This is a genomic window from Phenylobacterium sp. (assembly GCF_030693625.1).
GTDB lineage: Bacteria > Pseudomonadota > Alphaproteobacteria > Caulobacterales > Caulobacteraceae > Phenylobacterium > Phenylobacterium ferrooxidans.
This window is the reverse complement of record NZ_JAUYAF010000075.1, coordinates 1-54354: the sequence shown is the minus strand read 5'-3', so window position 1 is coordinate 54354 and position 54354 is coordinate 1. Positions and strand designations below refer to the sequence as shown.

Sequence of the window (54354 nt, the reverse complement as noted above, 5' to 3'; positions counted from 1 at the left end):
TTCAGCTCGGTCTACATGTCCTGCCCGGTGGCCTTCCGTGAAGACTCCAACGTCGGCGCGGCCGCCATCCAGGCCATGTTCGGCGCCGGCGCCAACAACACCTCCAACGGGACGTCGACCCTGACGAGCGACTTCATCAACGGCGCCAACGAGAACGCGGTGGTCGCCACCAACCTGACGGCGATCAACCCCGCCTTCACCGCGGTCACCTACATCGGCGCCGTGCGCAACTCGACCGACACCTGGTGGCTCGGTTGGACCTGCGGCCTCACGGCCGGCTCGACCTGCTGATGCGGAGCGGGCGGCGGCGATTTTCGCCGCCGCTCAACTTCGTCCCGTTGACACAGACAAGGCTCCGAACATGAAGACCTCCCATCTCTCGCTGAGCGCGCTCCTGCTCGCGACCACGGCGCTCCTCGCCCCTCAAGTCGCCCTTGCTCAAGCTGCGTCGCCCGCCGCTGAGACCGAGGTTGAAGAACTGACGGTGCTCGGCCGCTTCATCCCCGACGTCATGCGCGAGACCTCCGAGGTGTCCTCGGTTCTCACCATCGAGGACCTGAAGCGCGCCGGTGACGACACCGCCGCCGTCGCCCTGACCCGCATGTCGGGCCTCAGCCTGGTCAGTGGCCGGTTCGTCTATGTCCGCGGCCTCGGCGAGCGCTATTCGTCGGCCCTGCTCAACGGTTCGCCCCTGCCGAGCCCCGAGCCCCTGCAGCGGGTTGTCCCGCTGGACCTGTTCCCCAGCAACATCCTGGCGAGCACGGTGGTCCAGAAGACCTATTCGGCGAGCTATCCCGGCGAGTTCGGCGGCGGGGTGATCGACCTGAAGACCATCTCGACGCCGGTGGAGCCCTTCTTCTCCTTCGGGTTCAGCGTCGGCGCCAACAGCGAGACCACCCAGAAGGACGGGCTGACCTATTACGGCTCCGACACCGACTGGACCGGCTATGACGACGGCGCCCGCGAAACGCCCGGCCCGCTCGCGGCGGCGCTCGCCGACCGCAAGCGCCTGACGGACTCCAACTTCACGCCGGCCCAGCTGCAGACGATCGGCCAGAGCTTCAACAACGCCCCGATGAACCTGCTGCAGAAGAACAGCAACATCGACTTCGACTACAGCGTGGACGTCAGCGCCGGCCGGACCTTCGACCTCGGCTTCGGCACGCTTGGCCTGATCGCGGTCGCCGGCTTCGACAACGCCTGGCGCACCCGGGTCGGCATCCAGCAGGAGGGCTTCGTCCAGGCCGGCAACATCGAGGTCCGTACGGACTACGACTACCGCTCCACCCAGAACGACATCGTGCTGAACGGCCTGCTGGGCGCCAGCCTTCAGTGGGGCGACCACGAGGTCAAGTGGACCAACTTCTACGTCCACTCCACCACCAAGGAAGCCCGCAGCCGGGTCGGCTACGACGATCTGGCCGGCGCAAATGTCCGCGACGACTACACCGAATGGTTCGAGCGCTCGCTGAGCAACACCCAGCTGGTGGGCGCCCACGAGTTCGGGCAGTTCGAGATCGACTGGCGCGCGGCCTACGCCCGCAGCACCCGCGACGCCCCCTATGAAAAGGGCATCCGCTATCGTCTGGTGAACGGCGTCTACGAGCACAACGCCTCGCAGGAACAGAACTACACCCGCTTCAGCGAGGTCGAAGACACCGTCGCCAGCGCCGGCATCGACTTCAAGTACACCGTGCCCCTGTCGGACGCCCGCGAGGCGATCCTCAGCGGCGGTCTGGCCTATTCCGACAACGACCGCCACGCCGAGGCCCGCGAGTACCGCTTCCTGGCGCTGAACAACTCGCTGCCCCAGGACGTGCGTCGCCAGCGCGTCGACTACCTGCTTTCGGACTTCAACATCGGCCCCAACCTGCTGGTGGTCCGCGAGACCACCGGCTCGGAGGGCGCGGCCGCTTACCGCGCGGCTCTGGAAGTCCAGGGCGCCTACGCCCAGGTGGACGCCGAAGTACTTCCCCTGGTCCGCGCCGCGGTCGGCATCCGCTACGAGGACGCGACGCAAAGCGTGACCCCGGTGGACCTGTTCGGCGGGGTCCCCCCCGTCGCGCCGCCGGCCCTTGAGAACCAGTACTGGCTGCCCGCCGCGACGGTCACCTGGAACTTCGCCGAGGACATGCAGCTGCGCCTCGGCGCTTCGAAGACCATCGCCCGCCCGCAGTTCCGCGAGCTGGCGCCCCAGCAGTACCTGGACCCCGAACTGGATCGCCTGTTCATCGGCAACCCCTATCTGGTGGACACCGAGCTGCTGAACTTCGACGCCCGCTACGAGTGGTACTTCGACTCCGATCAGTTCGTGACCCTGGGCGTCTTCTACAAGGACCTGGAGAAGCCGGTTGAGGCGGTGGTCAACGAGTCCGGCGCGACGGTGCAGCAGACCTATATCAACGCCCCCAAGGCCCGCCTCTATGGCGCCGAGGTCGAGATCAAGAAGTACTTCGATCCGGTGATGGAGACCGGCTGGCTGGCGAGCAAGCGTTGGCTGGTGGGGCTCAACTACACCTACTCCAAGTCCGAAGTGCAGGTTGAGGCCGGCGACCTGGTCTACCCGCTCGCGGGCGGCGGCTCCTCTCGTCTGGCCCAGGACTATGTGAAGGACGGCAGCGCCCTGCAGGGCCAGTCCGAGCACCTGGCCAACGCCCAGTTCGGCTACGAGGACGAAGAGGCGCAGTCACAGGCGACCCTGCTGGTCACCTATGTCGGCGACCGCATCTCCGCCCGCGGCCGCCCTGGGCAGCCGGACCTCATCCAGAGCCCTGGCGTCATGCTGGACTTCACCTATCGCAAGACGGTGACCGTGCGCGACCATGACCTGCAACTGGGTCTGAAGGCGCGCAACCTGCTGGGCGAGGACTACGAAGAGTTCCAGGAACTCGGCGCCGGCAAGGTCTACGCCAACCAGTACGAAATGGGTCGCAGCCTCTCGGTGAGCGTCAGCACCAAGTTCTAAGCCCTGTCATGACGGCGTCCGGCCAGGCCGGGCGCCGTCATACAACTGTCGCCTCTGCGTCATATAGCGAGGCGCCGAACGCCGGGTTCGGAGGGCGCCGTTCCCAGTGGAAACAGATAGATGCCGCGCGTGTTCGACGATTGGCGCCGGGAGAGCTGGCGCCCGTCGCCTAAGCTCATCCGCCAGGTTGTCGAGACAACCCTGATCCTGCTGCTCGCCCTGCAGGCCGCCCGGCTGACCTGGCTGCTTGCGACCCCCGCCGGTCCGATGGGCGACGTCACACAGTACGCCAGCGCGGCCCCCGCCCGACCGGTGGACCTGACCATCCTGCAGCGCTTCGATCCCTTCTTTCGCGTTCAGCCGAGCCAGACCCTTGCCGCCGGTCCCGCGCCCGTCGAGGGCGGCCTGAGCCTGTTTGGTGTTCGCACCAACGGCGGTGGCGGCGGGTCGGCGATCCTGGGGACGGCCGACGGCGCCCAGGCCCTCTATTCCCTGGGTGAGGACGTCGGTAACGGCATGGTGCTGCGCGCGGTGGCCGCCGATCACGTCATCCTCACCCGCGGCGGCTCGCGCACCCGACTTGAGTTTTCCAGCGGATCTTCGCTACCGCCTCCGCCGCCACCTCCGCCCATGGGCGCCGTGCTGGCGCCCGCCAGCGCGCCCGTCGCCCAGGCGCCTTCCCAGGGGCTTGGTCCCAGCCAGTTCCTGAGCGCCGCGGCCCTCAGCCCGGTGATGGCGGAGGGCCGGGTGACCGGCTACCGGGTGATGGCCCGGGGACGCGGCGAGGCCCTGGCCCGCGCCGGCCTGCAGGACGGCGATGTGCTGCTGGCCGTGGACGGCTCCAACCTCAATCCGGAACGGCTCAGCGAGCTGCCGGACCTGCTCGCCAAGGCCGCTGACGTCGAAGTTCGCTTCGCGCGCAACGGCCAGCCCATGACCACCCGGCTAAGAACGGCGCCCCAGTGAAACGCATCATCTCACTCATCCTTTCCGCAGCCCTGCTCGCCGCCGCGCCCGGCGCGCCTGTCTTGGCCCAGGAACAGGTCATCAACCTGCGCGACGCCGACATCCGCGCCTTCATCCAGGATGTCGCCCGCGCCACCGGCCAGACCTTCGTCATCGACCCGCGGGTCCAGGGCCGCGTCAGCGTGGTCAGCCAGGAGCCGCTGTCGAGGACCGAACTGTTCGAGGTCATGCTGTCGACCCTGCGGGCCAACGGCCTGGTGGCCATTCCCACCGGAACCGGCGCCTATCGCATCGCCCCGGAAGAGGGCGTCGCCTCGCAGCCCAGCTCGGCCGGCGGCGGGCTCGGGTTCGCCACCCAGGTGTTCCGTCTGCGCACCCTGGACGCGGCGTCGGCGGCCGAGACCCTGAAGCCCCTGGTCGGCCGCCAGGGCGTCATCCTGCCCAGCCGCCGCGGGAACCTGCTGGTGGTGGCCGACTACGCCGACAACCTTCGGCGGATCCGAACCCTGCTCTCGCAGATCGACCAGGACAGCAGCGTCACCGAGACCGTGACCCTGCGCAGCAGTTCGGCCCGCGAGATGGGCGAGGTGATCAACGAACTGCTCAAGGCGCCCGGCGAGGCCGCCGGCGCCCGCAACGGCGTGGTGTCGGTGGTGGTGGTGGGGAGCAGCAATTCGCTGATCCTGCGGGGCGACGCCGCCACCATCCGGCCCCTGCTGGCCACCATCGCCGACCTGGACCGCCGGGCGGAGTCCAGCAGCGATATCCGCGTGATCCAGCTGCAGCACGCCAACGCCGATCAGCTGCTGCCGGTGCTGCAACAACTGGTCGGCCAGACCGTGAGCGCCCCGGCCACCGCCGGAGGTTCGGCCGGTTCCACGCCTGCCGCCGCCACGACAGCGGCGACGGGCGCGGCCATCGGCGGCGGCGCGGCGCGGGCCAACATCGCCCGCTTCGCCGGAGCCAACGCCATCGTCATCGCCGCCGACCCGGAGACCCAGCGGACGCTGGCCGAGGTCATCCGACAGCTGGACACGCGCCGCCAGCAGGTGCTGGTAGAGGCCATCGTGGTGGAGGTTTCCGACGACACCGCCAAGCGCCTGGGGGTGCAGTTCGCCCTGGCCGGGACCAACGGCTCCAGCGTCCCCTTCATGGCCACCAACTACTCCAACAGCGCCCCCAACCTGATGGCGATCACCGGCGCCCTGGCGGCCCAGGAGAATCTGCCGGAAGACTCCTCGACCCTGGCCCTGCTGCGCGACACCGCCCTGAAGTCCCTGCTGGGCGCCAACGGGGTCATCACCGGCGGCGGCGGGCGGATCAATGACGACGCGCTGTTCGGGTTCATCGTCAACGCGGTGAAGAACGACACCGCCTCGAACCTGCTCTCGACCCCCTCGATCCTGACCCAGGATAACCAGGAGGCCAAGATCCTGGTGGGTCAGGAAGTCCCCATCACCACGGGCGAGGTGCTGGGCGACGCCAACGCCAACCCCTTCCGCACCATCCAGCGGCAGAACGTCGGCGTGCAGCTGGAGGTGAAGCCCCAGATCAACGCCGGGGGCGCCATCACCCTGTTCCTGCGCCAGGAAGTCTCCAGCGTCGCCGGGCCGGTGAGCGAGAACTTCAACGAGCTGATCCTGAACAAGCGCGAGATCGAGACGACGGTCAGCGTCGACGACGGCGAAATCATCGTCCTTGGCGGGCTGCTCGATCAGAACGAGCGGACCTCCGTGGAGCGCATCCCCCTGCTGGGCGACATCCCGGGCCTGGGCCATCTGTTCCGCAGCACGGCGCGCCAGGGCGGCAAGACCAACCTGATGGTCTTCATCCGGCCGACCATCGTCCGCAGCGCCGCCGAGGCGCGCGCGGTCACCGCCACACGCTACGGCTACATCCGCGACCAGCAGGCGGCCCGGAGCAAGGACGGGATCAGCGAACTCGATCAACTGGTCCGCGAATACATGCGCGCCGCCCCGCCGGTCAGCGCGCCCATGCCCGCGGCGCCGCCCCCGCCCAGTCAGCTGCCGGCGCCCCGATGACAGCGGCGCCGCTGCTCGCCTACGGGTTCGCCAAGCAGAACGGCGTCGTGCTGCTGGAGGTGGACGACCTGGCTCATGTCGGTCTGCGCGAAGGCGCCGATCCGATGGTGCTGGTGGAGGTGCGCCGCGCCCTGCGCAGGCCCCTGAAGGTGCAGGCCCTGTCGCGGACCGACTTCGAGCGGCGGCTGTCGGAGAGCTATGGCGGCGAGGGGCTGTCGACCGGCGCCGAGGACTTTGAACTCACCGGCGGCCTGGAGGGACTGGTCGACGACATCCCGGTCACCGCCGACCTGCTGGACGCCCAGGATGACGCGCCGATCATCCGCCTGATCAACGGCCTGATCGCCGAGGCGGTGCGGCTTGGGGCCTCGGACATCCACATCGAGTCCTTCGACGCCAGCCTGGTGGTGCGCTTCCGGGTGGACGGGGTCCTGCGCGAAGTGCTCAGCCTGTCGCAGCGTCTCGCCCCGTTGCTGGTCTCCCGCGTCAAGGTCATGGCCCGGCTGGACATCGCCGAGAAGCGCGTGCCGCAGGACGGGCGGATTTCGCTGTCCCTGGGGGGGCGCTCACTCGACGTCCGGGTCTCGACCCTGCCGTCGCGGGCCGGCGAGCGGGTGGTGATGCGGATCCTGGATCAGGCGCAGGCGGGCCTGGGCCTGGCCGATCTCGGCATGACGCCCTCGGTGCTGGCCACCTTCAGCGCCGCCCTGCGCGAACCCAACGGCATCATCCTGGTGACCGGGCCCACCGGCTCGGGCAAGACCACCTCGCTCTATGCCGGCCTTGGCGTGCTCAACGAGGCCAGCCGCAATATCCTGACCATCGAGGACCCGGTGGAGTACGCCGTGTCCGGAATCGGCCAGACCCAGGTCAACACCAAGGTCGGCATGACCTTCGCCGCCGGACTGCGGGCGATCCTGCGCCAGGATCCCGACGTGGTGATGGTGGGCGAGATCCGAGACGCCGAGACCGCCCAGATCGCGGTCCAGGCCAGCCTCACGGGCCACCTGGTGCTCTCGACGGTCCACACCAACGACGCCGTGGGCGCCATCACCCGGCTGCGCGACATGGGCATCGAACCCTTCCTGCTGGCCTCCACCCTGCGGGTCATCGTGGCCCAGCGCCTGGTGCGCCGCCTTTGCCAGGTCTGCCGCAAGCCCGAGCCGGCCGATCCCGCCTCAGCCCGCCTGGCCGGGGTCTGCGAGGGCGACACCCTCTATCGCGCCGCGGGCTGCCCGGCCTGCAACCAGACCGGCTATGTCGGCCGGATCGGGGTCTATGAGGCGGTCCGCATCGACGACCGCATCCGCCGGCTGATCAGCGAGAACGCCAGCGAGGACGAGATCGCCGCCATCGCCTTCGAAGCCGCGCCGGCCCTGACCCAGGAAGCCCGCAGCTATGTCGCGGCCGGGATCACCACTGTCGAGGAGGCGATCCGGGTCACCCGCCAGGAGACGGCGAGCGATGTCGGCGTTTGAGTACGACGCCCTCGATGGGGCCGGACGGATCCGCAAAGGGGTGATCTCGGCGGCCAGCGAGCGCGTCGCGCGCCAGGAGCTGGAGAGCCGCAAGCTGGTCCCCACCCGGCTGGCCCCGGCGCGCGCCGACAGCCGCGCCCGCAGCGGGCCGGCCCTGTTCGGACCCCGGCTCGGCGCCAAGGCCCTGGCCCTGGTCACGCGACAGCTGGCCACGCTGATCGCCGTGGCGCCGCTGGAGGAAGCCCTGCGGACCATCGCCCTGCAGGCCGACCGGCCCCAGGTGCGCCAGGTCCTGTCGACGGTCCACGCCGCGGTGCTGGAGGGCCACCGACTATCGGCGGCCCTCTCGCGGGAGCCGAAGTCGTTTCCGGCGCTCTACCGCGCCATGGTGGCGGCCGGCGAGAGTTCCGGCGCCCTGCCGTCGATCCTTCAGCGCCTGGCCGACCTGCTGGAGCGGGACGAGCAGGCGCGGGGCAAGGTGGTGACGGCCCTGGTCTATCCGGCCGCCCTGGCGGTCACCGCGGTCTCGGTGGTCATCGCGCTGATGACCTTCGTGGTGCCCAAGGTGGTCGAGCAGTTCGAGTCGATGGGCCAGACCCTGCCGCTGCTGACCCGGGTGGTCATCGTCATCTCTACCGGCATGCGCGACTGGGGCTGGCTGGCCCTGCTGCTGCTGATCGTCGGGGGAGGGCTGTTCGCGCGCGCCCTGCAACGGCCCGCCTTCCGCCTGCGGGTGGACGGCGCCCTCCTGACCCTGCCGATCTTCGGGAAGCTCATTGGCGACCTGCACGCCGCGCGCCTGGCGCGGACCCTGGCCACCATGATCAGCGGCGGCCTGCCCGTCCTGGAGGGCCTGCGCATCACCGCGCCCACCGTCCGCAACCGGGTGCTGCGGCAGGCCACCGAAGAGATGGCCGTCACCATCGAGGAGGGGGGAAGCCTATCGACCGCCATGCGCCGCGCCGACGTCTTCCCACCGCTGCTTATCTATATGACGGCCGGCGGTGAGAGCAGTGGCGGTGTCGACGTGATGCTGGAGCGCGCCTCGGAATACCTGGAGCGCGAATTCAACACCTTCACGGCCGTCGCGCTCAGCCTGCTCGAGCCGGTCATCATCCTGATCATGGGTGGGATCGTCACCCTGATCGTCCTGTCGATCCTGCTGCCGATCCTGCAGATCAACAACCTCGCCCTGTCCTGAAGGAACCTGCGATGGACATGCCTCGCCAAATCCGCCGTCCCCATGCCGAGGCCGGCTTCACCCTCCTGGAACTGATGGTGGTGATCGTCATCCTGGGGCTGCTGGCGACCGTCGTCATGGTCAATGTCCTGCCCAGCCAGGATCGCGCCATGAAGGAGAAGGCCCGCGCCGACATCTCGGTGCTGGAGCAGTCGATCGAGGGGTATCGGCTCGACAACTTCGCCTTCCCCACCAACGAGCAGGGGTTGCAGGCGCTGGTCACCCCGCCGGCCGGCATAACCCGTCCCGACCGCTACCGCGAGGGCGGCTATATCCGCCGCCTGCCGCAGGACCCGTGGGGCAATCCCTATCAATACGCGGTGCCGGGCGAGAAGGGGCGCTTCGACATCTATTCGTTCGGGGCGGACGGCCGCAAAGGTGGCGAGGGCGACGATGCCGACATCGGCAACTGGAGCTAGGCCTCTTTCCGAACGGGGCTTCACCCTGGTCGAGCTGATGGTGACCCTGTTCATCATCGGCCTGATCAGCGCGGCCGTCGTCATGACCGCGCCCGATCAGGGACCGACGCCGGGCGGGGAGGCCGAGGTGCTGGCCGCGCGGCTCAAGCGCGCCCAGGAGGAGGCGGTGCTGACCAACCGCGCCGTGGACGTGGCCGTCGATACAGTCGGCTACCGGTTCAGGGTCCAGGGCCGCGACGGCTGGACGCCGCTCACCACCGCGCCGTTCGAACCCGTCGCCTGGAGCCCGGGCCTGAAGGTGGCCGTCGTGGCCGCCGACGGCGCCCAGGGCGTTCGCTTCGATCCCACCGGGGTCGCCGGCGCCGCCCGCATCACCCTTTCGCGCGCGCCCCGCCAGGCCGGGGTAGCCGTCGACGACGCCGGGAATGTGAAGGTCGATGTCGCGCCGGGCTGAAGGCTTCACCCTCATCGAGCTGCTGGTGGCGCTGGCCGTGTTCAGCCTGGCGGTTGTCGCCCTGCTGAACCTGGCCGGCGAGACCACGCGCGCGGCGGTGGCCCTGGAGGAGCGGACCTTCGCCATCGTGGTGGCCGAGAACCGCGCGGTGGAGCTGCTCACCCAGCCCGAACTCCCCACCCTGGGCGAGGATCGCGGCGCCGAGACCGCCGGGGACCGGACCTGGGCCTGGACCCAGCAGATCAGCCGCACCGCCGACCCCGCGGTGCTCCGCATCGATGTCCGGGTGACCCGCGCCGACAGCGACCGCACCCTGGGCGAGGTCACGGTGTTCCGGGGGCGCGGATGAAGGGCTTCACCCTGGTGGAAATGCTGGTGGCCCTGTTCATCTTCAGTCTGCTGGCTGCGGCCGGCGTGACGGTGATGCGGTTCACTGTCGACAATCAGGTGGCCGTGCGCGGCCGCATGGACCGCCTGGGGGACATCCAGCGAACCCGCGCCCTGCTGAAGAGCGACCTGGAACAGGCCGCCCCGCGCCGCACGCGCGACGAGGCCGGCACCCCGGCGGCGGGACCCTTTGGCGGCGGTCCGCCGCCCGGCGCGTTGCTGGCCTTCAGCCGGCGGGGCTGGGACAATCCCGACCGAGCCGCGCGCGGCTCCCTGCAATATGTGGAGTACCGCGTCGAGGACGGCCGCCTGGAGCGGCGATCGCGACCGGCGCTGGATGGCGCGCGACTGGGCGAGCCGCAGCGGCTGATCGACGGCGTGCAGGCGGCGGATGTGGAGTTTCTCTCGCAGGGCGCCTGGCGTCCGACCTGGACCTCCTCGTCGAGCGTCCCCATGCCCCAGGTGGTTCGCCTGACCCTGACGCTCAAGTCGGTGGGCGAGGTGCGCCAATTGTTCCTGCTGCCGGGAGGCGCCTCATGAGGCGGCCAGGCGAGGAGGGGGTGGCGCTGCTGACCGTTCTGCTGCTGGTGGCGGTGATGTCGGCGCTGGCGGTGGGGGTGCTCGACGACATCCGGTTCGGCATCCGGCGCACCGCCAATGGAGAGGCCATCAGCCAGGCCCGCTGGTATGCGCTGGGCGCCGAGACCCTGGCGCGACGTCGCCTGGTGGAGCTGGCCGGCGACAATGCGCCCGTCGCCGCTGAATGGAACGGCCGGACCTTCACCTTCCCCATCGACGAGGGCACGCTGCAGGGCCGCATCAGCGACGGCGCGACCTGCTTCAACCTGAACAGCGTCGTCGACGGCGTGGGGGAATCCTATCGCCGCCGCGATCTGGGCGCCGCGCAGTTTACGGCGCTTCTGGAGGCGTTGCAGGTCGCGCCGCGGACCGCCGAAGCCTTGACCGGGGCTCTGGTGGACTGGATCGACAGCGACGCCCTGCGCGAGACCGGCGGCGCGGAGGACGAGACCTATGCGCGAGGGGCCAAGCCCTACCGCACCGCCGGCGCCCTGCTGGCGGAGGTCAGCGAGCTGCGGGCCGTCCACGGTTTCGATCCCGCGCTCTACGCCCGGGTCCGGCCCTTTGTCTGCGCCCTGCCGACCACGATGCTCTCGCCGATCAACCTCAACGCCCTGACCCCGCAGCAGGCGCCCCTGGTCGTCATGCTCACCGACGGGGCGGTCACCGTGGAGGCGGCGCGGCGCGTCATCGCCGGGCGCCCGGCGCAGGGCTGGTCGGAGGTGATGGCCTTCTGGCGCATGCCGCAATTGATCGACCTGCAGCCCTCGGCCGATGTGATCGCCCAGGTCGCTGTGCGGTCGCGCTTCTTCAACCTAGAGAGCGAAGTCAGCTATCGCGACGCCGTCGTGGTGGCGAGCGCGCTGTTTGAGCAGGACGCCGCAGGCGGAATTCGCCTTGCCGCCAGACGTTGGACGAACGACGAATGAGCAGAACCCGCATCGTCCTGGCGCCCCAGGGGGCCGACGCCGCCCCCCATTACATGATCGTCGATCGGGCGGGTGTGGTCGTCGCCCGCGGTGAGGCGCCCATCGGCGTCGGCCGGCCGGCCGAGCCCCTGCGTGAGGTCCTGGTGGTCCCGGGGTCGGAGGTCAGCACCCGTTGGCTGCATCTGCCGACCCGCAACCTGGCTCAGGCCCAGGCCGCGGCGCGCCTGCACCTGGCCGACCAGTTCGCCCTGGCCGACGAGAACCTTCACCTGGCCATCGGCCCGCTGGAGGAGGATGGGCACCGCCTGGTGGTGGTGGTGGCCAGGCGCCTGCTGCAGGTCTGGCTCGCCGACGCCGCCCTGCATGGCGTGGTTCCCGATGTTGTGCTTCCCGATCACCTGATGCTGCCAGCGCCCGCGGGGGAGGCGCTGTCGGCGGCGCCCCTCGGCGGCCTGGTGGCGGTGCGCGGACGGCGCATGGCCATGACCTTGGAGCCTGACCTGGTGGCCATTGTCCTGCAGGGCCGCGACGTGGTGATGCTGCAACAGCCTGAGGCGATCGAGGCGGCCCTGGCGGCCGGGGCGGCGGCCCCGCTCGTCAACCTGCTGCAGGACGAGTTCGACCCCGCCCGCGAGAGCCGGCTCGACTGGCGCAACCTGAAGCGGGCGGCGATCCTCGCGGGCGTCCTGGTTCTCAGCTTCCCGATCCTGTTCGGAGCCCAGGTCCTGCGCGACCACCTGGCCGCCGGCAGCTTGGAACGGCGCGCCACCCAGCAGGCGGCCACGGTCCTGCCGGCCGGCGCGGCGATCTCCGATCCCGCCGGCCAGACCCGTACGCGTCTCAACGAACTGCTGCTCGCCGCTGGCGGCGGGCCGACGGGCCTGGTGGCGAACCTGTTCTCAGCCCTCGAGACCATCGAGGGCGCCCAGCTGGAGAGCCTGGTGCTGGCGCCCGACGGCGCGGTGCGGGCGCGGATCAGCTACGGCCAGATATCCGATGTCGAACTGCTTCGCGCGGCCATGCGCGGGGCGGGAATCCCCATGCGGGACGAAGCGACCCAACAGGAAGGCCCCCGCGTGATCAGCGACGTAATCCTGGGAGCGCGCACATGATGGCGTGGTGGAACGGCCGGACCCGGCGCGAGCAGGTCCTGCTTGGCGTGATGGGCGCCTGCCTTGCGCTGGTGGTGCTGCTGTTTGGCGTCCTGCGCCCCCTGCAGGCCGCCGCGAGGGCCGCGTCAGAGCGACATGCGGAGGCGGTGCAGGACCAGGCTGAGGTCGCCCGGAATGTCGCGGCGATCGCCCGGCTGAAGGCGCCCGCCAAGGCCCCGCCCCGCCGGCTGCCCCTGGAAGCGGCGGTCAGCACCACGGCCGCGGCGGCTGGCATCGCCCTGGGGCGCGTGGAGGCCGATCCCTCGGGCGGGCTCCGGGTTTCGGCGCCGTCCGTCGCGCCCACCGTCCTTTTCCCGTGGCTGAGTCTGCTGCAGCGTGAGCATGGCGTGGCCGCGACCCACCTGGCCATCGTGAAGAACGACACGGGCGGCCTCACCCTGGACGCCACCCTGGAGAGGGCAGGGTCATGAGTCAGCTCCGTCTGGCCCAGATCTTCACGATCGCCCTGGCGCTGCTGCTGATCGGCCTGGCGCCGCTGCGGCTGGCCTTGGACGCCATGGGCGCCGCACGCCGTGGCCTCGCGGCCCGCGAGGCGAGCGGCACGATCTGGCGCGGGCAGCTGCAGGGCGCGCGCTTGGGCGGGGTCGAGCTCGGGGATGTGCGCCTGGGTCTCGATGTCGCCGGTCTGTTCCTGGGCGGCGGCCGGGTCTGGTTCCGCACTCAGGGGCCGATCTCGGCGAAGGGTGTGCTGCTGCTGTCCGGCAAGCGGGCGGGCGGGCGCAGCCTGGACGGGACCCTGCCGCTGGGCTTGGTGATCCCCAAGGCTCCGGTCCACGGGCGGCTTGGCCTGAAGGACGTGGACCTCGAGTTTCGCCACGGCCTCTGCCGCTCGGCCGGCGGGCGGGTCTCCCTCGACCAGCTGGCCCTTCCCGGAGGCGCGCCGCTCGCCCCGGCCCTCGTCCTGTCGGGCTCGCCGACCTGTCGCGGGGGCGCCGCCGTGATCCCCCTGAGCGGATTGGCCGACGGGGTGGCGATCGATGTGCTGATCCGGTTGGACGGCGCGGGCGGATACCGGCTGGAGACCGTGCTGCGGGCGACTAACCCCAGGTTCGCGGCTCTGGCGGCGCTCAGTGGGTTCGAGCGGACCATCGACGGGTTCCGGCGAGTGGACCAGGGACGTCTGGGCGGTGGCGAAGCGCCGCCCTAGGGTAGGCGCACGCCGCCCAAGGGGCCGTAGAGCCAGGTCAGCCAGGTTCCGGCCGCCAGGAATACGCCGAACGGCAGGCGCTGGTCGGCCGTGACCTTGCGCCCGGCCAGCAGGCTGGAGGCCACCAGGCTCAGACCGGCCAGCGAGGCCCACAACAGCGTGGTCGGCAGGCCTATCCATCCGACCCAGGCCCCGGCGCCGGCCAACATATAGGCGTCGCCGCCCCCCAGACCCTCGCGGCCGCGCAGGCGCCGATAGAGGGCGGCGATCGTCGCCAGGCTGAGAAATCCGGCCCCCGCCCCGATCAGGCTGTGCAGCGCCGCCTGCGTCCCCGAGGCCGCTGAGACCGCCAGTCCCGAAGCGACCAGGGGGAGGGTGACCACGCGGGGCAACCAGAAGTGCTCGGCGTCCAGCAGGCAGAGCAGGAGCAGTTGCCAGGCCAGCAGGGCGCCGGCCAGGGCCAAGGGGCCCGGATGAACGACGCCCGCCCAGACCGCCAGCAAGGCGCAGCCCACCTCCAGCAGCAGGTAGCGCCGGGCGATGGAGCTCCCACAGGTGCGGCAGCGGCCCCGGAGCGCAACGAAACTCAGGATCGGAACCAGGTCCAGGACGCCCAGCCGCCGACCGCAGCCGTCGCAAGCCGAACGCGCCGCGCCGACGGGCCTGCCGACCGGCAGGCGCAAAGAGATGAGGCCGATGAAGCTGCCGGCCACGGCGCCCAGCGTGGCGGCGAGCGCCGTCCAGCCCCAGTCAGGCAGGCTATGGGCGTCGAGGATCATCCCTGCCTGTCGAGAATTTGCCAGATGTCGTCAGGCGGCACCTGGAACAGCAGGCCAATCGCCCGCGGCGAGGCGCCCTCCGCGTGCAGCTTGCGGGCATAGTCGATCTGATGGGCCGTGAGCTGCATCCGACGCCCGGCCTCTCCCCGGCGACGGCGCGGGACCGGGGGCAGGGTCTGGCCCGCCTCGTGATCGGCCAGGGCGTCGACCAGGGCCAACAGGCCCGGCCGCGGCTCGAACCGCATCGGCTCCTCGGCCTCACGGGCCACGACGATGACAGCGCCCTTGCGAAACACCTCGCGCAACAGATGAACGACGGCGCCGGTGGTTTGCCCGAACACCTCCAGGCCATGGACGGCCAGTTCATCACGGGGCTTCAAGCGCGCGATCAGCCGCAAGAGGCGACGAAGCGCATCCGGCGTCATGGCTGGCTCCTCGACGACCACGTCGCAGGCCTGCTGCGCCAGACGCAACCGCTGGACCTCGGCGGACGGCGATTGCGGCCCTTCGACGATGATCCCGTAGCGCATTCTGTGGCGCCGTCTCCCTTGCGCGTCGGCCTTCGCAGGCCCGCAGCGGCTTGAAAAGCCAGCTATCCATCAGCCGCGCGACAGTTTCATGAATCTTTGCCTGCCGCGAGGTGGCGGTCACGCAGACATCACATTCCACCGAAGACTCCGCGGAGCCAGGTCGGTCGCAGGCATCCCTGCGGAGCCGCCACCGGGCGCCGCCTTTCATGACGCTTCCGTGTTTCTGCGGCGCATAGTCACATAAACTTCACAACGACCCAAAAGGGCGTATCCTGTGGTCAAGCCGGATTGAACCGGCCTCTTTTTAGGGAGAAGGCCATGCGTTCGTTATTGCTGGGGGCCGTCATCGCCGCCGTGAGCCTGGGCACCGCAAACGCCCAAGCGGCGAAGTCGGTCGCCGTCGCGGCCAAGGACGCGGCCGCTCACGCGACCAGGACAGAGCCCGCGACGCGGAAAGTCTTTGTTTGCGACAATGAAGACCTCACTCGCCGCTCATTCGCCCGCGCCTATGGCGCTGTCGAGTTTGTCACCGCCGAAGAAGCCGTGAAGTCCGACGCGGCCTGGAGCGGCGCAAAGTGCATGCGCAGTTCCGAACACATGCGTCTGAAGCGCCTGAAACTCGCCGCGCGCTGACCCGGCCAGCCGATGATGCAGGGCCGCCTGGCCTGCATCATCGGTTCAAGCCGAAGAGGCCAACGAGCTGCTGGCCGGCGAGATGAGCCATCGGGTCAAGAACCCGCTGACCATCGCGACATCCCTTACCGCCATCACCTCGCGCGTCAGGCGGTGGCGCCGTCGGATGTATGGCGGACCCGTTCGGCCATCACCTGGTGAGGGTAGGGGAAGCTCAGGCCGCGGGCCTGGAAGGCCTCCTTGACCCGTTTGACCAGGTCGAACCTCGTATCCATCCACTCGTCCGGCGTCGTCCAGCAGCGCAGAGACACGCTGACGCTGCTGTCGGCGAGGGCGGTGACCTTGGACCAGGGCGGCGGAGAGGACAGCACCCGCTTGTCCTCCCCGGCGATCGTCAGCAGCAGCTCCAGGGCGAGGTCGAGGTCGTCCTCATAGTCGACGCCAAAGACTAGGTCGATGCGCCGCCGCCCGGCCTGGGAAAGGTTGACGATCATGTCGCCAAACACCTTGCCGTTCGGCAGGTAGACCGTCAGCCCGTCAAAATCGAGCAGCCTGGTGTTGAAGAGATCCAGCCCTGACACCACACCCTGCCGGCCGTTCAACTCGACGCGGTCCCCGACGCGATAGGGTCTCTGCAACAGGATCATCACGCCGGCGGCGACGTTGCCCAGAGTACCTTGGAGCGCCAGGCCGATCGCCAGGGACGCGGCGCCGAGAACCGCCAGGACCGACGTCGTCTGCACCCCAAGCTGCTGCAGCACCGCGATCAGGCCGATGGCGATGATCAGGTATTTCACCAGGGCCGAGGCGAAGTCCGCCAGGGTCTTATCGGCCGGGGTGTGACGACTGAACCGCTCCATGCCGCGTTCGGTCACGCGGGCGACGCGCTTGGCCGCCCATAGGGTGATGGCCAGGATGACGATGGCCACGACGATGCGGACGGAGAACGAGGCGACCACGGCGGCAAGGCCCCGCAGCATCTCGGCATCTCCCGAGAAGGCGGCGTCCATCGCGCGCGTAAGTGGGGCGACGGGATCGGCCTTGGCGACTTCGGCGGGCATCAAGCGTCCTGGATGGGTCGGGTGGGGCTGTGCGGCGGGATCACTGGCCGGTCAGTTCCGGCTTCTCGTCGCGGTCGGTCGGTCGTGTCTGCAGGCCGCAGGAGGTCAGGATCCATCGCCAGCGGGTCCTTCACCAAGCCGCGCTCGATCGCCGTATAGGAGAAGGCCTCCTCCTGCCCGTCGTCCAGCAGTTCCGGCTCGCCGGTGATGGTGGCGTCCTGGTGGGGCTTGGGCGGCTTTTCAGCGGGCATGGTGTGTCCCTGTGGAGTTGGAGATACTTGGGTGATCGCGGCCTGGGACCCGCGTCACATGCAGCGCTAGGCGGCGACGGCCGCGCCCCGCGCCCAGGCCTGGCAGATGTCGTGAACGATCTCGGCGGCCGCCATGGCGCGGGCGCTTGCGGCGCCCGAGGCGCGTGTGCGCCCGTCGGGGGGGAAGGTCGCCCAGGACCAGCAACCGTCTGATATCGAGTGGGAGAAGCCGGCGGCGGTCGAGAGACTGAGCATGGTCCTGTGCGGCCTCGGCCGCCCTGTCTGGTGGACCGAAGTAACGGGGGGACGGACGGGCGGTTCCCACGCTTCCGCCCCGCGGCGGGCGGCTGAAGCCGCACCAGGCGGCCTCAGCCCGCCGGCCTACTTCTTGAAGGTCGCCCCGATGACGCCGGCGTCTGGCCCGTCGGGGCCGGCCGAGCGTTGCTCCTTCTCGGCCGTGCGCTTCGTGCCCTTGTCCGAAACCAGCCCCTTACGGTCGCCCAGGGGCTGGGCGGCGTTGGCCTCGCGGCCTGGTGTCTGCGGCTTGCTCATCTGCGTTCTCCTGAGGGTTCGCAGATGAAAGTTCCCGGCCCTCCCGGCAGTTCCGCAGCCAGGCGTCGGGAGAGCGTGGCTACTCGGCCAGGAAGGTTTCCACCTCGGCCATGAAGGCCTCAAGCCTGTCGTGGTGGACCCAGTGGCCGGCGCCCTCGAAATTCACCAGCCTGGCGTTGGTGAAGTGCTGGATGCGGCCGTCGATGACCGGATCCGACGCCCAGGACTCGGCGCCCCGCACCAGCAGCACGGGGGCGGTGATCTGGCCCCACAGGCGGTGCTGGTCGGAGTGACTGAGGCCGCCGACCCCGCCGCCGGCGTGGTTGTCGAACTTCCAGCTATAGGTCCCGTCTTCGTTCTGGTTGACGCCGTAGATGGTCAGGTGGCGGGCCTGTTCGGGCGAGAGGTGGGGGTTCTGCTCGGCCATGCGGGCGACCGCCTCGTCCAGGCTGGCGTAGCGGCGCGGCGTGCGGCCGGAGTTCTTGCGCCGGTCATCGATCCAGGCGCGTAGGCGCTCCTCCACCGTGCGCTTGGCCTGCTCGGCCATCACGGCCGGGGAGGGGCCCAGGCCCTCGATGGCGACGATCTTCTTTACGCTGTCGGGAAAGGCTCCGCAGTAGTTCAGCGCGATCCCGGCTCCCAGGGAATGGGAGATGATGGTCGCCGGCGCCATGCCCTTCTGATGGATGATCTGGGCGAGGTCGTAGAGGTAGGCCGCGTTGTCATAGCCGCCGCCCACCGCCCAGGCGCTGTCGCCGTGGCCCCGAAGATCCGGCGCGATCACGTGGTAGCGGTCGCGAAGCCGCGCGGCGACCCAGTCCCAGTTGCGGCAGTGGTCGCGGCCGCCATGGACCAGGACCAGCGGCGGGGCCGTCTCATTGCCCCAGTCGACATAGTGCAGACGCAGCCGCTGCGAGAAATAGAAGTGGGATGTCGGGCCTTCCATGGCGGTCTCCGTGCGCAGGAGGGCGAGCCTTAGCACGATGGCGCGCTCTGTCCGCCCTTCACCCCACGTGGGCGCTCGATCGTCAGGGACGTCGGGCGGCGGCGGCCTTGGACCAGTACTCGCGGAAGAAGCGCCGGGGATCGCTCTGGGCCTGGGTGGGCTGGCCAAAGACCAGGGTGTTGCGGGCGCTGAGGTCGTAGGCCGGCCAGGCGGGGGTCTTGGGATTGGCCGGTGAGCCCGTGGCCGCCATGGTCACCCAGGCCGAGGCGATCTCGTCGGCCAGCCGCAGGTTGTCGGCCGTGGGACCGGCCAGGGGGAAGCGGATGTCGTGCATCGAATAGGCGACGTCGATGCCGTGCACCGCGCCGTAGCGACCGCCGAAGGCCGGGCTGGGGCTGGCCCAGAGATAGGACCAGGTCGGCGCGCCGCCGGCCGCCAGCCGCCGCTCGAGCATGGTGTCGGCGCCCAGGCGGAAGGTGGTGTCGGAGTTGATGCGGGCGTTGATGATGAAGGCCGTCGCGGCCGGATCGTCATCGCGATAGGCCGACAGCAGCATGTCGGCGTCGGCGCCGACGCGGCGGTCCAGGTTCTTGCGGACCTCGTCCCACGCCATGTCGAACCGGGTCTCGCGGTAGGTGCGCTCATCCAGGGCGGTGGAGATCACCAGGGGAATGTCCAGCGACTCTGTGGGCGCGCCGGGGGTGAAGGGATGGTGCGGGATCGCATCGCCGATCAGGGGGGCGAAGGACCTCGGGGCCTCGCCGCGCGCCCGGTCCTCCGCCTCCACCTCGGCCTGGGCGGCCAGCAGGGTGGCGAAGGGGACAGCCCGCAATTCCTTGATCTGGTCCGCCCGCAGGCCGAGCTGGCGCAGCAGCAGGTCCGCGGCCTTGGCCCCCTGTTCGCGGGTCATGGCGGTCAGCCGCGATCCGCTCATCACGCCGGCGCTGGAGAACAGGCCCTTGGCCCCCGGCATGGCCAGCAGGTGGCTCACCTTCGCGCCGCCGCCGGACTGACCCACGATCAGGACGCGGGACGGATCGCCGCCGAAGGCCTCGACATTGCGCGCCACCCACCGCAGCGACGCCACCAGGTCCTGCATGCCGGCCGCGCCGGAGTCGGCCAGCGGGCCCTCGTCGCCGAGATAGAGATAGCCCAGGGCGCTGAGGCGGTGGTTCACCGTCACCACCACGCAGTCGCCGAAGCGGGCCAGCATCTCGCCGTCGCCGCCGGGATTGTTGCTGGAGCCGCCATAGAAGCCGCCGCCGTGGAAGCGCACGATGACAGGCTTCCGGGCTCCCGGGCTGGGGTCGGGCGTCCAGAGGTTCAGCACCAGGCAGTCTTCGCCCATGCCGCCGGGCTGGACATCGTTGAGGATCAGGTCGGCATAGGCGTGGCGCCGGTCGCCGGGGATCTGGGGCGCGATATTGCCATAGTCGAGGGCGTCGCGGACCCCGGCCCAAGGCTCCACGGGCTGCGGCGGCAGGAATCGGTTCGCGCCGGAGGTGTCGGCGCCGTAGCGCAGGCCCTTGAAGACCGAGATCCGGCCGGATCTCAGCCCTCGCACCTTGCCCTCCGTCGTCTCGACGATGGGGAACAGCTTGGCCTCGGCGCTTCGCACGGCGCCCAGGGTCGGGTGGTCAGGGCTGGTCATGATCTGCTCCAGAGCTAGCGTCAGCGACACCGATCTTCGCACACAGCTGAAGTCGATTCCAATAGGCGGAATACTGTTCCGTCATGCGGAACGTAAGCCTGGCGCTGGGCGTCTCGAAGCGCGCGGGAGCGAGACGGCAGGCCGCGTCGGACCAGGTCCTCAATGTCCTCACCCTGACAAATCTCAACGGCGACCGAAGACTGTCATATGGCCGTCACCGCCACGACACGGCTTGGAGGCAACGCTGCGATTGTCGCTCCGGGCCGCCGGAGCCGGGAGTGCGCAATGGCTCGATCAGCATGGTTTTCCGCCGCGGTGGCCCTTGGCCTCGGCGTCACCCTGGCGGGGTGCGGTGAAAAGACGCCGGTGGCCGACACCGGCGACTGGCGCAGCGGGATCAAGGAGATCCGCATGGCTGTCAGCGGAAGCAATGACGATCCCAGGATCGTCAAGCGACGGAGCACCTATCGCGCGCGGCTGAGCGAGGCCATCGGCCTGCCGGTCAAGCTGTACGAGAGCTCCGACTACAACGGCGTGATCCAGGCCCTGTCCTCCGGCCAGGTCGACCTGGCCCAGATGGCCGGCGGCGGCTACGCCAATGTCGACGCCCAGATCGGCCCTCTCGCAGCCCCGATCCTGACGCTTCGTCAGGCGGAGGGGGGCACTGGCTACTACTCGACCATCGTCGTCCGCGCCGACAGTCCGATCCGCACCCTGGCCGACATGAAGGGGCGCTCCCTGGGGTATGTGGATTTCAACTCCACCTCCGGCTACCTCGTGCCCCGCGCCAGGCTGCGCGATGAGGGGATCGACCCGGACACCTATTTCGGCAAGACCTCCTTCGCTGGCGGCCATACCCAGGCGGTGATGGCCCTGGCCAACGGCCAGTTCGACGGGGCGATCCTGCAGGCCAGCGGCGGCGACCCGGTGAATGGCTTCAGCCGAGGCGCGCTGCACACCATGGCCCGCCGCAAGCTGGTGGACCTGAAGGACTTCCGCATCATCTGGACGGCCGGACCCATTCCCAGCGAGGCCTTCGTGGTCCGCACCGACCGGCCGCAGCCGCTGATCGACACCGTTCGCGGCACGATGGGCGCGCTGCCCTATGACGAACCCGACCTGTGGGTGGACGTCGGACAGCTGGACGGGTCGGCCTACACCTCGGTCACTCGCGAACACTACAAGGACGTCATCGCCCTGCGCGCCGCCGACATCGCGCAGCGCCGCGGACAAGGAGGCCGGCCGTGAGGAAGATCCTGCTGGCGGTCTCCGCCCTGGTCCTGGTGGCGGCCGCGGACAAGGCGCCGGTCACCAGCCTGCGCATCGCGGCCGTCATGCCGACGGCGGGCCCCTGCGCGCCGCTGGACGCCACCGCGCCACCCGGCGAGAAGGCCTATTACGATCATCTCGCCAAGCGGCTCGACGTGAAGGTGTTGAAGTGTCCGGTGGCCGACCCGTCGGCCGCGGCCGCGGCGCTGGCGGCCGGCAGCCTGGACATGGCCCTGCTGGATCCAGTGAGCTTCGCCCCGGTGGCGGGCACGACCCGCGCCATCCTCACCATCCGCCCCGAGGGCGGCCTGAACCGAATTCCGGTGGTCGTGGCGGCGCCGGCGGCCGGTCCCGTGAAGAGCCTGGAGGACCTGCGGGGCAAGACCCTGGCCTTCGGCGGATCGATGCCGGCCGCGCGAGCCCTGCCCAGCAAGGTTCTCGCCGACCGAGGATTTGGGGCTGACGTCTTCAAGGCCGAGATGACGGCGGCCGACGCCGCCGACGCGCTCGGCAAGCTGCGGTCCGGGGAGGCTGACGCCATCGTCCTGCACGCGGCGGCCTGGCAGCGGCTCTGCATGCCCGACGATCCGAAGGCCGGGCCGCTTTGCAGTGACCTCAAGGTTCTGCTGAAGGCGCGCCCCCAGGCCGCTCAGGCGATCGTCGTGCGCAAGGACATCGCCAACGAGACCCGTTACCGCCTGATCGGCATCCATATGCCGATGCACCTGGAGAACAGGGCCGCCTTCACCTGGGCCTCCTCCTGGGCGCTCAAGGCCGCCGAGTTCGAGCCCACCGAGGCCCTGGCCCTGGTGGCCACGCGATGACGGCCGTGGCCGAGTTCGAAGCGCTGCGCCGGCGAACCCTACGCCGCCAGCGCCTGGAGGCCCTGGTCGGCCTGCTGATCTTCTCGGCCATCCTGCTGATCTCGTTCCAGCGCAGTCAGTTCTTCTCCTCCGATATCGGCGGCGACCCCTTGGGGCGGATCGGTGACTTCTTCAATCGAATGATCCCGGACCTGAAGGGCGATGTCCTGCTTGAAGACCGCAGGACGACCGGCTCCATGGCCTGGTGGTTCTGTGACCTGCCGGTCTGGCTGAAGCTGGGCTGGCAGACCGTGGAGATGGCTATCGTGGCCACGGTTCTCGGCGCGATCGGCGGCCTGTTCGCCTCGTTCCTCTGCGCGCGAAACCTGATGCCCATTGCGGCGGTGCGCTTCACCGTGCGGCGGACTCTCGAGGCGATCCGAACCTTGCCGGACCTGGTGCTGGCGCTCCTGCTGGTCGCCGCCTTCGGGGTCGGCCCGCTGGCCGGGGTCATCACCCTGGCCATCTCCACCATGGGGGGGCTCGGCAAGCTGTTCGCCGAGATCAATGAGGAGGTCGACGCTCGGCAGCTGGAAGCGATGGAGGCGTCGGGCACCGGCCTTATCCGCAAGATCCGCTACGGGGTGATCCCCCAGGTCCTGCCCAACTACGCCTCCTACGCCCTGATCCGGCTGGAGGGGAACCTGGGCGGCGCCGCGGCTCTGGGTATCGTGGGGGCGGGCGGCATCGGCATCGAGCTGCAGCGGGCCATCACCTACACCGAGTTCGACACCTACCTGGCGATCCTGCTGCTGATCGTCGGCATGATCTTCCTGATCGACATGGCGTCCGAAGCCATTCGCCACCGTCTGATCGGCCTGGGGGAAGCGCGATGACCCGCGAGAATCACGCCCGCGCCCTGCTGCTCGCGCCGCAAGCCATGCGCGCCAGTGGGACCGCGCGTCTGCAGCGCATGGGACTGGTCGTGCTGGGAGTCGCCGCCTTCGTGGCCATGTGCATCGACCTGGAGCTGGCCCCCGAGGCCATGCTGGCCGGAATGGACAAGTTCGGCCAGCTTGCCGCCGGAGCCTTCCCCCCCAGCGACGGTGGCGATCTGCCCCGCATTCTCAAGGCCCTGGCCGAGACCTTCGCCATGGCCTTCGCCGGCACGGTGCTGGCCGCGCTGGCGGCTCTGCCCCTGGGGATGCTGGGCGCCAAGACAGTGGTGGGGCAGCCTGTGCTGCACTTCGCCTTCCGCCGGGTGCTGGACTGGTTCCGGGGCGTCCCAGCGCTGGTTTGGGCCCTGATCCTGGTCTCGGCCTTCGGGCTTGGTCCCTTCGGCGGCGTGATCGCCCTGGCGCTCGCCGATGTGCCGAGCCTGGCCAAGCTGTTCTCCGAGGCGATCGAGAACGGCGACGAAAGGCCCCTGGAGGGTGTCCGTGCCGCTGGCGCCTCGCCCCTGATGGTGCTGCGCTACGGCCTCGCCCCGCAGGTGACGCCGATCATGGCCAGCCAGGTGCTGTTCTTCCTGGAGAGCAACTTCCGCAACGCCGCGGTGCTGGGCATCGTCGGAGCCGGCGGGATCGGGTTCGAGCTGGAAGAGCGCATCCGCATCTTCGCCTTCGACCAGGTCTTCTTCATCATCGGCCTCTACATGATCTGCGTCGCGGCCCTGGACACCGTCTCCCAGCAGCTCAGGAAGCGGCTGGCCTGAAGGCCGGAAACGAGCCGTCCAGCGGGGCCGAGGCGTCGAGGCCGACGGCCACGGTCCCCCAGGCGCAGGCGTGGGCGAGCGCCGCCTGCATGTCCGCGCCAGCCGTCAGGGCCTCGAGCAGGCCGGCGGCGAAGCAGTCCCCGGCGCCCGTGGCGTCCACCACCGTGGCCGGCCGCGGCGTAGCCCGCAGGATGCGCCGGCCGTCATGGGCCGTGACGCCGTGACCGCCGCGGGTCAGGACCATCCAGCTCAGCCGCTCACCCACCTGGGCCCGTCCGGCGGCGAAGGGATCGGCCAGGGTGGCGACATCGCAGTCGTCCATCGAGGCCACCAGGACATCGCAGGGGCCCGCGAATCCGCCTGCCGGCCAGTGGGCCACCACGGGACCCTGGCAGGCCGCCGCCCAGGCTTCCGCCCCTGGGTAGGGCGCGCGGACATAGAGGCCGTCGAACGCCGCGTCGGGCTCGGGCGGGGGCAGGGTCGGCGGCTTGGCCGGCTCGATATCCAGGCCCAGGACCAGGCGCTCGCCGCCGGGCTCGATCAGGATCAGGGTGGTGCGGCTGGCGCCGTCCCTGCGAAGGACGTGGCGGGTGTCCAGGCCGGCGGCCCGGACCCGGGCCAGGCAGGCGTCGCCATCGGCGTCGGCCGCCACGACTCCGGCGACCGCGACCTGATGGCCCGCGCGCGCCAGGGCGACGCCGGCGTTCGCCGCGCCACCCCCCAGCCGTCCGGCCAGGGCGCCGTCCAGGCTCTTGCCCAGCAGGCGGCCGCCGGACTCCAGAGGCCCGCTCAGCCGCACCGGCCGGTCCAGGGCCAGGGCGCCGATCACCAGGAAATCGGCCATCAGACTCTCCGCGATCCTGACACCATAACGTGAACCGGTGACGCGGACGCGACGCCGACAAATCGCCCCTTGGTCCAGCGCCCCATCGCCCCGCCGTCACGTCCGGGTCACGGCGCGCCGCTAGCGTCTGCCCATAGGTCTGTACCTGGAGGTCCGATGCTCGAACTGCATGGCGTCAGCAAGCGCTTCGGCGACACCCTGGCGGTGAACAGCGTGTCGTTTTCCTGCAAGCGAGGTGAGCTGGTGGGGATCATCGGCCGGTCGGGGGCCGGCAAGTCGACCCTGCTGCGGCTCATCAACCGCCTCAGCGACCCGAGCGAGGGCAAGGTCACCTGGGACGGCGATGACGTCAGTCACCTGAAGGGTGCGCCCCTGCGCAAGTGGCGCCGCCGCTGCGCCATGATCTTCCAGCAGTTCAACCTCAGTCCCCGCCTGGACGTCATCACCAATGTCCTGGTGGGCGTTGTGGGCGAGCGCCCTCTGTTCAGTTCGCTGATCAAGTTCTTCCCCGCCTCCGACCGGGCCCGCGCCATCCTGGAGCTCGACGCCCTGGACATGGCCTCCGCGGCCCTGCAGCGGGCGGGCACCCTGTCGGGCGGACAGCAGCAGCGGGTCGCCATCGCGCGCGCCATGCTGCAGGATCCCGACCTGGTCCTGGCTGATGAGCCCGTGGCCTCCCTCGACCCGGTCAACGCCGAGGTGGTCATGGAGGCCCTCCAGAAGATTTGCCGGGAGCGCAACGTCCCGGTGATCGTCAACCTGCACAGCCTCGACATCGCGCGGCGCTACTGCACCCGGGTGATCGCCATGGCCAAGGGCGCCGTGGTGTTCGACGGTCCGCCGAGCGCGCTCACCCCCGCGGTGCTGGACCGCGTCTATGGCGGCCGTACCAGCGCCCCGGAACCCTTCAGCGTCGTGGCGGCCGCCTGATGAGGCTGCGTCTGGCCGATCGGCCGCTCGAGGACGGTTACCTCTATTTCGACCGCTATGTTCACCAAGAGCCGGCCGAGGCCCGCGATAGCGCGGCGCCGGTGGTGCACAAGGACGCCCAGGTGCACGACTCGATCCTGGGGCCCTGGACCCGCGTCGGGGCCCGCACCAGCTTTTCTGAAGTCTCGATGGGCGCCTACAGCTACATCGTCAACGACGCCTCGGCCAACTATGCGGAGATCGGCAAGTTCTGCTCGATCGCCCGGGACGCACGGCTCAACCCCGGCAACCACCCGACCTGGAAGGCCGCGCTGCACCACTTCACCTACCGCACCCGCTCCTACGAGCTAGGCCCCGAAGATGATCACGACTTCTTCGAGTGGCGGCGGTCGCACACCGTGACCCTGGGCCACGACGTCTGGATCGGCCACGGCGCCACCGTCCTGCCGGGCGTCAGCATCGGCACCGGCTCGGTGGTGGGCGCGGGCGCTGTGGTGTCCAAGGACGTGCCGCCCTTCACCATCGTCGGCGGGGTTCCCTCCAAGCCGATCCGTGAGCGCTTCCCCAAGGCGGTCCAGGATGGTCTGCTGGCGGTTTCCTGGTGGGACTGGAGCCATGAGCGCCTCGCCGACGCCATCGACGACTTCCGCGACCTCGACGCCGACGCCTTCGTCGAAAAGTACGCCTGAGGCCGGCATGCTTGTGCTCGTGGTCGGGCCCTCTGGGGCCGGCAAGGACACTCTGCTGGACGGCGCCCGGGCGGCGCTCGACGGCGATCCTGAATTCGTCTTTCCCCGCCGCGAGATCACCCGCCCGGCCGAGGCGGGCGGCGAGGACCATGACCCCGTCGATGAGGCCCAGTTCGTCGCCCGCGAGACCGCCGGCGGCTACGCCCTGACCTGGCGCGCTCACGGGCTGGCCTATGGAATCCCGGCCGAGATCGCCGACGACCTGGCCCTCGACCGCACCGTGGTCGTCAATGTCTCGCGCGCCGTGCTGGACGCGGCCCGGGCCAGCTTCGGCGCCCTGAGGGTGCTGGTGGTGACCGCAGATCCCGAAATCCTGGCCCACCGGCTGTCACAGCGGGGTCGTGAGAGCGCGGCCGACATCGCACAGCGCCTGGCTCGCGCCGAGGCCATACCGGTCACGGGCGACGATGTGATGGTGGTTCAGAACGACAGCACGCCACAGGAGGGCGTGGCCCGCTTCCTGGCCGCCCTCAGGCGCTGAAGCTGAACCGCTCCAGGATGAGGAACCGCGCCTGGCGGTCGTCCTGCTTGAAGACCGCCACGCCGTCGAACAGGTGCGGCCCGGTCTCTTCCATGAAGTGATCGCGCAGCACGGCCAGGACGCGGGTGCGGACGGCGTCGTCGCGGATGGACCCGGTGAGGGTCATGTGGAAGCGGAAGTCCTCGAGGACATGGGGATAGCCCCATTCCACCAGGCGCGCGTCCTGCTCCGGGGTCAGCGGAGCCTTGCGGCGGCGCGCCAGGTCGGCGTCCGACAGCGGCGCGCGGAAGGTGTCGAAGTCTCGGACACAGAGGGCGTGCAGGGCCTGCATCTCAGGCGAGGGCTGCTGGAGCTGGAAGGCCAGGAACCGGCCAAGGGCGGCGGGCGCGATCGGGACCTCGAAGGGGGCCAGGTCCGCGGCCCGTCGCCCGACCGCCGCCAGCAGTTCGGCCTCGCCGCGCCCGGGCGCGAGTTCGAAGGGCGCCTTGAGCGTCCCGTGGAAACCGTAACCGCGAGGGTCTTGCGTCAGGGCGTCCAGGTCCAGCGCGTCGAGGCCGGGCAGGGGACGGCGTGACGGCGCGGCGCCGGTATAGGCGTCGGCGCCCAGCCAGGCCGACGCCTTGTCCCACAGCCGCGTGCCGGCCCGTGGGGCGTAGTAGATCGCGTAGCGGGCGGTCATGCGGTCCGCTGGCCCCGCAGCCAGACCTCGGTGGGGACCGGCCATCCGGCAGAGCGTCGCGTGACCCGGACGATGTCGGCGCGCTGGCCCGGCGCGATTTCGCCGCGGTCGTTCAGGCCCAGGCTGCGGGCCGGGTTGGCCGCGACGGTGGCCAGGGCCCTCTGCGGCGTCCAGCCCATGTCGTCGATCAGCATGAAGGCGGAGCGGAGCATGGAGAGGGGCACGTAATCCGAGGCCAGGATGTCGAGAACGTCGTGCTCAGCGCACTCACGGGCCGACAGATTGCCAGAGTGCGAGCCGCCGCGCACGAAGTTCGGCCCGCCCATGCAGATGGCCATGCCAAAAACCTTCGACTTCAGCGCGGCCTCAAGGGTGACGGGGAACTCGGCGATGACGCAGCCGTCGTCGTGGGCCTCCTGCACATGCTCCAGGGTGGCGTCGTCGTGGGCGCAGATCGGCACGCCGTACTCGCGGGCGAAGGCCACCACGCTGCGGCGGTTGGACTGGGCCACCGAAGGGTCACGACCGGCATGGCGCCGGGCCATCATCTCGTCGATCTCGGTCTCGCTGCGGCCAGCGGCCACCATGCGGATTTCAAGGGCGGCCACGTTGGAGGTCTGCCGCTGGCCGGGGGTGTGGTCCATCACCGACAGCAGTTTCAGGCGGGGATTGTCGGCGTGGGGTTCCAGCAGGGTCAGCAGCTCGGGATTGGTCACCTCGCAGCGCAGGTGCAGCAGGTGCTCGGCGCGCAGGGCGCCGTCAGCCTGGGCTGCATCCATGCCGGCGATCATGGGGCCGAGGGCTTCCTTGCGGTCGAGACCTTCCTTGCGGCCGTGCAGGCTCAGGGAGTCCAGCACGGTGGTGATGCCGGCCGAGGCGCACTGGCCGTCGTGGGCCAGGGCCGCGCCATAGGCGTCCCACAGGGCGCCGGGACGGGGCTGGTAGTGCTTTTCCAGGTTGTCGGTGTGGATATCCACGAGACCGGGAACGAGCCAGTCGCCGCCCCAATCGTGGGCGTCGGCCGACGGGCTCTCGCGAGCCTCGACAGCGAGGATCACCTCGTCCCGCACCACCACCTCGCCGCGCACCAGGCCCTGGGGCGTGACGATATTCTGCGAGAAGATGCGCTGTTCCATGATCAGGCGGCCGCCTTGAACTCAGACACCCCGAACAGACGGGTGGCGACGGCGTCGCGGACGTCATGGTCGTGGAAGATGCCGATCATCGCCGCGCCCCGGGCCAGCGCCTGCTGGATCAGGGTCACCACGATGGCGCGGTTCTCGGCGTCCAGGGAGGCGGTGGGTTCGTCCAGCAGCATGACCGGATAGTTGCGGATGAAGCTGCGGGCGATGTTCACGCGCTGCTGCTCGCCGCCGGAGAAGGTGGCGGGCGGCAGCTCCCAGTGGGCCCGCGGCAGACGCAGGGCCGAGAGCAGGGTCTCGGCCCGGTCCTGGGCCTCTTCCGTGGAGACGCCATTCTCCAGCAGCGGCTCCATGATCAGCTGCAGGGTGGAGATGCGCGGGATCACCCGGAGGAACTGGCTGACATAGCCCAGCGTGCGGCGCCGCACGTCCAGAACCTGGTGCGGCAGGGCCTGGGTGATGTCCACATAGGCGCCGTCGTGGAGGACGCGCACTGAGCCCTGGGTCGGCAGATAGTTGCCGTAGATGGAGCGCATCAGGGTGGACTTGCCGACGCCGGACTCGCCGGCCAGCACCACGCATTCGCCGGGAGAAACCTCCAGGCTCAGGCGCTCGAAGACCGGAATGGACGCAGAGTCGGCGTTGTGGAGGACGAAGGTCTTGGCCAGGTCCTCGACGACGATGAGGGGGAGGGTGCTCATGGTGTGACCTAGATCTGCAGGACGGAGGAGACGAGGAGCTGGCTGTAGGGATGCTGGGGATCGTCCAGCACCTGGTCGGTGAGGCCGGTCTCCACGACGAAGCCGTTCTTCATGACGATCAGCCGGTCGGCCATCAGGCGGGCCACGGCCATGTCGTGGGTGACGATGATCACGGCGAGGCCCAGGTCGCGCACCAGCTCGCGCAGCAGGTCCAGCAGGCGGGCCTGGACCGAGACGTCGAGACCGCCGGTGGGCTCATCCATGAACACCAGGCGGGGCCCGTGGATCAGGTTGCGCGCCACCTGGATGCGCTGCTGCATGCCGCCGGAGAAGTTGCGCGGCTTGTCGTCGATGCGGCGGGTGTCGAGCTCGACGCGCTCAAGCCACTCGATGGTGGCCGCGCGCATCTGGCCATAGTGCCGGTTGCCCAGGTTCATCAGCGGCTCGGCGACATTGGCGCCGCCGGAGACCCGCATGCGCAGGCCGTCGCGGGGGTTCTGGTGCACGAAGCCCCATTCCTCGCGCTGCATGCGGCGGCGGTCGGGTTCGTTCAGACCGTAGATGTCGGTCAGGCCAAAGCGGCTGGTGTCGAACTCCACCTTGCCGGCCGAGGGCGGGAGCTTGCCCGAGATGGCGTTCAGCAGGGTGGTCTTGCCCGAGCCGCTCTCGCCCACGATGCCCAACACTTCGCCGGGCCGCAGTTCGAAGGACACATTGCGGCAGCCCACCACGTGGCCGTAGGACTTGGTGAGGTCGGTGACCCGCAGCAGCGGCGCGGCCTGGGTCATTCCGGAGGCCGCTTGCGGCCGGGTCATCACGTCGGCATCCATCACGCCGGCTCCTTGTCGAGGGCGGCGAGCTGGTGGCCCGCCATCGGGCCGGCGTGGCCGGCGGCGCGGCGTTCAGCGCAGAAGTTGCTGTCGGAGCAGACGAACATCCGCTCGCCGGAGTCATCCAGGACCACCTCGTCGAGGTAGCTCTCCTGCGCGCCGCAGAGGGCGCAGTCCTCTTCCCAGGTCTGGGTCTCGAAGGGGTGATCCTCGAAGTCCAGGCTGCGGACGTTGGTGTAGGGCGGCACGGCGTAGATGCGCTTCTCGCGCCCGGCGCCGAACAGCAGGATGGCCGGGTTCTGGCCCAGCTTGGGATTGTCGAACTTGGGGATGGGCGAGGGGCTCATCAGGTAGCGCTCCTCGATCATGGTGGGATAACCCACCGTCGAGGCGATGTAGCCGTGGGCGGCGACGCTCTCGTAGAGGGAGACGTACTGCAGGCCGTATTCCTCATAGGCGTGCATGGCGCGGGTCTCCGTCTCGCGGGCTTCCAGGCCGCGCAGCGGCTCGGGCTGCGGCACCTGGAAGACCAGGACCTGGCCCTCGGTAAGACCCTTTTCCGGGATGCGGTGGCGGGTCTGGATGATGGTCGCCTCGCCGGTCTCCTCGGTGGTGGCCACGTCGGCCACCTGGGCGAAGAAGCGGCGGATCGAGACGGCGTTGGTAGTGTCGTCGGCGCCCTGGTCGATGCACTTGTAGACATCGTCAGGACCGATGATCGCCGCGGTCAGCTGGATGCCGCCCGTGCCCCAGCCATAGGGCACCGGCATTTCGCGGGACCCGAAGGGCGCCTGGTATCCGGGGATGGCCAGGGCCTTCAGGATCGCGCGGCGGATCATCCGCTTGGTCTGCTCATCCAGGTAGGCGTAGTTGTAGTAGCGCTCGGGCTCATTGGGACGCGCGGTCATTCGGCGGCTTCCTTCATCGCAGCCGCGCGCTCGGCATAGTCGCGGCGCTGGCGGCGGATCAGTTGCAGGTCGGCCTGGAAGTCGACGTAGTGCGGCAGTTTCAAGTGCTGCACGAAGCCGGAGGCCTCCACATTGTCGGAGTGGTAGAGGACGAACTCCTCGTCCTGGCAGGGGGCCGAGGCCTCGCCGGCGGCCGCGTCCCGCAGGGCCCGATCGACGATGGCCATGGACATCGCCTTGCGCTCGCAGTGGCCGAAGGTCAGGCCGTAGCCGCGGGCGAACTGCGGGGCGGTGTCGACGCCGCCGCCGTAGGTGGAGATCATCTGGCACTCAGTCAGGGTCAGCTCGCCGATCTCGATGGCGAAGCCCAATTCGTCGGGAATGAACTCCACGGCGACCTCGCCCAGGCGGATCTCGGCGCAGAGCGGGTGGGTCGAGCCCCAGCCGCGCTGCGAGGAGTAGGCCAGGGAAAGCAGGAAGCCTTCGTCGCCACGGGCCAGGGCCTGCAGGCGCTGATCGCGGCCGGCCGGGAAGGCCATCGGCTCGCGCGTCAGGTCGAAGGGCGCGGGCGCCTCGTCGGTCTGGGTGTCGGGCTCGAGCAGGTCCTCGTGGGCGAAGACCGAGGCGATGGTGGCCATGGGATAGGCCTGGGGCTCCTCTGCCTCCAGGGCGCGGTCCACCGAGGTCTCACCGTTGGCGGCGAGGGTGAAGTCCAGCAGCCGGTGGGTGTAGTCGAACGTCGGGCCAAGCACCTGGCCGCCGGGGATGTCCTTGAACGCCGCCGAGATCCGCCGACGGACGGCCATCTGACCGGTCTCCACCGGCAGGGAGGCGCCGAAGCGGGGCAGGGTGGTGCGATAGGCCCGGGTCAGGAAGATGGCTTCCGGCAGGTCGCCGCGCGCCTGCTTGACGGCCAGGGCCGCGAGGTCGCGGTCATAGCAGGAGCCCTCGCTCATCACCCGGTCGACGGAGAGCGAGAGCTGCTCGCGGATCTGATCGGTCTCGATCTCCGGGATGGCGACGTCGCCCCGGCGATCCTCGGCGAGCCAGCGGTGCGCGTTGGTGATCGCCCGCTCGCCGCCCTTAACTGCCACATAGGCCATGTCAGTCTCCCTTGATGGTGATGCGCGTCGAACGCGGCAGCGCGGTCACGCGGTCGCCGGCGACGAAGATGAAGTCCACGCCGAACTGGAACTGTTCGTGGTTGGCCTGGACCTGGGCCCAGAACCCGTCGGGCAGGCCCGCGAGGGCCAGGGTCATTTCGGTCTTGATGCCCGGACCGGTGAGCACGACCTGCGGGCCGCCCTCCAGGGACGGCAGCTGGATGACCAGGGTGGTGGAGCGATCGGGGTACTTGGCGTCGCCCATGTTGAAGGCGGTGAGCGCCGGGGCCGATGCGATGTCCGTCACGAGGGCGAAGGCCGCGGCCATCGGATCCCCGGTGAGCGGCGGGCCGCAATGGAACCGGATCCAGCCCTCGGCGAGCCCACCGCGCAGGCGCGGGTCAAGCCAGATCAGGGTCTCGAAGTCGAAGAGGGTCAGGGCGACGGCGCCGGCGGCGCGGTCCAGGCCCTGGGGCGCGTCGGGGGCGAAGGCCAGGTCATGAATGACGCCCGGACGGGCCATGCATTCCATCACCTTGCGGAAGACGGCCTGGCTGCCCCGCGTGGGGTCGGGGAAGGCCGGCGCGATATCGGCGAGATCAAGGACGGCGGACATCAGCCGGGGCTCCGGGTGCGAACCATGGTGAAGAAGTCGACCTTGGTGGCCGCGGCCTTGCGGGCGGCGGTGTCGCGGCGCTCGTCCTGGGTCCGGGCCAGCTTGGCGATGACGGCGCCCTCGACGGAGGGGCGCAGGTCGGCCGACTGCATCATGGCGTCCACCGCCGCGGCGATCTCCGCATGCCTGCGATCGCGGCCGGCCACGTAGCCGATCCCGGTCTCGCCGCTGTCGAGCCGAACCGCGGCGCGGGTCACGGTCATCTCGCCGAGGTTGAAGGCGTCGCCGGAGCCGCCCATGCGGCCGCGCACCAGGACCATGCCGATCTCGGGGCTGCGCAGCGCCCGGTACTCCGGCGGCGAGGCCAGGCCTTCCCAGGCGGCGAGGACTTCCTTCGGCTGCGCCTTGGCGAGGATGGAGAGCCAGCGTCGCCGCTCGGGCGTCGCCTCGACAACTGGTTGGGCCGCCATCGATAACCTCCGACAAATAAGCAGGTTGTTGTATTCGCTTAAGTCGAGTGTTAGTTGAGCGAAGGTCTTCCGGCAACAAACCAATGATGAAGGTTCTTTGACGTCAATAGAACTTGTCTAGATTGATGTCGCAAGACTGATAAGGGCGAGTGATACGAAGGTTGCCATGGCCCTTTGGCGCACGATCTCACAATCCCTGGAACGCCGGATCCTGGCGCGCGAGCTGACGCCCGGCGACAAGTTGCCGACGGAGTTCGAGCTCTCGCGGGAGTTCATGGTCAACCGCCATACGGTCCGCCGGGCGCTGTCCGACCTGCAGGACAAGGGGATCGTGGAGTCCACCCAGGGGCGGGGCAGCTATGTCCGGCGGCCCTCGACCCCCATGCAGCTTCAGCGGCGTCCGCGGTTCTCCGACCACGTCCGCGAACGGGGACGGATCCCGCGCACCGAGACCCTCAAGCTGATGACCCGGGCGGCGGACGCCAAGGCCGCGGCGCAGTTGGGCCTGCGCCCGGGCCAGCCCATCATCTATCTGGAGCGCTGCCGGTTCATCGACGATGAGCCCACCGGCATCAGCCAGCACCACTTCAGCCACGACCGGTTTCCCACCTTCATCGACATGTACCGGGCGCGGGGATCGATCACCCAGACGCTGATCGATTCCGGCATCCCCGACTACACCCGCCGGCGCACCGCCATTTCAGCCCGGCTGCCCACGGTCGAGGAGGCCGAGCAGCTGCGCATCCCGCGGCACGTCCCGCTGCTGGTGCACCGCTACCTCAACATCGACGGCCTCGGCAGGCCCCTGGAGTACGGGATTTCCCGCTCCACGACCGAGGTGGTGATCGACTTCCCAGACCCAGAGCGGCCTTGATCCGCAGATTGAAAGGAACCGCCGTGGAGTTCGCGTTCAAAAACGCCCAGGTCGTCACTGCCGACGACTCGTTCCTGGGCTCGGTCCTGGTGCGTGACGGCAAGATCGTCGCGGTGGACCGCAGCGGCTCTGTGGGGGAGGACCTCGCGGGCGACGTCCTGATGCCGGGCGTGATCGACCTGCACACCGACAATCTGGAAAAGCACTTCTTTCCCCGGCCCAACATCGACTGGAACCCCATCTCGGCGGCGGTGACCCATGACGGCTGCTGCCTGTCGGTGGGGGTGACCACGGTGTTCGACAGCCTGAGCATCGGCACGTTCAATCCGTCGGTAGCGCGCAACCACGACAATCTGCCCCGGCTGGCCAACGGCCTGCTGGCCGCCCGCGACGCCGGCATGCTGAAGGCCGATCATCGCCTACACTGGCGCTGCGAAACCCCGGCCGATGACCTTCCGGCGCGGCTGGAGCAGTTGGCGAGCCATCCCCTGACCTCGCTGTTCTCCCTGATGGACCACACGCCGGGGCAGCGGCAGTACCGCAACATCGAGAAGCACCTGGCCAACTGGAGCGCCAACGGCATGTCCGCCCAGGACATCGACGAGCGCCTGGCCGGCATCCGCGATCGTCAGGGCCGCAACGCCGCCAACAACCGCCGCCTGGTGGCCGACCTGGCCAAGTCGCGGGGCATACCCCTGGCCAGCCACGATGACGAAGACGTCGAGCACGTCGACGAGGCCGCCGACCTGGGCGCCACCGTCTCGGAATTCCCCGTGACCATCGAGGCCGCCCGGCGCGCCAAGGAGCGCGGCATGGTGGTGGTGATGGGCGGACCCAACCTGATGCGGGGCGGCTCCTATTCGGGCAACGTCCCGGCTTCTGAACTGGCCGACGCCGGCCTGCTGGACGCCTTCGCCTCCGACTATGTGCCGCGCAGCCTGATCGAGTGCGCCTTCGCCCTGACGGCCGCGCCTTTCGGCTGGAGTCTGGCCCGGGCCGTCGCGGTCGTGACCGAGGCCCCGGCCCGCGCGGCCCAGCTCACCGATCGCGGGACCATCACGAGCGGCGCGCGCGCCGACCTGGTGCGGGTCAACACCCGCGGTGGCCTGCCGGTCGTGCGCGGCGTCTGGGTCGAGGGGCAGCGCGCCGCCTGACGCCTCGTGCGCATCGTCACCCTCAACACCTGGAAGAATGAGGGCCTCTACCTCCGCCGCCTGCAGCTGATGGGCGACGGATTGCGGGAAATGGCGCCTGACGTCGTCTGCCTGCAGGAGTGCTTCGCCGCGGAAGGTTTCGACACCGCCGGCGGGCTGGCGGCGGAACTGGGACTCGTGGCTCACGAGGCGTCAGCTCGACGCAAGGTCCGCAGGCACCAAGGCCGCGACCTCGACAGTACCTCGGGCCTGGCGATCCTGGCCCGCACACAGGGCGTCGCCGACCGCCTCGACCTGGCCAGCCATGCCGCCGACGGCGAGCGCATCGCCCAGCGCCTGGACCTGGAGGTCGAGGGCCGGCCGCTGCGCATCCTCAACCTGCACCTGACTCACCTGCGCGGCGCCGATGGGCTGAATCCGCGCCCCGGCGCCCTGCAGGGCGCGCGGATCGGCGAGGGCCCGGTGGGCCTGTCGGCGATCGACCACTGCGTGCTGTACCGGCTGGGGCCCTGGCGCGAGGTCGCCGCTGGCCGCGGTCTCGACACCCCCGACGCCGAGGGCTGGTATCCCAGCGACCACGCCGCCGTCGGACTGGATCTGGCCTGACCCAAAGAAAAACGCTCCCGCACTGGGATGCGGGAGCGCGAAGTCTTCAGCCGGACGCCGCGGAGGGCGCCCGGCCGTGGGGATTAGAAGCTGGCGCGGACGCCGAAGAGGAACTTGCGACCGAAGCTTTCGACTTCGTAGGGCCGGATTTCCTGGCCCTGGTAGCGGACGCCAAGCTCGTTGGTCAGGTTGTTGGCGTCCATGAACAGCGACAGGGTGTCGTTGACCTGGTAGCGGACCGACAGGTCCAGACGGGTGGTCTCATCCCAGTAGAGGTTGGAGTTGGCCGCGCTGCCGCTGGGGAACACCTCGTCCAGCCAGTCGGTGCGGTACTGGTAGGTGAGGCGGGTCGAAAGACCGTATTTCTCGTAGAACAGGGTGGCGCCGATGATCCGGTCCGACGTGCCGGGGAACTCCACCGTCGCGCCGTCCGGGGTCTCGAACTCGCCCTTGGTGAGGGCCAGGCTGCCCTGGAAGCCGAAGCCCGAGGTCCAGCCCGGCAGGAAGGTCCAGGGCTGATAGTAGACGAATTCGACGCCGCTGAGGTGACCGTTGCCCCCGTTCAGGGTGGTGTCGAACGTGTAGCCGTTGCGGCTGACGCCGCCGAAGTCATAGCTGTTGTCGACCACCGGGGTGGAGGCGTCGAACAGCACGTCCTTGATCTCGCGGTGATAGGCGCTGACCGCCAGCAGGGAGGCCGGGGCGAAGTACCATTCGGCCGAGAGGTCGACCCCGTAAGCGGTCTCCGGCTTCAGGAAGGGGTTGCCGCCGCTGATGGTCTGCGTCGTGTCATTGACCGACACCGAGGCGCGCATGTCGGCAAGGCTAGGCCGCGCCGCGCCGCTGATGAAGGCCGCCCTCAGCTTCACATCGTCGGCGTAGTCGAAGGTGTAGTGCAGGCTGGGGAAGACGTGGGTTTCTTCGGTGGTGAAGGTGAGGGGAACCAGCGCCGCCCCGGCGATGGCCAGGCCCTCGGTGGACACCTCGGTGCGTTCGGCGCGGAGACCGGCGATCAGGGTGTGGCGGTCCCACTTCCACCGGTTCATGGCGTAGGCGGAGGCCACAGTCTCGTCCACGGTATTGCCCGAGCGCGGATCGAAGTCATAGACCGCGTAATTGCCCGTGCCGGCCTTATTGGCCGCCCGCGCCGCGGCCATCAGCACCTGCTGCTGATGGGCCCAGGCGGGGTTGTGGATGTAGTTGGCAGTGAAGCCGAAGTTGAAGTTGGTGTCCCAGGCGTTGGGCGTCAAATAGGCCGCCGGGTTCCACGGCAGGCCGAGCTGAGTGGCCACGTTGCGCAGGTTGAAGCCGGAGCGGTTGTTGGAGGCCACCGTTCCGTCCGCCCGCACCAGAGCGACGCTCTGGTTGTCTTGGCTTCGGTCGTCATACTGGAAGCCGGCGCTGAAGGTGGCTTCGGCGCCGAAGCTGGTCCAGTCCCGGTTGATGTCGAACTTGGCGGTGACGGCCTCGGTCTCCAGCCGCGAGCTGAATTCGCTGGCGAACTCCTCGGTGAGGCTGAGCTGGTTCAAAGATGTCCGCTGCGGCCCGCGGGTCAGAACCCCACCGACGCTGACCGTGTCGTGGAGGGTGGTGAACGGGACGCCACCGGGGATGGCGTTCACCTGGAGGTGCATGGAGGGCAGCAGCAGGGCGTTGGCCGCCGTCGGGCGCCCCAGGGCCGTCGAGGTCTGCTGGGTGGTGGTGGGCGTCAGGGTGTTGAACTCGGTGGAGGTGTGGGCGAGATTCCAGTCGATGTTCCAGTCGGAGAGCTTGTGCTCGCCGTGCAGCACGGTGAACCACACACCGTTGGAATAGATCCCGTCCTCGAACGAGGCGTCCAGCGGCACGCCGACCAGGTCGGCGGTCTGGAAGTTGCGCGTTCCGGAGAAGGCGTTGCTGTACTGGAAGCGGTACTGGTTGCGCTCCTCGAAGTCGTTGAACTCGGTCTTCAGGTGGCTGAACGTGAACCGATTGTCGTCGTTCGGAGCGTACTCGACCTTCGCAGAGTAGGATTCAGTCTGCCGGGTGATGATGTATTTGGTGATCCGCAGCTGGGTGATGCCGGTCGCGTCGAACCGGGGCTCGGAATTGTCGGTCTGTTGTTCGAACGAATAGTGCGAGCCGATGAGGCTGAAGCCCCAGGTGTCGTTGGCCCAGGACAGGCGGCCGGAATACTGTTTCACCGGTCCGTCGCCCAGATCGACGAAGCCGCCGCCAGCGTCGAACGTGCCGTGGAAGCCCGGCATGCTCATGGGCGAGAAGGTCTCGATGTTCACCCGGCCGGCCAGGGATTCCGCCGGCATGTCCGGCAGCAGGGTCTTGTTGAGCACCACTTGGCTGATCTGGGCCGCCGGCACGGAGTCGAAGCGGAAGATGCGGTCCTCGGCGCCCAGGACGTTGATGCCGTCGAGGGCGACGGTGGTCCAGCGTGTGGGCGCACCGCGGATCTGGATGTAGCGCTCCTGGCCCTGGTCGCGCTGGACGCCGATGCCCGGGAGGCGCGCCAGGGCGCCGGCGGCCGTGGCGTCGGGGAAGCGGCCGATGGTGTCGGCGGCGATGACGTTGACGACGTTGTCGGCTTCCTTCTGGATGGCCAGGGACTTCTCAAGGCTTTCGCGGATCGGGGCGGTGACCACCAATTCCGAAACCTCGCCGGCGTCCGCAGCGTCCGCCGCCGCCTCCGCCGCCAGCGCCGGCGATACACCGGCGAGTGTGATGACGAGTACCGATAGCGCCGCGCCGCAGAGCGCGATCTCGCGATGACTGTTCCGAGATTTCATGTTGACCCCTCCGATGAGGAGGGCAGCTCTAGGAGGCCACGGATTCGGTTAGGTCACGCTGGCGAGAAACATTGGTGATTGTGCCGTAACTTGTCGGGCGTCCGCAGGCATGCGCGAGGGCCGTCTGGGCGCGGTGAGAGATCGCCCTGGGCGGAGGGCCTCGGGACGCGGGTGTTCAGGGCCTGACCACGCAGCGGAAGCCGACGTGGGAGGTGGAGCTGTCGATGCTCTGAGCATGCCGCGCGGCTGGCCGATAGCGCCGACAATAGGAGGGGGTGCAGAGGTGGGAGCCACCCTTCAAAACCTTGCGGGGTATGGTGGGAGCGTCGGGATCGAAGCTCTCCGCCGGGTCCGCGCAGCAGGCCGACATTGGCCGACATGTGACCGTCCAGGTGTCACGCGTCCACTCCCAGACATTGCCGATCATGTCGGCGAGGCCGTAGCCGTTCGGCGGGAAGCTCCCGACCTTGGAGGTCCGGAACCGGCCGTTCGGCTTGAGGCTCTGATGGGGGAACGGGCCCTGCCAGGTGTTGGCCATGAGCCTGCCCTTGGGGCTGAGCTCGTCGCCCCAGGCGAACTCGGTGTCCGCCCCACCGCCGCGGGCGGCGAACTCCCACTCGGCTTCGGTGGGCAGGTCGGCGCCGGCCCAGGCGGCATAGGCCTCGACGTCGGTCCAGGCGACATGGACGACGGGATGTTCCCAGAGCCCGGCAAGGCCGCTCTCGGGTCCCAACGGGTGGCGCCAGTCGGCGCCGGCCACATAGCGCCACCAGCCGCCGGGGTCGTCCAAGGGCACGGGGCCGGTGGGCGGGGTGAAGACCAGGGAGCCGGCCACCAGGGCCTCGGGGGGCGCGCCGGGATAGTCGGCCGGCTCAGGCGCGTTCTCGGCGAAGGTGGTCCAGCCGGTTTCGCGGACGAAGCGGGCGAACTGGCGGTTGGTGACCGGGCCGGTGTCGATCCAGAACCCGCCCACGTGGGCGTCGCGGGCGGGCGCCTCCTCGGCATAGTGATGGTCCGAACCCATGCGGAAGGCCCCGCCGGGGATGAAGGTCATGCCGGGCCGCCGCGCGCCGGGGGCGATGGTTGGGCTGGGTCGGGTCTCTCGCATGGCCGCTCCCTGTCGCGCATTGTCACCACCGACGCCAAACCGTATCGCTCAAGGCGCGGGTCATGGCGACTCAGAGGATGGGGCATGGCTGATCACGAGGCGTGGTTCGCGGCCGGCGGCGGCATGGAGAGCGTGGCCGGGTTCATCTCGCCCCGGTCGGCGCGGGTCTTCTCCACCCTGCTGTCATGGCAACTGCAGGCGGGCCTGCGGGGCTCGCTGGCCGAGATCGGCACCTATTACGGCAAGACCTTTGTCGGCATGGCGCTGGCGGCCGGCGAGGACAAGCTGGTGGGCGTCGACGTCTTCGAGGGCGACATCGCCCAGGTCCTGGTGGAGCACCTGAACCGGGTGGTTGCCCCCGAGACGGTGGCCAATGTCCGTTTCGCCAAGGCCGACTCGCGCACCATCGATCGCGCCGGCTGGGCGGCGCTGCTGGAGGCGCCGGCGCGCTTTGTCCACATCGATGGCGACCACGCCTATGAGGCGGTGTTCAACGACATCCAGCTGGCCGCGAGCTTCCTGGTGGACGGCGCCGTCGTGGTGATCGACGACTACCTGCACGACTGGTTCCCGGACGTGACCGAGGGGATCATCGACAGCCTGCGCCAGGCGCCCAACCTCTATCCCGTGGCGGTGATCCCGCGCTCGGGACCGCTGATGGGCGGCGGCACCAAGCTGGTCTGCACCACGCAGCACGCCGTGGAGCCCTGCTTCCGGCTGATCCAGGCGACCCTGCCGGAGCTGACCTTCCGCGCCGCGCGGATCGCCGACCGCCAGGCCCGCGCCTTCATGAACTACGACTAGCGCCTAGATGGAGCGGTTCGATTACATCATCGTCGGCGGCGGTTCGGCCGGCTGCGTGCTGGCCAACCGGCTGTCGGCCGATCCGAAAACGCGGGTCCTGGTGCTGGAGGCCGGGGGCAAGGACGACTGGATCTGGTTCCACATCCCGGTGGGCTACCTGTTCTCCATCGGCAATCCGCGCGCCGACTGGATGTTCGAGACCCAGGCCATTCCGGGTCTGGCGGGCCGCAAGCTGGCCTATCCGCGCGGCAAGGTGATCGGCGGGTCCTCGGCCATCAACGCCATGATCTACATGCGCGGCCAGGCCGCCGACTATGACGGTTGGCGGCAGAGGGGACTGGCGGGCTGGGGCTGGGACGATGTCCTGCCGCTGTTCCTGGCCCAGGAGGACCACATCGCCCCGGTCGGCGACCACCACCGCAGCGGTGGCGAGTGGCGGGTGGAGCACCCGCGCATGCGCTGGGGCGTGCTGGACGCCTTCTCGGCCGCCGCCGAAACGGTGGGCATCCCGGTGGTGGCGGACTTCAACGGCGGCGACAATGAGGGCGTCGGCTATTTCCAGGTGAACCAGAAGGCCGGGCGGCGCTGGAGCGCGGCCCGGGGGTTTCTCAAGCCCGTGCTGACCCGGCCGAACCTGAAGCTGGTGACCGGGGCCCAGGTCAGCCGGGTGATCATCGAGGAGGGCCGCGCGGTGGGGGTGGCCTGGACGCAAGGGGGCGAGGCCTTCGAGGCGCGCGCCGACGGCGAGGTGGTGCTGGCCGCGGGCGCGGTGGGGACGCCCCAGATCCTGGAGCTGTCGGGGATCGGCGATGGCGGCCGGCTTTCAGTGCTGGGCGTAGAGACCGCGCGGCACCTGCCCGGAGTGGGGGAAAACCTGCAGGACCACCTGCAGATCCGGCCCTATTACGGCGTCACCGGCGTCCCCACCATGAACGAGCTCTATGCCTCCTGGTGGCGGCGGCCATTGATGGCGGCGGAGTACGCCCTGTTCCGCAAGGGGCCGATGTCGATGGCGCCGTCGCAGCTGGGCGCCTTCGCCAGGTCCTCCCCCGAGCAGGCGACGCCCAACCTGCAGTTCCACGTCCAGCCGCTGTCGCTGGAGCGGTTCGGGGAGGCGCTGCACGTGGCGCCGGCCATCACGGTGAGCGTCTGTAATCTGCGTCCCGCCAGCCGGGGCTCGATCCATGCGGCCAGCGCCGATCCGCGTGAGGCCCCGCTGATCCAGCCCAACTACCTCTCGACGGCTGAGGACGAGCGGGTGGCGGTGGACGCCATGCGCCTGGTCCGCGAGATCGTCGCCCAGCCGCCCCTGGCGCGGTTCTCGCCGGTGGAGCGCCGACCCGGGGCCGAGGCGCAATCCGACGATGAACTGCTGGCGGCGGCCCGGACCCTGGGGACCACGATCTTCCATCCCGTGGGGACGGCGAAGATGGGCCTGGAGAGCGACTCCGGCGCGGTGGTGGACGCCCGCCTGCGGGTGCACGGCGTCCGCGCCTTGCGCATCGCCGACGCCTCGGTGATGCCGACCATCACGTCCGGTAACACCAACTCGCCGACCATGATGATCGCCGAGAAGGCGGCGCGGATGATGGTGGAGGATGGGCGGGGGTGAAGCGTGGCCGCAAGCGCATCGACGGCGCGAGGCTTAGATCCTCCCCCAGGCGCGTAGCGCCGATGTGGGGGAGGTGGCGCGCACCGAAGGTGCGGGTCGGAGGGGGATCAACGTAGTTGACCCTTACCGTCCACGAACAAGGGTCAAAGTCCCCCTCAGGCGCTTCGCGCCAGCTCCCCCAGGAGGGGAGCATCTCAAGTAACAAGCTTGAGAATTTGCACGCCGGGCTCGCAACGGGGGCCTGCGCGCCCTAAGTGTGGGCCACACGCGCTTAGGCGCGAAAAGACCACAACACGGGATGGAAACGCAGATGAGCAACGAAACTCAAGGGCTGGAGCTGCGCTCCCTGGTGAAGTCGAGCGGCGAGCTGGAGCTGTCCCTGGCCACGGTCTCGCACCCCGATCCCGGCCCCGACGAGATCCTGGTCCGGGTCCAGGCCTCGCCGATCAATCCTTCCGACCTTGGCCTGCTGCTGGGCCCCATCGATGTCGCCCAGGCCAAGATGTCGGGCCCGGCCGACCGGCCGGTGACGACCGCGCCCATCCAGCCCAACTTCATGCGCGCCATGGCCGGCCGGGCCGATGAGTCCATGCCGGTGGGCAACGAGGGCGCGGGCGAGGTGATCAAGGCCGGCGCCAATGCGCAACACCTGCTGGGCAAGACCGTCGCCATGCTGGGCGGGGCGATGTACGCCCAGTACCGCCTGCTGAAGGCCGCTGACGTCCTGGTGCTGCCGGCCGGCGCCACCGCCGCCGACGGCGCCTCCTGCTTCGTCAATCCGCTGACGGCGCTGGGCATGGTGGAGACCATGAGGATGGAGGGCCACAAGGCCCTGGTGCACACCGCCGCGGCCTCCAACCTGGGCCAGATGCTGAACAAGGTCTGCCTCAAGGACGGCGTCGACCTGGTGAACATCGTCCGCAGCCCCGAGCAGGCCAAGATCCTGACCGACATCGGCGCCAAGTACGTGGTGGACTCCACCGCGCCGGACTTCATGGAAGAGCTGATCAAGGCGCTGGCCGCCACCGGCGCGACCCTGGCCTTCGACGCCATCGGCGGCGGCAAGCTGGCCGGCCAGATCCTCAGCGGCATGGAAGTCGCCGCCAACATGACGGCCAAGACCTACAGCCGCTACGGCTCCACCACCTACAAGCAGGTCTACATCTATGGCGGCCTGAACACCTCGCCCACCGAGCTGAACCGGTCCTTCGGCATGTCCTGGGGCCTGGGGGGCTGGCTGCTGACGCCGTTCCTGATGAAGATCGGCGCCGAGGCGGCCGGCAAGCTGCGCCAGCGGGTGCTGGACGAGCTGAAGACCACCTTCGCCAGCCACTATTCCCATGAGATCTCGCTGGCCGAGGTCCTGAACCCTGAGATCATGGCCGGCTACAACCGCCGCGCCACCGGCGAGAAGTACCTGATCAACCCGAGCAAGGGCCTGTCCTAGAGCATGTCAGGCGCAAGTGGGAACCGGTTCGCCGCCCGGACATGCTCTAACTTCAAGGAGATAGACCCTTTTTGTCCGGTCAGGTTGAGTCAACCTGACCCGGAAAGGGTCTAGCGGTGGGCGACGGGCTGACCCGACGCGGGGCGGCCGGCGCGATCGGCGGCACGCTGCTGTTGGGCGGAGGTCTGGCGAACGCCCAGACGCCGCCCGCGGCGGCCCCGGAGATCACGCCGGACGACCAGGCGAGCCTCGAGCCCACCCAGGTGGCCAGCGGCAAGGACGCGTTCGCCCGCATCACCGTGCCCGTGACGATCAATGGCCTGGGCCCCTTTGACTTCATGGTGGACACCGGGGCCAACCGCTCCTGCATCTCCACGACCCTGGCCGCCCGGCTGGCCCTGCCCGATGGGGGCAAGGTGGTGGTCAACACCATCGTCGGCCGGCGCACCCGCCAGAGCGTGCTGGTGGACCGCCTGCAGGTGGGGAGCCGCGCGCAACGCCGCGTGAAGGTGCCGGTCCTGCCCTTCGTGGGCACCAATATCGAGGGCCTGCTGGCGGTGGACTGGCTGCGCGGCCAACGCCTGGTGCTCAACATGGCGGAAAAGCACGTCGCCATCACCAGTTCTCGCCGCGACGTCAGCACTCAGAAGCGCGTGGTGGTGCCGGCCCGCAAACGCATCGGCCAGTTGACCATCGTCGACGCCGACATGGGCGCCAAGCCGATCAGCTGCATGATCGATTCCGGGGCCCAGCTCTCCATCGGCAATCCGACCCTTCGCAAGATGCTGGACCCGAAGATCGAGGGGAAGCTGGAGAAGGTGACCATGGTCTCGGTGACCGGGGAGACCTTTGTCGGCGACATGCTCTACCTGCCGTTCCTGCGGGTGGGCGGCGTGCAGATGGGCAATGTTCCGGTGGTGTTCGCCGACCTGTCGGTGTTCGGCCTCTGGGGCCTGGCCGACAAGCCCGCCCTGGTGCTGGGCATGGACCTGATGGCCGAGTTCACCGTGGTGTCCCTGGACTTCGGACGCTCCACCGTGACCTTCGAGATCGCCTAGAGGACCTTCTCCAGGACCACGAAGGCCAGGTCGTCCCGCAGCGGATCGCCGAAGCGGCGGTCGCCGTAGGGAAAGGGCCGCGTCTCGCCGGTGAGGTCGTAGCCGCGCCGCGCGTACCAGGCGATCAGGGTGTCGCGGATGTTCACCACCGTCATGCGGATGCGTCGCGCCCCCTTGGCCTCGGCCACGGCCTCGGCGGCGTGCAGCAGGGTGCGGCCCAGGCGCCGCGCCTGGAGATCCGGGCGCACGGTGAGCATGCCGAGGTACATGACACCGGTTTCAGCGGGCTCCAGCCAGACGGTTCCCAGCAGCGGCGTGTCAGGATCGTCGCGCCAGACGAAAAGGGCGGCGCCTGGGGTCTCGGCGAGATCGCTTGTGAGGGTCGCGAGGTCGGTGCGCTGGCCCTCCAGATAGTCGGCCTCGGTGGTCCAGCCCTGGCGCGAGGTCTCGCCCCGATAGGCGGAGTTCACGAGATCGACGATGGCGGGCAGGTCGGCGGCGGTGGCGGGATAGAGGGGCATGGCCCCTAAAGTCACGGCTTCAGCTTCGCCGCAAGGCGCTCCGAGGCGTGTGCCCCCAACGGAAGGCCAGCGACGCCGCTGACATGGCGGCGACGACCGACAAGCTGACCCTGGGAATGTCCGCAACGGGGTGGGAAGGGGACGCAGGATGACGCTACGATCAGGCTTCCGCTGCCGCCCTCGTGATGTTGGCGGCTCCCGGAATCAGGGGGAATGCCATGACGGTTCGAACAGCGCGATGTGCGTGTCAGGCGTGCGAAGTCGAGGTTGAGGGCGAGCCGGTCAGCAGCGGTCTCTGTAGCTGCGACAATTGCAAACGGCGTACGGGGGCGCCGTTCGGATGGTCGGTCTACTTCCACGATGAACAGGTTAGTCGGGTGGAAGGTCCGCTGGCGGTGCTCGACGGCTTCGGCAAACGCTGGTTTTGCTCAAGGTGCGGTTCGACCATCTATTGGCGCTCCTTCGGAGCGTGGAGGCCCGGCCAGACAGGATTTGCGGGAGGCTGCTTCGCCGATCCGACGCTGCCGGTCCCCACCATTGCAGTACGCTGCGCGCAAGGCATGCCGTGGATTGCGTACCCCGACGGCTGCGCAGTGTTTGATGACATGCCTCGGGTCCCTCCCTCTTCGGCTCCGTGAGTGTCGCAAAGGGTCGAAAGTCGTCACTGGCGCTGGGCCGAGAGCAGACCGTCGGCTTTTGGGGATGAAACGTACCTAGACTGCTTCAGATTAAGAGTAGGAAGCGGACGCAGCGGGGTAGGTTTCGACCTTCGGGCATTGGCATAGGCCGACTGGATCACGTCAACAGCACCACCGTTTATATTGACCGACCACAGCCTGCTGACCAAAGTGAAAGGGCTGCCAGGCATGGAGGGGTATGTGGGTAAGCTTTTTAAAGGCTCCGCGATTGTCGCAGTGATCGTAGGTTTCGCATCGACCGCTCACGCCCTCTCGCCTGGCGGCGATTGGCGGCTCCTAGATCGAGACGGACAGTCGGAAACGCACATCGACGTCACGAGCCTCTCGCTATCTGGGAGGGTCCGGACCGCCAAGTTCACGCCCAAATCTCCGCTCGAGGCTTTGATCACAACCTATGCCATCGATTGCAGCCAGAAGAGCTTTCAAGCTGTTGAGATCTGGGCGCTGGCCAGTAGCGGGAAGAGCGCGCAGAACCTGAGTAATCCAGGCGAACTCACCTATGTACTCAAAGCCGACATGCCGCGGCGTTTGCATAAGATAATGGACGCTGCCTGCAAGGGGGTGCTGCCGTCCGGGCCTAGCGCAGTGAGCATTGTTCCCACCTATCTGGATTGGAAGAGCCGGGTCGGCTGAAGCGCGCCGGACTGGTCCCGGGCTGCTCGGTGAGTCAGCGCCCCTGACGCGCCGCCCATAGATGGCGCCCCATTTCTCGCTAGGAAGCTCGCACACACGGCTCCAACCCGGATTGGCTGCGGCCTGAGGCAGGGATGTCTCCTGAAAGAAGACATTCCGAACGTCACAGAAGGTCGAGAGCCGCTATCTGCCTGGCCCCGAGGGCGTGCACTGCCCGAAATCATGAGGATACCGCCGGGCGTCGGGACAGCGACGGGGTCTGGGGGCGCACATTCCCTGAAAGGTGGGTCGCCGACCCGACCATTCCCGCTCGGCATAAACCCGATCTCAACGCTCGCCGATCATGTTCGCCAGGGTTTGGGGATTTTCGGGGCCGATGAGTTCGCAACGACTGCTGCCTAGTGCGAATATGAAGCCTGACGACCTGTCGGGCCTGAAGATCCTCGTGGTGGACGATCATTCCAACACCCTGCGCCTGATCACCGATGTGCTGCGGGCCGGCGGGGTGGGGGAGGTCTATACCGCCCCGGACGGCCATCGCGCACGCGAGCTGCTGCGCCATCGCTGCCCCCACATCATCTTCACCGACTGGTCCATGCCGGTGATGGACGGGCTGGAGCTGGTCCGCTCGATCCGGCGCGCCGCCATCTATCCCGACACCATGGTGCCCAACCCCGAGGTCCCGGTGGTGATGGTCACCGGCCAGCGTAGCGAGCGCGACGTCCAGATCGCGCGCCTGGCCGGGGTCAATGAGTTCGTGATCAAGCCCTTCACGCCTGCCGCCCTGCTGTCGCGGATCCAGCTGGTGCTGACGAAGCCCAGGCCCTTCATCATCAGCGAGGCCTATGTCGGCCCCGATCGCCGCCGGAAGGTGGAACTGAACTATTCCGGCCCCCTGCGCCGCACCTGCGACCCCGAGGAGGTCGCCGACGAGGTCGAACGCGAGATCGCCCGCGAGACCATCAGCGTCGAGCTGGAGGCCATGCGCCGCTTGATCACCGCCCGCGGCGGCGTGGATCGCGCCACCCTGCAGATGATCTACCGCGTCATGCAGCACACCACCTTCCGCGCCCGGCAGGTGCGAGACCGGACGGTCGAGCGCGCCTCTCAGTCGATGCTGGCCTATGTCGACGCCATGGGAGGCCCCGAGGCGTGCGACCCGGCGGTGATCGAGATCCACTTCGACGCCATCCGCAACCTGCTGGCCCAGGTGGAGATGGATCCCGTCGAGGCCGACCGGATCGCCCGGAACCTGGAGGCCGTCGTCTCCCGCAAGAGCGCCCGGCGTCTGGTGGCGGTGGGCTAGAAGCCTGTATACGGCTCCCATGGCCGAAGCTTTCAACGACCTGACCCTGCCCGAGGACAAGGCCGCCCGCTACGCGACGGTGGCGCAAGAGATCGCCTCCGTGCTGGAGGGCGAGCCCAACCGCACCGCGCGGATGGCCACCATCGCCGCCATGCTGGCCGCCAGCTTCGAGCACTACTTCTGGACCGGCTTCTACGTCGTCGATCCCGACCGGGACCGTGAGCTTGTGGTCGGCCCCTATCAGGGGACGCTCGGCTGCCTGAGGATCGCCTATGGCCGCGGCGTCTGCGGGACCGCCGCGGCGACCGGCCAGACCCAGCTTGTGCCCGACGTCCATGCCTTCCCTGGCCATATCGCCTGCGACGGAAGGTCGGCCAGCGAGGTGGTGGTTCCGGTGTTCGACCCCGCCGGAAACCTGATCGCCGTCTTCGATGTGGACGCCACCGAACTGGCCGCGTTCGACGCCGTCGACGCCGCCTGGCTGGAGAAAATCTTGAAGGCCGCCTTCAGCTAGAGCCGGTTAAGCTTTCGGTAAGGCTGAGCCTCAAAAACAATAAGCAATTACAACGTCTTGTGCGCGGCTGCGCCGTGCGCTTCGCCGCGCCCGTCGGCGGGCCCGGCCCAGTCGCCCCTGACGCGAAATGGCACACGTGCCAGGGCATGTAGATTGCAGCGTGCAAGTCCACCTTTCCCTAACCGGGACAAGCTAGGGCTTGAGACAATGTTGAGCGCAGAGACCTTTCACCCGAACGACCTGCCGGAGACCGACATCTCCACCTGGCGCATGCTGTGCGCCAGCCGGCCGGAGTTCGCCAATCCGCTGATGGGGCCTGACTTCGCCCTGGCGGTGGGCAAGGTTCGTCCGGACGCCCGGGTCACGGTCTGGCGCTGGCCGGGCCGCACGGCGGGGTTCCTGGCCTATCACCGGCGTCCGGGCAGCTATGCCCGGCCGATCGGCGCGCCGCTTTCCGACTATCATGGCCTGGTGGCCGAGCAGGGCCTGGACGCCGACGAGGCGATGGCCGTCGCGGGCCTGTCGGTCTACCGTTTCACCGGCCTGACCGATCCGAACCGCGCCTTCGCAGGCGGCGGCGTCGTGCAGCGCGAGAGCTTCGTGATCGAGCTGGAAACCACCGCGGAGGCCTATCTGGAGGCCCTGCGGGCGGCCAGCCCCAAGCGGTTCAAGAACTATCGCCGGCTCGACCACAAGCTGGACCGCGAGGTCGGCGAGCTGTCGATCCGCGGCGCGGACCGCGACCCGGCCGCCTTCGACACCCTGCTGCGCTGGAAGCGCGAGCAACTGGCCCGCACCGGCGCCCACGGCTTCCTCAACGCCGACTGGACTCAGGGCTTGCTGCAGTCCCTGTTCGAGCGCCAGGCGGGCGACTTCCAGGGCCTGATGGTCAACCTCTATGCCGGCGACCGGCTGGTGGCGGGGCACTTCGGCGTCCGCCAGGGCGGGGTCTATCACCCCTGGATCGCCTCCACCGATCCGGAGCTGGCCGCCTGGTCGCCGGGGCAGGTGTTCCTGGGCCGGGCCATCGCGGCCATGCCGGAGATGGGCCTGACCACCTATGACCTCGGTCCCGGCCACGAGCACTACAAGCGGCCCTATGCGCTGACCACCCGGATGATCGGGGAGGGGGTCGCTACGGCCGCCAACCTCGGCGGCCGCGCGGCCCAGGTGTCGGAACAGGCCTGGAGCCTGGCCGGCGCCCACGGCCAAGGGCCCGTGGGCCGGCTGCGCCGCCGATTGGACATCATCGCCAGCAGCGAGCTCTCGTTCACCGGCCGCGCCCGGGGCCTGGCCCAGGCCATCGCGGCCCGCACTCGGCGCCAATCGGCCGAGTTCGAGGCCGTCTGACCCCATGTCCACGCCGCGCGTCAGCCTGATCATTCCCACCCAGCGGCGCCTGGACGGACTGGCCACGGCTGCGCGCTCGACCTTCGCCCAGGCCGGCGTCGATCCGGCGGCCCTGGAGCTGGTGGTGGTGGACAACGACCAGGTTCCCTCGGCTCAGGCGCTGATCCGGACCCTGGCGGCGGAAGCGCCGTTCCCGGTGGTCTATGTGCACGAGCCCGAACCCGGGGTGGCCAACGCCCGCAACGCCGCCATGGCAAAGGCCCAGGGCGACTTCATCGCCTTCCTGGACGACGACGAGGAGGCCCCCGCCGGATGGCTGGCCGCGCTGCTGGCCGCCCAGGCGAAGTACGACGCCGACGTGGTGTTCGGACCCGTGCGTGGCCGCGCGCCCGCCGGCGTCGCCAAGCATCGCGCCTATCTGGAGTGGTTCTTCTCCCGGGTTGGCGACGGGCCGCGCGAGGGGGTGATCGACCACTATTACGGCTGCGGTGACAGCCTGATCCGCCGCGCCAGCCTGCCCGACCCCAAGGCGCCCTTCTCGGCCATTCGCAACCATATCGGGGGCGAGGATGATCTGCTGTTCGGCGGCATGCAGGCCAAGGGCGCGCGGTTCGGCTGGGCGCCCGACGCCTGGGTCTGGGAAGACCCCGTGCCCAGCCGCCTGACCCTGGACTACACGATCGCGCGCGCCTTCGCCTACGGGCAGGGACCTTCGGCCCACTGCGCCATCAGCAGCCCGCCCGACCGCCTAGGCGTGGCGCGCTGGATGGCGATCGGCGTGGCCCAGGCCGGGGTCTACGGCCTGATGGCGGGCCTGCAATGGCTGGTCCGCAGCCCGCGCTTCGCCTTCACCCTGGACCGCGCGGCCCGCGGCCTGGGTAAGACCCTGTGGTGGGGTCCCTTCAAGATTCACTTCTACGGCCTGAGGGCTCCGACATGAGCATCATCACCGACTGGACCCCCGAAAAGGGCGCCGCCTTCACCAGGTCGAACCTGGCCTTCGAGCACGGCCTCCATGAACGGCCGATGTTCAACGACGAGGGCCTGGAGCAGCTGCTGGACTGCTATCCTCGCGAGAAGCTGGGGGTCTTCACCATGGGCGAGGATCCCGTGGCCTGGACCACCTGGCGACGGGGCTCGGCCGGCGCCCTGTCGGGGTCCAAGCTGCTGGAGGCCGCACAGTCGGGCCGCATCTGGCTGAACCTGCGGGAGACCAACCTGCACCTGCCGGAGTACGCCGCCCTGGGCGACGAGATCTTCGCCGAGAAGGCGGCCCACGTGCCGGGCCTTCGCGCCTTCAAACGGGATCTGGGGATGCTGATCTCCTCGGCCAACGCCCAGGTCTTCTACCATCTGGACGTGCCCCTGGTGTCGCTGTGGCAGCTGCGCGGGCGCAAGCGGGTCTGGGTCTATCCGGTGGCCGACCCCTATGTGGGCGACGAGGCGCTGGAGAAGATCGTGCTGCGCGAGACCGCCGAGCAGTTCGCCTTCAATCCGGCCTGGGACGCGGGGGCGGAGGTTCACGACCTGACGCCCGGCAAGATGGTCACCTGGGCCCAGAACGCGCCGCACCGGATCGAGAACGGTCCGATGCTGAACGTCTCGCTCTCCATTGAATTCATGACCCCCCAGGCCCTGATGCGGGCCAATGTGATCTACGCCAACGGCGTGCTGCGTCGCCGGCTGGGGGCGCGGCGTCCGCGTATCCAGAACGGGTTCAGCCCCGGCGCGCTGGGCAAGTTGGCGGTGGCGCGCGGCGCCAAGGCGCTGAAGCTGCAGAAGCCGAACCCGCGGGTGCTGCCCACCAGCTTCAAGCTGGACGGCGAGCGGCTGGGGAGCCTGTTGCCGGTTTAGCCCGCCACGAACAGGTAGTCCTCGACCCCGGCATAGCCCTCCACCGCCGTGAAGTCTGGCCCCTTGTGCGCCCGGTAGCCCAGAGGCCTCAGGAGGTCCCAGATGTCGGTGGGCCTGGCGCCGGCGCGAGCCAGGGAGGCGTCGGAGATTTCCAGGAAGAGGGCGGGTTTGAATTTGGCCATGGTCTTCAGGCCGCCCTTCAGGACATTGACCTCCCAGCCTTCGACATCGGCCTTCAGGAAATCCAGGCGGGTCAGGCCCTCCTGCTCGGCGAAGACGTCCAGGGTGGTCAGGGGGACGATCTGATCCATGGTGTCGCGGGTGTCCTGCCCCTCCTCGCCGAAGTGGGCGATGCCGAAACCCAGGCCGCCCCTGGCCTTGATCGGCGTGCGCAGCACCAGCTCCGCCGCAGTGTCCGACAGGCCCAGGGGGATCACCTTCACATTGGACACGCGGTTGAAGGCCAGGGACCGGGTCAGGATCGAGCGGGCATAGGCCGACGGCTCGAAGGCGTAGACCCTGCCCTGGGGCGCCATGCGGGCGAACAGCTTCGAAAACTGGCCGGCGTGGGCGCCGACATCGACCACCACCGCCTGGGCCGGAATGTGCGGCGAGAAGACCGGGATCATCTCTCGATGGTGCTGGCGGACCGAGGCCTTCAACAGGTGGGCCAGGAAGTCGAAGCGGCGCTTCAGGGTCATTCGTGGCGCTCCGCAGCTTGGCCTTCGCGCCTTGTGACCTAGTTCGGGGTCGCTGTAATCTCAAGCCGCGCCGGGCCCCGTTGGCTTACCTCACGGCGCCCGCCTAGAGTGCCTTTCGACGCGCGAGACGCGCATTTCCAAAGGGAGCGGAACCATGGGCGAAGCCTATATCGTCGCGGCCTCACGCACGGCCGGCGGCCGCAAGGGCGGCAAACTGAAGGACTGGCATCCAGTCGATCTGGCCGCGAGCGTCCTCAATGACCTGCTCGACCGCACCGGCGCCGATCCGGCCCTGGTGGAAGACGTCATCATGGGCTGCGTCATGCAGGTGGGCGAGCAGTCGGTGAACGTGGCGCGCAACGCCGTGCTGGCCTCGCGCATGCCCGAGAGCGTGCCCGGCACCAGCGTCGATCGCCAGTGCGGCTCGTCGCAGCAGGCCCTCCAGTTCGCGGCCCAGGCCGTGATGAGCGGCACCATGGACATCGTCATCGCCTCGGGCGTCGAGAGCATGACCCGCGTGCCCATGGGCCTCTCGGCCGCCCTGCCGGCCCAGAACGGCTTTGGCACCTATATGAGCCCAGGCATCCAGGAGCAGTACCCCAACATCCAGTTCTCGCAGTTCGTCGGCGCCGAGATGATCGCCGAGAAGTACGGCCTGACCAAGGATGAGCTGGACGAGTTCAGCTACTCCTCGCACCAGCGCGCCATCGCCGCGACCCAGGCCGGGGCGTTCAAGAACGAGATCTGCGCCATCGAGATCACCGACGCCGAGGGCAACAAGAGCGTCCACAATATCGACGAGGGCATCCGCTTCGACGCCAGCCTGGACGGCATCAAGGCCGTGAAGCTGCTGCGCGAGGGCGGCCGGATCACCGCGGCCTCCTCCAGCCAGATCTGCGACGGCGCCTCGGGCGTCATGGTGGTCTCCGAGCGGGCGCTGAAGGAACATGGCCTGACGCCCCTGGCTCGCATCCACCACATGTCGCTGCTGGGCCATGACCCGGTGATCATGCTGGAAGCCCCGATCCCGGCCACTGAGCGCGCGCTGAAGCGGGCCGGCATGTCCATCGACGACATCGACCTGTTTGAGGTGAATGAGGCCTTCGCCTCGGTGCCGGTGGCGTTCATTCAGAAGCTGAAGGCCGATCCCAGCCGCATCAACGTCAATGGCGGCGCCATCGCCCTGGGTCACCCCCTGGGTGCGTCGGGCACGAAGCTCATGACCACCCTGCTCTATGCGCTGAAGGCCCGCGGCAAGAAGTACGGCCTGCAGACCATGTGCGAAGGCGGCGGCATGGCCAACGTCACCATCGTCGAGCGGCTCTAGGATCCCATGACCGGACGCGTTGTTGTCATCACCGGCGCGTTCGGTGTCCTGGGGTCCGCCGTGGCCAAGGCCGCGGCGGGGCAGGGGGCGCGGCTGGCGCTGATCGATTTCGCCAAGGCGGCGCCGGCGGGCCTTCCGTCAGGGGCAGAGGTCCTGGTGCTTCCCGGCGTGGACCTGACCGACGCCAACCAGGCGGGCGCGGCCCTGGACGCCGTGGCCGGCCGGTTCGGCGGACTCGACGCCCTGCTGAACATCGCCGGCGGGTTCAGCTGGAACACGCTTGAGAACAGCTTGGCCGAAGGCTGGCATCGGCTGTTCCTGATGAATGTGCAGACAGCGGCCAATGCCAGCCGCGCCGCCCTCCCTCACCTGCGGCGCAGCGCGGCGGGGCGGATCGTCAATGTCGGGGCCAACGCCGCCCTGAAGGCGTCCGTGGGCATGGGGCCTTATGCGGCGTCCAAGGCCGGCGTGCACAGCCTGACCGAGGCGCTGGCCGAGGAACTCAAGGCCGACAACGTCACCGTGAACGCGGTGTTGCCCTCGATCCTCGACACCCCGGCGAATCGAGCCGACATGCCCGACGCCGA

At 69.1% G+C, this 54354-nt stretch carries 59 protein-coding genes (1 of these 59 only partly in view); 38 read left to right on the top strand and 21 right to left on the bottom strand.

Going from position 1 to position 54354, the window contains the following annotated elements:
- The 14 genes from Q8N10_RS17740 to gspN form a co-directional block, all read left to right on the top strand.
- Positions 1-291 carry part of the coding region annotated (locus Q8N10_RS17740) for a hypothetical protein (protein WP_305663967.1) on the top strand (this coding region is incomplete at its 5' end). The annotated region extends 1053 nt beyond the left edge of the window, so 291 of the 1344 annotated nt are shown.
- 70 nt (positions 292-361) lie between these two features.
- Positions 362-2965: a TonB-dependent receptor domain-containing protein gene (locus Q8N10_RS17735; protein WP_304774941.1), complete on the top strand. Its 2604-nt coding sequence runs from the start codon at positions 362-364 to the stop codon at positions 2963-2965.
- Between the two features lie 120 nt (positions 2966-3085).
- Positions 3086-3931 (top strand): type II secretion system protein N, encoded by an 846-nt coding sequence (locus Q8N10_RS17730; protein WP_304774943.1) that lies wholly within the window; start codon positions 3086-3088, stop codon positions 3929-3931.
- Complete coding sequence (gspD, locus tag Q8N10_RS17725; protein ID WP_304774945.1) at positions 3928-5973, top strand: type II secretion system secretin GspD; 2046 nt, start codon at positions 3928-3930, stop codon at positions 5971-5973. The genes Q8N10_RS17730 and gspD overlap by 4 nt, the downstream gene beginning before the upstream one ends.
- Complete coding sequence (gspE, locus tag Q8N10_RS17720) at positions 5970-7451, top strand: type II secretion system ATPase GspE (RefSeq protein WP_304774948.1); 1482 nt, start codon at positions 5970-5972, stop codon at positions 7449-7451. Before gspD ends, gspE begins: the two co-directional genes overlap by 4 nt.
- Positions 7438-8652: a type II secretion system inner membrane protein GspF gene (gene gspF / locus Q8N10_RS17715; RefSeq protein WP_304774951.1), complete on the top strand. Its 1215-nt coding sequence runs from the start codon at positions 7438-7440 to the stop codon at positions 8650-8652. Before gspE ends, gspF begins: the two co-directional genes overlap by 14 nt.
- Before the next feature lie 17 nt (positions 8653-8669).
- On the top strand, positions 8670-9110 hold the full coding sequence (gspG, locus tag Q8N10_RS17710; RefSeq protein WP_304774954.1) for a type II secretion system major pseudopilin GspG: 441 nt from the start codon (positions 8670-8672) through the stop codon (positions 9108-9110).
- Positions 9085-9564: a GspH/FimT family pseudopilin gene (locus tag Q8N10_RS17705; protein ID WP_304774956.1), complete on the top strand. Its 480-nt coding sequence runs from the start codon at positions 9085-9087 to the stop codon at positions 9562-9564. Before gspG ends, Q8N10_RS17705 begins: the two co-directional genes overlap by 26 nt.
- Complete coding sequence (gene gspI / locus Q8N10_RS17700; RefSeq protein ID WP_304774958.1) at positions 9548-9913, top strand: type II secretion system minor pseudopilin GspI; 366 nt, start codon at positions 9548-9550, stop codon at positions 9911-9913. The genes Q8N10_RS17705 and gspI overlap by 17 nt, the downstream gene beginning before the upstream one ends.
- On the top strand, positions 9910-10491 hold the full coding sequence (gspJ, locus tag Q8N10_RS17695; RefSeq protein ID WP_304774960.1) for a type II secretion system minor pseudopilin GspJ: 582 nt from the start codon (positions 9910-9912) through the stop codon (positions 10489-10491). Before gspI ends, gspJ begins: the two co-directional genes overlap by 4 nt.
- On the top strand, positions 10488-11459 hold the full coding sequence (gene gspK / locus Q8N10_RS17690) for a type II secretion system minor pseudopilin GspK (RefSeq protein WP_304774962.1): 972 nt from the start codon (positions 10488-10490) through the stop codon (positions 11457-11459). Before gspJ ends, gspK begins: the two co-directional genes overlap by 4 nt.
- A complete protein-coding gene (gspL, locus tag Q8N10_RS17685) occupies positions 11456-12571 on the top strand; it encodes a type II secretion system protein GspL (RefSeq protein WP_304774964.1) in 1116 nt (371 codons plus the stop codon). Before gspK ends, gspL begins: the two co-directional genes overlap by 4 nt.
- Positions 12568-13041, top strand: a complete 474-nt coding sequence (gene gspM / locus Q8N10_RS17680; RefSeq protein WP_304774966.1) for a type II secretion system protein GspM — start codon at positions 12568-12570, stop codon at positions 13039-13041. Before gspL ends, gspM begins: the two co-directional genes overlap by 4 nt.
- On the top strand, positions 13038-13778 hold the full coding sequence (gene gspN, locus Q8N10_RS17675; protein ID WP_304774968.1) for a type II secretion system protein N: 741 nt from the start codon (positions 13038-13040) through the stop codon (positions 13776-13778). Before gspM ends, gspN begins: the two co-directional genes overlap by 4 nt.
- On the opposite strand, the gene Q8N10_RS17670 is transcribed toward gspN, so the two are convergent.
- Together Q8N10_RS17670 and Q8N10_RS17665 are read right to left on the bottom strand one after the other, a co-directional pair.
- Positions 13775-14557 carry an A24 family peptidase gene (locus Q8N10_RS17670; RefSeq protein WP_304774970.1) on the bottom strand — a complete coding sequence of 261 codons (783 nt, stop codon included), beginning with the start codon at positions 14555-14557 and terminating at the stop codon, positions 13775-13777. The two genes, gspN and Q8N10_RS17670, sit on opposite strands and share 4 nt — an antisense overlap.
- Positions 14554-15087 (bottom strand): hypothetical protein, encoded by a 534-nt coding sequence (locus Q8N10_RS17665; protein ID WP_304774972.1) that lies wholly within the window; start codon positions 15085-15087, stop codon positions 14554-14556. Before Q8N10_RS17665 ends, Q8N10_RS17670 begins: the two co-directional genes overlap by 4 nt.
- 318 nt (positions 15088-15405) lie before the next feature.
- On the opposite strand from Q8N10_RS17665, the gene Q8N10_RS17660 reads away from it, so the two are divergent.
- Positions 15406-15720: a hypothetical protein gene (locus Q8N10_RS17660; protein ID WP_304774974.1), complete on the top strand. Its 315-nt coding sequence runs from the start codon at positions 15406-15408 to the stop codon at positions 15718-15720.
- A gap of 146 nt (positions 15721-15866) precedes the next feature.
- Here Q8N10_RS17660 and Q8N10_RS17655 read toward each other — a convergent pair whose 3' ends face one another.
- The 6 genes from Q8N10_RS17655 to Q8N10_RS17630 form a co-directional block, all read right to left on the bottom strand.
- Positions 15867-16781 carry a mechanosensitive ion channel family protein gene (locus tag Q8N10_RS17655; RefSeq protein WP_304774975.1) on the bottom strand — a complete coding sequence of 305 codons (915 nt, stop codon included), beginning with the start codon at positions 16779-16781 and terminating at the stop codon, positions 15867-15869.
- Entirely contained in the window at positions 16781-17032 is a 252-nt protein-coding gene (locus Q8N10_RS17650) for a hypothetical protein (RefSeq protein WP_304774976.1), read from the bottom strand. Before Q8N10_RS17650 ends, Q8N10_RS17655 begins: the two co-directional genes overlap by 1 nt.
- A gap of 66 nt (positions 17033-17098) precedes the next feature.
- Positions 17099-17287 (bottom strand): hypothetical protein, encoded by a 189-nt coding sequence (locus tag Q8N10_RS17645; RefSeq protein WP_304774979.1) that lies wholly within the window; start codon positions 17285-17287, stop codon positions 17099-17101.
- A 126-nt stretch (positions 17288-17413) separates the two neighbouring features.
- Positions 17414-17584 carry a hypothetical protein gene (locus Q8N10_RS17640; protein ID WP_304774982.1) on the bottom strand — a complete coding sequence of 57 codons (171 nt, stop codon included), beginning with the start codon at positions 17582-17584 and terminating at the stop codon, positions 17414-17416.
- Between the two features lie 79 nt (positions 17585-17663).
- Entirely contained in the window at positions 17664-18530 is an 867-nt protein-coding gene (locus Q8N10_RS17635; protein ID WP_304774983.1) for an alpha/beta fold hydrolase, read from the bottom strand.
- A gap of 82 nt (positions 18531-18612) precedes the next feature.
- Entirely contained in the window at positions 18613-20181 is a 1569-nt protein-coding gene (locus tag Q8N10_RS17630) for a carboxylesterase/lipase family protein (protein WP_304774986.1), read from the bottom strand.
- Between the two features lie 285 nt (positions 20182-20466).
- Here Q8N10_RS17630 and phnD point away from each other — a divergent pair, with 285 nt between their 5' ends.
- The 4 genes from phnD to phnE (Q8N10_RS17610) are packed head-to-tail and all read left to right on the top strand — an operon-like array spanning position 20467 to position 23967.
- Positions 20467-21429, top strand: coding sequence for a phosphate/phosphite/phosphonate ABC transporter substrate-binding protein (gene phnD / locus Q8N10_RS17625; protein ID WP_304774989.1), 963 nt, complete (start codon positions 20467-20469; stop codon positions 21427-21429).
- A complete protein-coding gene (locus Q8N10_RS17620; RefSeq protein ID WP_304774992.1) occupies positions 21426-22274 on the top strand; it encodes a PhnD/SsuA/transferrin family substrate-binding protein in 849 nt (282 codons plus the stop codon). The genes phnD and Q8N10_RS17620 overlap by 4 nt, the downstream gene beginning before the upstream one ends.
- Entirely contained in the window at positions 22271-23149 is an 879-nt protein-coding gene (gene phnE, locus Q8N10_RS17615) for a phosphonate ABC transporter, permease protein PhnE (protein WP_304774995.1), read from the top strand. Before Q8N10_RS17620 ends, phnE (Q8N10_RS17615) begins: the two co-directional genes overlap by 4 nt.
- Positions 23146-23967, top strand: coding sequence for a phosphonate ABC transporter, permease protein PhnE (phnE, locus tag Q8N10_RS17610; RefSeq protein ID WP_304774998.1), 822 nt, complete (start codon positions 23146-23148; stop codon positions 23965-23967). The genes phnE (Q8N10_RS17615) and phnE (Q8N10_RS17610) overlap by 4 nt, the downstream gene beginning before the upstream one ends.
- On the opposite strand, the gene Q8N10_RS17605 is transcribed toward phnE (Q8N10_RS17610), so the two are convergent.
- Positions 23948-24811: a PfkB family carbohydrate kinase gene (locus Q8N10_RS17605; RefSeq protein ID WP_304775001.1), complete on the bottom strand. Its 864-nt coding sequence runs from the start codon at positions 24809-24811 to the stop codon at positions 23948-23950. The genes phnE (Q8N10_RS17610) and Q8N10_RS17605 overlap by 20 nt on opposite strands.
- Positions 24812-24967: 156 nt before the next feature.
- On the opposite strand from Q8N10_RS17605, the gene phnC reads away from it, so the two are divergent.
- Genes phnC through phnN form a run of 3 tightly spaced genes read left to right on the top strand, consistent with a single transcriptional unit; the run spans position 24968 to position 26971 of the window.
- Positions 24968-25741, top strand: coding sequence for a phosphonate ABC transporter ATP-binding protein (gene phnC, locus Q8N10_RS17600; RefSeq protein WP_304775002.1), 774 nt, complete (start codon positions 24968-24970; stop codon positions 25739-25741).
- Positions 25741-26430 carry a DapH/DapD/GlmU-related protein gene (locus Q8N10_RS17595; RefSeq protein ID WP_304775005.1) on the top strand — a complete coding sequence of 230 codons (690 nt, stop codon included), beginning with the start codon at positions 25741-25743 and terminating at the stop codon, positions 26428-26430. The genes phnC and Q8N10_RS17595 overlap by 1 nt, the downstream gene beginning before the upstream one ends.
- 7 nt (positions 26431-26437) lie before the next feature.
- Positions 26438-26971 (top strand): phosphonate metabolism protein/1,5-bisphosphokinase (PRPP-forming) PhnN, encoded by a 534-nt coding sequence (gene phnN, locus Q8N10_RS17590; protein ID WP_304775008.1) that lies wholly within the window; start codon positions 26438-26440, stop codon positions 26969-26971.
- On the opposite strand, the gene Q8N10_RS17585 is transcribed toward phnN, so the two are convergent.
- From Q8N10_RS17585 to phnG, 8 genes are read right to left on the bottom strand one after another with little or no spacing between them, the layout of a single operon-like run.
- Positions 26961-27650 carry a DUF1045 domain-containing protein gene (locus Q8N10_RS17585; RefSeq protein WP_304775011.1) on the bottom strand — a complete coding sequence of 230 codons (690 nt, stop codon included), beginning with the start codon at positions 27648-27650 and terminating at the stop codon, positions 26961-26963. The two genes, phnN and Q8N10_RS17585, sit on opposite strands and share 11 nt — an antisense overlap.
- Positions 27647-28786 carry an alpha-D-ribose 1-methylphosphonate 5-triphosphate diphosphatase gene (locus Q8N10_RS17580; RefSeq protein WP_304775012.1) on the bottom strand — a complete coding sequence of 380 codons (1140 nt, stop codon included), beginning with the start codon at positions 28784-28786 and terminating at the stop codon, positions 27647-27649. Before Q8N10_RS17580 ends, Q8N10_RS17585 begins: the two co-directional genes overlap by 4 nt.
- A gap of 2 nt (positions 28787-28788) precedes the next feature.
- Positions 28789-29493: a phosphonate C-P lyase system protein PhnL gene (gene phnL / locus Q8N10_RS17575; protein ID WP_304775015.1), complete on the bottom strand. Its 705-nt coding sequence runs from the start codon at positions 29491-29493 to the stop codon at positions 28789-28791.
- Positions 29494-29501: 8 nt separating this feature from the next.
- A complete protein-coding gene (phnK, locus tag Q8N10_RS17570; RefSeq protein ID WP_304775017.1) occupies positions 29502-30323 on the bottom strand; it encodes a phosphonate C-P lyase system protein PhnK in 822 nt (273 codons plus the stop codon).
- Positions 30323-31231, bottom strand: coding sequence for an alpha-D-ribose 1-methylphosphonate 5-phosphate C-P-lyase PhnJ (locus tag Q8N10_RS17565; protein WP_304775019.1), 909 nt, complete (start codon positions 31229-31231; stop codon positions 30323-30325). Before Q8N10_RS17565 ends, phnK begins: the two co-directional genes overlap by 1 nt.
- Complete coding sequence (locus Q8N10_RS17560) at positions 31228-32334, bottom strand: carbon-phosphorus lyase complex subunit PhnI (RefSeq protein ID WP_304775022.1); 1107 nt, start codon at positions 32332-32334, stop codon at positions 31228-31230. Before Q8N10_RS17560 ends, Q8N10_RS17565 begins: the two co-directional genes overlap by 4 nt.
- Before the next feature lies 1 nt (position 32335).
- On the bottom strand, positions 32336-32950 hold the full coding sequence (gene phnH / locus Q8N10_RS17555; protein WP_304775023.1) for a phosphonate C-P lyase system protein PhnH: 615 nt from the start codon (positions 32948-32950) through the stop codon (positions 32336-32338).
- Positions 32950-33420: a phosphonate C-P lyase system protein PhnG gene (gene phnG / locus Q8N10_RS17550; protein ID WP_304775026.1), complete on the bottom strand. Its 471-nt coding sequence runs from the start codon at positions 33418-33420 to the stop codon at positions 32950-32952. Before phnG ends, phnH begins: the two co-directional genes overlap by 1 nt.
- A gap of 166 nt (positions 33421-33586) precedes the next feature.
- Between phnG and phnF the strand changes: the two genes are divergently transcribed.
- The 3 genes from phnF to Q8N10_RS17535 are packed head-to-tail and all read left to right on the top strand — an operon-like array spanning position 33587 to position 36054.
- On the top strand, positions 33587-34294 hold the full coding sequence (gene phnF, locus Q8N10_RS17545) for a phosphonate metabolism transcriptional regulator PhnF (protein ID WP_304775028.1): 708 nt from the start codon (positions 33587-33589) through the stop codon (positions 34292-34294).
- Positions 34295-34302: 8 nt separating this feature from the next.
- Positions 34303-35448: an alpha-D-ribose 1-methylphosphonate 5-triphosphate diphosphatase gene (locus Q8N10_RS17540; protein WP_305663966.1), complete on the top strand. Its 1146-nt coding sequence runs from the start codon at positions 34303-34305 to the stop codon at positions 35446-35448.
- A 6-nt stretch (positions 35449-35454) separates the two neighbouring features.
- Positions 35455-36054, top strand: coding sequence for a hypothetical protein (locus tag Q8N10_RS17535; protein ID WP_304775032.1), 600 nt, complete (start codon positions 35455-35457; stop codon positions 36052-36054).
- 83 nt (positions 36055-36137) lie between these two features.
- Here the strand turns inward: Q8N10_RS17535 and Q8N10_RS17530 are convergent, their stop codons facing one another.
- Together Q8N10_RS17530 and Q8N10_RS17525 are read right to left on the bottom strand one after the other, a co-directional pair.
- The gene (locus tag Q8N10_RS17530; protein WP_304775033.1) at positions 36138-38834 is read right to left on the bottom strand and encodes a TonB-dependent receptor; all 2697 of its coding nucleotides are present in this window, start codon (positions 38832-38834) and stop codon (positions 36138-36140) included.
- Positions 38835-39009: 175 nt separating this feature from the next.
- Entirely contained in the window at positions 39010-39942 is a 933-nt protein-coding gene (locus Q8N10_RS17525; RefSeq protein WP_304775035.1) for a formylglycine-generating enzyme family protein, read from the bottom strand.
- A gap of 84 nt (positions 39943-40026) precedes the next feature.
- Between Q8N10_RS17525 and Q8N10_RS17520 the strand changes: the two genes are divergently transcribed.
- The 4 genes from Q8N10_RS17520 (at position 40027) to Q8N10_RS17505 (ending at position 44863) form a co-directional block, all read left to right on the top strand.
- A complete protein-coding gene (locus Q8N10_RS17520; protein ID WP_304775037.1) occupies positions 40027-40746 on the top strand; it encodes a class I SAM-dependent methyltransferase in 720 nt (239 codons plus the stop codon).
- A gap of 7 nt (positions 40747-40753) precedes the next feature.
- Entirely contained in the window at positions 40754-42358 is a 1605-nt protein-coding gene (locus Q8N10_RS17515) for a GMC family oxidoreductase (protein WP_305663965.1), read from the top strand.
- 310 nt (positions 42359-42668) lie between these two features.
- Complete coding sequence (locus Q8N10_RS17510; protein WP_304775044.1) at positions 42669-43805, top strand: zinc-binding dehydrogenase; 1137 nt, start codon at positions 42669-42671, stop codon at positions 43803-43805.
- Between the two features lie 116 nt (positions 43806-43921).
- Entirely contained in the window at positions 43922-44863 is a 942-nt protein-coding gene (locus tag Q8N10_RS17505) for a retroviral-like aspartic protease family protein (protein ID WP_304775046.1), read from the top strand.
- Here Q8N10_RS17505 and Q8N10_RS17500 read toward each other — a convergent pair.
- Positions 44860-45384 (bottom strand): GNAT family N-acetyltransferase, encoded by a 525-nt coding sequence (locus Q8N10_RS17500; RefSeq protein WP_304775049.1) that lies wholly within the window; start codon positions 45382-45384, stop codon positions 44860-44862. The two genes, Q8N10_RS17505 and Q8N10_RS17500, sit on opposite strands and share 4 nt — an antisense overlap.
- A gap of 185 nt (positions 45385-45569) precedes the next feature.
- On the opposite strand from Q8N10_RS17500, the gene Q8N10_RS21085 reads away from it, so the two are divergent.
- The 7 genes from Q8N10_RS21085 to Q8N10_RS17470 all read left to right on the top strand — a co-directional run bounded on the left by Q8N10_RS21085 (position 45570) and on the right by Q8N10_RS17470 (position 51739).
- A complete protein-coding gene (locus tag Q8N10_RS21085) occupies positions 45570-46022 on the top strand; it encodes a GFA family protein (RefSeq protein WP_371133900.1) in 453 nt (150 codons plus the stop codon).
- A 183-nt stretch (positions 46023-46205) separates the two neighbouring features.
- Positions 46206-46715, top strand: a complete 510-nt coding sequence (locus tag Q8N10_RS17495) for a hypothetical protein (RefSeq protein ID WP_304775051.1) — start codon at positions 46206-46208, stop codon at positions 46713-46715.
- A gap of 376 nt (positions 46716-47091) precedes the next feature.
- On the top strand, positions 47092-48021 hold the full coding sequence (locus Q8N10_RS17490; RefSeq protein ID WP_304775054.1) for a response regulator: 930 nt from the start codon (positions 47092-47094) through the stop codon (positions 48019-48021).
- Positions 48022-48040: 19 nt separating this feature from the next.
- On the top strand, positions 48041-48535 hold the full coding sequence (locus Q8N10_RS17485) for a GAF domain-containing protein (RefSeq protein WP_304775057.1): 495 nt from the start codon (positions 48041-48043) through the stop codon (positions 48533-48535).
- Positions 48536-48742: 207 nt separating this feature from the next.
- Entirely contained in the window at positions 48743-49885 is a 1143-nt protein-coding gene (locus tag Q8N10_RS17480; RefSeq protein ID WP_304775059.1) for a GNAT family N-acetyltransferase, read from the top strand.
- A 4-nt stretch (positions 49886-49889) separates the two neighbouring features.
- The gene (locus Q8N10_RS17475; protein ID WP_304775061.1) at positions 49890-50825 is read left to right on the top strand and encodes a glycosyltransferase family 2 protein; all 936 of its coding nucleotides are present in this window, start codon (positions 49890-49892) and stop codon (positions 50823-50825) included.
- The gene (locus tag Q8N10_RS17470; RefSeq protein WP_370690166.1) at positions 50822-51739 is read left to right on the top strand and encodes a hypothetical protein; all 918 of its coding nucleotides are present in this window, start codon (positions 50822-50824) and stop codon (positions 51737-51739) included. Before Q8N10_RS17475 ends, Q8N10_RS17470 begins: the two co-directional genes overlap by 4 nt.
- On the opposite strand, the gene Q8N10_RS17465 is transcribed toward Q8N10_RS17470, so the two are convergent.
- A complete protein-coding gene (locus Q8N10_RS17465; RefSeq protein ID WP_304775066.1) occupies positions 51736-52440 on the bottom strand; it encodes an FkbM family methyltransferase in 705 nt (234 codons plus the stop codon). The two genes, Q8N10_RS17470 and Q8N10_RS17465, sit on opposite strands and share 4 nt — an antisense overlap.
- A gap of 154 nt (positions 52441-52594) precedes the next feature.
- On the opposite strand from Q8N10_RS17465, the gene Q8N10_RS17460 reads away from it, so the two are divergent.
- Both Q8N10_RS17460 and Q8N10_RS17455 read left to right on the top strand, forming a co-directional pair.
- Positions 52595-53767, top strand: coding sequence for an acetyl-CoA C-acetyltransferase (locus tag Q8N10_RS17460; protein ID WP_305663964.1), 1173 nt, complete (start codon positions 52595-52597; stop codon positions 53765-53767).
- Between the two features lie 6 nt (positions 53768-53773).
- The coding region (locus Q8N10_RS17455; protein ID WP_305663963.1) for an SDR family NAD(P)-dependent oxidoreductase at positions 53774-54354 on the top strand (581 nt) is incomplete at its 3' end.

Excerpts from the sequence above, each read along its gene's own strand:
- Q8N10_RS17580 (WP_304775012.1), bottom strand. The coding sequence starts at position 28,786 with ATGGAACAGCGCATCTTCTCGCAGAATATCGTCACGCCCCAGGGCCTG.
- phnN (WP_304775008.1), top strand. The coding sequence starts at position 26,438 with ATGCTTGTGCTCGTGGTCGGGCCCTCTGGGGCCGGCAAGGACACTCTG.
- Q8N10_RS17500 (WP_304775049.1), bottom strand. The coding sequence starts at position 45,384 with ATGCCCCTCTATCCCGCCACCGCCGCCGACCTGCCCGCCATCGTCGAT.
- Q8N10_RS17465 (WP_304775066.1), bottom strand. The coding sequence starts at position 52,440 with ATGACCCTGAAGCGCCGCTTCGACTTCCTGGCCCACCTGTTGAAGGCC.
- Q8N10_RS17665 (WP_304774972.1), bottom strand. The coding sequence starts at position 15,087 with ATGCGCTACGGGATCATCGTCGAAGGGCCGCAATCGCCGTCCGCCGAG.
- Q8N10_RS17480 (WP_304775059.1), top strand. The coding sequence starts at position 48,743 with ATGTTGAGCGCAGAGACCTTTCACCCGAACGACCTGCCGGAGACCGAC.
- gspJ (WP_304774960.1), top strand. The coding sequence starts at position 9,910 with ATGAAGGGCTTCACCCTGGTGGAAATGCTGGTGGCCCTGTTCATCTTC.
- Q8N10_RS17705 (WP_304774956.1), top strand. The coding sequence starts at position 9,085 with ATGCCGACATCGGCAACTGGAGCTAGGCCTCTTTCCGAACGGGGCTTC.
- phnE (WP_304774995.1), top strand. The coding sequence starts at position 22,271 with ATGACGGCCGTGGCCGAGTTCGAAGCGCTGCGCCGGCGAACCCTACGC.
- gspG (WP_304774954.1), top strand. The coding sequence starts at position 8,670 with ATGCCTCGCCAAATCCGCCGTCCCCATGCCGAGGCCGGCTTCACCCTC.
- Q8N10_RS17605 (WP_304775001.1), bottom strand. The coding sequence starts at position 24,811 with ATGGCCGATTTCCTGGTGATCGGCGCCCTGGCCCTGGACCGGCCGGTG.
- Q8N10_RS17635 (WP_304774983.1), bottom strand. The coding sequence starts at position 18,530 with ATGGAAGGCCCGACATCCCACTTCTATTTCTCGCAGCGGCTGCGTCTG.
- Q8N10_RS17460 (WP_305663964.1), top strand. The coding sequence starts at position 52,595 with ATGGGCGAAGCCTATATCGTCGCGGCCTCACGCACGGCCGGCGGCCGC.
- phnE (WP_304774998.1), top strand. The coding sequence starts at position 23,146 with ATGACCCGCGAGAATCACGCCCGCGCCCTGCTGCTCGCGCCGCAAGCC.
- gspL (WP_304774964.1), top strand. The coding sequence starts at position 11,456 with ATGAGCAGAACCCGCATCGTCCTGGCGCCCCAGGGGGCCGACGCCGCC.
- Q8N10_RS17640 (WP_304774982.1), bottom strand. The coding sequence starts at position 17,584 with ATGAGCAAGCCGCAGACACCAGGCCGCGAGGCCAACGCCGCCCAGCCC.
- Q8N10_RS17630 (WP_304774986.1), bottom strand. The coding sequence starts at position 20,181 with ATGACCAGCCCTGACCACCCGACCCTGGGCGCCGTGCGAAGCGCCGAG.
- Q8N10_RS17595 (WP_304775005.1), top strand. The coding sequence starts at position 25,741 with ATGAGGCTGCGTCTGGCCGATCGGCCGCTCGAGGACGGTTACCTCTAT.
- phnF (WP_304775028.1), top strand. The coding sequence starts at position 33,587 with ATGGCCCTTTGGCGCACGATCTCACAATCCCTGGAACGCCGGATCCTG.
- gspI (WP_304774958.1), top strand. The coding sequence starts at position 9,548 with ATGTCGCGCCGGGCTGAAGGCTTCACCCTCATCGAGCTGCTGGTGGCG.
- Q8N10_RS17585 (WP_304775011.1), bottom strand. The coding sequence starts at position 27,650 with ATGACCGCCCGCTACGCGATCTACTACGCCCCACGGGCCGGCACGCGG.
- Q8N10_RS17565 (WP_304775019.1), bottom strand. The coding sequence starts at position 31,231 with ATGACCGCGCGTCCCAATGAGCCCGAGCGCTACTACAACTACGCCTAC.
- phnH (WP_304775023.1), bottom strand. The coding sequence starts at position 32,950 with ATGTCCGCCGTCCTTGATCTCGCCGATATCGCGCCGGCCTTCCCCGAC.
- phnG (WP_304775026.1), bottom strand. The coding sequence starts at position 33,420 with ATGGCGGCCCAACCAGTTGTCGAGGCGACGCCCGAGCGGCGACGCTGG.
- Q8N10_RS17645 (WP_304774979.1), bottom strand. The coding sequence starts at position 17,287 with ATGCTCAGTCTCTCGACCGCCGCCGGCTTCTCCCACTCGATATCAGAC.
- Q8N10_RS17510 (WP_304775044.1), top strand. The coding sequence starts at position 42,669 with ATGAGCAACGAAACTCAAGGGCTGGAGCTGCGCTCCCTGGTGAAGTCG.
- Q8N10_RS17730 (WP_304774943.1), top strand. The coding sequence starts at position 3,086 with ATGCCGCGCGTGTTCGACGATTGGCGCCGGGAGAGCTGGCGCCCGTCG.
- Q8N10_RS17670 (WP_304774970.1), bottom strand. The coding sequence starts at position 14,557 with ATGATCCTCGACGCCCATAGCCTGCCTGACTGGGGCTGGACGGCGCTC.
- gspE (WP_304774948.1), top strand. The coding sequence starts at position 5,970 with ATGACAGCGGCGCCGCTGCTCGCCTACGGGTTCGCCAAGCAGAACGGC.
- gspM (WP_304774966.1), top strand. The coding sequence starts at position 12,568 with ATGATGGCGTGGTGGAACGGCCGGACCCGGCGCGAGCAGGTCCTGCTT.
- Q8N10_RS17475 (WP_304775061.1), top strand. The coding sequence starts at position 49,890 with ATGTCCACGCCGCGCGTCAGCCTGATCATTCCCACCCAGCGGCGCCTG.
- Q8N10_RS21085 (WP_371133900.1), top strand. The coding sequence starts at position 45,570 with ATGTTGGCGGCTCCCGGAATCAGGGGGAATGCCATGACGGTTCGAACA.
- Q8N10_RS17490 (WP_304775054.1), top strand. The coding sequence starts at position 47,092 with ATGAGTTCGCAACGACTGCTGCCTAGTGCGAATATGAAGCCTGACGAC.
- Q8N10_RS17735 (WP_304774941.1), top strand. The coding sequence starts at position 362 with ATGAAGACCTCCCATCTCTCGCTGAGCGCGCTCCTGCTCGCGACCACG.
- Q8N10_RS17525 (WP_304775035.1), bottom strand. The coding sequence starts at position 39,942 with ATGCGAGAGACCCGACCCAGCCCAACCATCGCCCCCGGCGCGCGGCGG.
- phnC (WP_304775002.1), top strand. The coding sequence starts at position 24,968 with ATGCTCGAACTGCATGGCGTCAGCAAGCGCTTCGGCGACACCCTGGCG.
- Q8N10_RS17560 (WP_304775022.1), bottom strand. The coding sequence starts at position 32,334 with ATGGCCTATGTGGCAGTTAAGGGCGGCGAGCGGGCGATCACCAACGCG.
- Q8N10_RS17485 (WP_304775057.1), top strand. The coding sequence starts at position 48,041 with ATGGCCGAAGCTTTCAACGACCTGACCCTGCCCGAGGACAAGGCCGCC.
- Q8N10_RS17650 (WP_304774976.1), bottom strand. The coding sequence starts at position 17,032 with ATGCCCGCTGAAAAGCCGCCCAAGCCCCACCAGGACGCCACCATCACC.
- gspF (WP_304774951.1), top strand. The coding sequence starts at position 7,438 with ATGTCGGCGTTTGAGTACGACGCCCTCGATGGGGCCGGACGGATCCGC.
- Q8N10_RS17515 (WP_305663965.1), top strand. The coding sequence starts at position 40,754 with ATGGAGCGGTTCGATTACATCATCGTCGGCGGCGGTTCGGCCGGCTGC.
- gspK (WP_304774962.1), top strand. The coding sequence starts at position 10,488 with ATGAGGCGGCCAGGCGAGGAGGGGGTGGCGCTGCTGACCGTTCTGCTG.
- phnK (WP_304775017.1), bottom strand. The coding sequence starts at position 30,323 with ATGGATGCCGACGTGATGACCCGGCCGCAAGCGGCCTCCGGAATGACC.
- Q8N10_RS17660 (WP_304774974.1), top strand. The coding sequence starts at position 15,406 with ATGCGTTCGTTATTGCTGGGGGCCGTCATCGCCGCCGTGAGCCTGGGC.
- Q8N10_RS17470 (WP_370690166.1), top strand. The coding sequence starts at position 50,822 with ATGAGCATCATCACCGACTGGACCCCCGAAAAGGGCGCCGCCTTCACC.
- phnL (WP_304775015.1), bottom strand. The coding sequence starts at position 29,493 with ATGAGCACCCTCCCCCTCATCGTCGTCGAGGACCTGGCCAAGACCTTC.
- Q8N10_RS17520 (WP_304775037.1), top strand. The coding sequence starts at position 40,027 with ATGGCTGATCACGAGGCGTGGTTCGCGGCCGGCGGCGGCATGGAGAGC.
- gspN (WP_304774968.1), top strand. The coding sequence starts at position 13,038 with ATGAGTCAGCTCCGTCTGGCCCAGATCTTCACGATCGCCCTGGCGCTG.
- Q8N10_RS17530 (WP_304775033.1), bottom strand. The coding sequence starts at position 38,834 with ATGAAATCTCGGAACAGTCATCGCGAGATCGCGCTCTGCGGCGCGGCG.
- Q8N10_RS17655 (WP_304774975.1), bottom strand. The coding sequence starts at position 16,781 with ATGCCCGCCGAAGTCGCCAAGGCCGATCCCGTCGCCCCACTTACGCGC.
- phnD (WP_304774989.1), top strand. The coding sequence starts at position 20,467 with ATGGCTCGATCAGCATGGTTTTCCGCCGCGGTGGCCCTTGGCCTCGGC.